Raw genomic sequence first — 41,065 nt, 5'->3', positions numbered from 1 at the left:
ACATGGGTTATAACAGGCGCGGCTAACATGTAACCGTTCGTGACCTTAGTGAGTAGTTTGTTGCGCCTGCGCCTCTTTGAGTGTAGCCTCTCCACTGGATCCTTCGACTTAACCAGCTCAGCCGCCTTCCTGAGGCGCTTCTCGGGTATCTCCGCGTATATGTTCTGCATGAACCACGCCGCGAGATATGCAGCATGTAAAGCCCTCTTAGTCTCCATCTTAGCCCTGGGGTATGATTCCGCAATCCTCCTAAGCCACTCAATCCTATCCCTCAAGACCCCGTCGGCACCCTTAGACTTCACGTCCCTGACTATTTCTGAGACCACGGCCGGGTTCCTGAACTCAACTTCACTCAGTTCATTGGGTATTTTCCCAAGCTTCCTCTCAAGGAACCTCCTCATGTCGTCGGTCGTTATGTTCATGGTTAAGTGGTATAGAGGCGCTATCCTCCTCCTAGTCTGCAAATCTAAGTAAACCCAAAGGGTTGTTGGTATTGTTAAGCCTGCATTAGCCCGAGGCCACCTGTCAACCATCTCAAAGTACCTGTCACGGAGGTCATCGAAGTCGTGAAAGCCGTATTGCGCGGGCATTTCAACAACTCTCTCGAATTCATCCACAACAATAAGCGTGAACCCCTCATTCACCAGGTCTTTGATTACCTTAAGTAGTCGGTTTAATCCAGACCCCTTCACCTCAATATCAATCTTAGCCCCTACAGTACCCGTACCCTTAATTGACTGCTTCCCAAACACCCCGCCTAACCATTCCCTCAGCTCCTCACCACACCTCTCCTCAAACTCCTCGGCAATATCAATGGCTACCTCGTTAAGGTTCACAGTACCCTCTTCAGCCCTAAGCACCTTATAGGCCGCGAGAACCGTAGCCCTACCTCCCAGTGCATTCTCTGCAAATACCGATAATGCCGCAACTAAGGTCTTACCAAAACCATAGAACCCAGTTACCGCACCCCCCTCCTTTAACGCTTGGTAACTACCCCTTAGCAACCTAGCTAGAGCTGGGTTGGCTGGCTCCCCGAACTCCCTCACCTCCCCGCAGATCTCGGGTACCGCTTGGTAGGCTGATAATGCCGCAATTTCAGGCGAACTCATGGTGGATATAAATAATGAGGAAGTCTCTTTAAAAGCTTCCTTAGTTTCTCAATCTTATTATAAACTTTAGAAACCTCGGTAGCCTTACCGTAAATCTCACGACGTTGCAGTGCTGAGTGTAACGCTGCGTAGTATGCGGCTATGTCGCTTATTGAAACCACATGCGTCTTTCCCACAATTACCCTGCCAACCCTCATCCTAACGTCACTTATGTACACCATTTCATCCCTACTCGGGGTATCAAACACCACCACCTCAACGTCCTCCCTCCTCAACTCATTAACTATGGTGTCAGTGGTTGGGTTTGGTATGGAGACTACCTTAACCATGTGCCTACGTCTCAACGACTTCACGTACATGTCCACCAGGTCCCCATGCTCCTTTAGGTGAAATCCGTAAAGGATGAGCTTCACGGCATTATCAACCCTGGAGACACGCCTCTGAGCCAGGTATCCGGCTACCTGCACTAAGTGCATATTTAAATCAACTACATCAGGCCACTCGTAAATAGCCACACCAGCCCCATACCCCACTTCACGGTATTTCGAGAAGTCAACTGCAGCAATCCTAACCCCCATACCCTATCAAACAGTCCCTCATTTAAGTTTCATGGATTATGTTACTCAGTATCAATCCCTAGCTCACTAAGTAATTCGCTTATTCCAACTACCTCAAGTGCCGTGGCTTCACAAGTATCCTCCCAGTGAGCAACGTAACTGAGATCCTAGTTAGAAATGGTTCACCAACCCTCAACACCCTCTTGACCCCTAAACCTAATGAACAACAGGACTTCCTAAGGTCGATATCAGGTAAGGATTCTATATCCATGGTTTAGTTAAGTCCCTAGGCATAATTAATGCGTTTATGCTTAAGCCGGTGTTAATAATTATTCCCATACCTGGCGATGAGGGTATCTTCACCGCTTAGGTAAATCCCACGTTCCTCAAGGGACTTTGCTGCCTTCACTACTCCACATGCAAAGTTAACCATTTGTTCTAAGTCGTCGCCAATTTTCTTAATTAACACTGTAGCAATATTATTCCTACCATGGGCTACGGCAAGTGACGCTAAGAAGTAGGCAATTGCCGATAAAGATACCCCTAAGGAAAAGTTTATGAGCGACTCCGCTAGAAGCACGAGCGAATACCTCACGTTAGTGTCCCCCTGCTCACAGGCAACCCTATGCAGTAAGGACGCTAACATACCATAGGCACCGTTAATTGCAGTAAGCAACTCATTAACGTCATTAACATTCTCTAACTCAGCCTCCAATTCCTCGACTTCCCCAGGCTTCAACAAGCCATACCGTCTTAACACCTCCATAAGCGTAAGTAAGGTACTCTTAAGTACCTGCCCCTTACCCTCCACCTGGGCTAGGTTATTGAGGTTCTGAATCTCATCCCTCATAAGGTCCTTAGCGTTATTGCAATAATCATCTACATTAACCGTTCCGTTAGCTAACTCTCTTTCAAAATTCTCAATAAACCTATTGAGCCCTTCACTATGGTGGGCAATTAGGTTCCTAACCGTATCAATAACATCACTAAGCCTCCTATTCAACCCAGCAATGTTGATGTCTAATGCGGAGACCTGCGGCATCATTAGGGTGTTATGTCTGGCCTGTACCAGTTTGGCGTGTTCAACCACATTATGCCCAGCGCCACCACTGCCCTTACGCCATCCACCAACTGCCTAACCCTCCCCAGTAGCCTTAGGCCTATTAGGTAGGCAACTAGGGTTAGCCTCCTGGAGAGTATGAGGGTCAACACCTCCAGTGCAGCCTGCCTAATGGCGGCCAGTAGGCCTGGGGACTTAACAACCCCACCCCTCCTAATGAAAAATATCACCGAGTCCAATAACCCCCTCCTCAACGGCGAAACCCTCCACCACACACCCAGCCTAATGGCCCTAGTTCTCAATGCAGGGAGGGTGCGGGGGTTGATTACCCCAAGCCTACTGGCCAAGTACTCCCCCACAAGCGTGGTTGCAACCTCACCAATACTCCTCAACGCCATTTTACAGTAACCGTATTACCAACCCCCTTTAAAACAATTACCCGTAGGAACCTCATGCATTTAACGTGAGAATGGGGTTAAGATAACCCTCAACCGCCTTGGCGCATCCGTAATCAGCCTCCTCGGTATTGGCTTAACAAGCAGCATGATGAGGGTGAATAGGAGTAAAACGGCTAACTGCGGTATGGGCCAGGTTAATGCCGGGTCACTCATGGCGTATAGTATTGCTGAGGCCATTGGGGCTGCTAGGGATAGGGCAGTCACGGCCCCAAGCCTCCACCCCCACGGCCTATTGTTAAGCCAGTAGAGTATCAGCGTTAATGTTACGCCCACGTAGTTTGCAACCACCACTGCGTATAGGTTCATTAAGTGGGCTAGGGCTATGAAGGTTAAGACACTTGCAACTGCACCCACTGCGCTCCTCTCCACGGCTAACCAGCCCTTCCCAGTGACCCAGTAGTACATCATGTAGACTCCATCAACCACCGAGGCTGGTGTTGTGGCGAAGAGGAGCATTACGTATGGTACAGCCGCCGTATAGGCCCCGTTAATTACGTGTAGGATTGGGGCCAGTGGGGTGAGGAGTATGGCAGTTAAGGCTAGTATTGAACCCACCACCACGTACCCCCCTGAGTAATCCTTAGCCAAGGAACCCACGTCAAAGCCCACCGCATAACCGTGACTAGCCACAGTACCGAACACTGCGCCAACTGAACCCGCAAACCCACTCAATAAGCCGATTATGTTTAGCGTTAACCCATATATCCCAGATGCCGATGGGCCGAGGAGCTTAAAGACTAGGTAAGCCATTAGCGTGCTTGAAATGCCCCCTAGGTATGCGGCTAGCCAGTACTGGAAGCCCATGTTAACGTACTCCTTAACCCTAGCCCTAATTAGGCCGTAGCCTGCCCTTAAACTTGGCCACTGCCTAACCTTGCCCATGTAGTATGCGGCTATGGTTAATTGACCTATTAGGTAGGATACTGCTATTGCGTAGACGTTCCTAAGCAACATTATTAACGCTACTTCAATGACCCTGAAGGCTATGTTGCCTAGGGTTAACCCAACACCCTGCGTGGCCACTGAGCCCACTGCCCATAGGTGGAAGTTCAACGCATTGTTAACGCCCTGTATTAGGGTGTAAACCGCCCATACAGCCACTATGCCCATCAGCCATGCTGGTACACCATCCTTTATGAAGACTGGTATTAGGGCTAGGCCAGTCACGGAGTAGGCTAGGGTTAGGGTTAGGGATAGTGCGAACATTGCCGAGTAGTGCATGTAGACGGTGCCACCCCTGGCGTGGTTCATGGCACCCTCCCTGGCTATGGCGTTATCGATACCGAAGGTTGGGAAGAATAACCCAACCGTTGACAGTAGGGCCAACATTGCGTTGTAGTAGCCGTACTGGGTTAGGGGAATGAACCTGGTGAGTAGTATTATGTAGGCTAGGGCTAGGGCGTAGTTAACCACAGTGGATGCGTAGTTGGTGAACACTCCGAGCAGCGGTGACTCACTGATTAACTCCCCCACCAAGGCCCTCAACCAACACCCCTTATTAAGTAATACACGACCCCACCCCCATTCTAAGGGGCGATTGCTAAACCAACACCACGGCCAATACACACAGCATTAAGCCTTACCACAATGCCTTAGCTGGCTAATGAGGGGCCGAGTGCATGTGGGTTGAATGGTGGTGTAGGGTTTAAGCAAGTCATTAGATGCCTGCCCCTTGCCATAACTTTATAAAACCAAGCAACATGCGTCTGATTGTGGGTGAGTTTGATGATGCGTTGCTGCTTTTAGGGAGGTTAATGCCCATCGTCTTCATAGCCTTCAACCTAGGTAACACGCCAGTCCTAATAGCCTCACTGGTGCTCCTGGCCATTAACCTGGCCACCTGGGGTAAGGGCATTGACCTTGAGTTAACCCTACTCGGCATAGCCATCATCGGGTTGATGCAGCCCTTAATTGGCCTAGCCCTCTCCATACCGATGACCCTCATCCTTGACTCGGCCCTGAGGATCACCGGCAACGCAAGGCCTTGGTGGGTTTACGCAGCAGCCATATCGGCATCGGCATTGGCCTCAGCGGCCTTAATCAACCCCATGAAGGCGTTAAACTACGCAGCACCCCTAGCCTACGTAACCCTAACACCCCTTGCAACCTGGCTCACACTGAAGGCGGCTAGAATCAGCCTAACGCCAAGCAGGAGGCTTGAAACCATAGCCGGGGCGCCATTGGACTACGGCCTAACGTTAACCACCAGGCCGAGGATTAAGGCAACGCTTGAATTCGTAGGCAACGAAGGCTTAACCATAAACCCACCTAAACTAGCCATAAACGGGCAGTGCACCGTTAAGGTTAGGGCCCTTTACCAACTGGGCGGCGTGAGGAGGCCTAGGCTAAGGGTTAGGTTAATCGACCCCAGGGGCCTTGTGACCGTGGAGAGGGTTATCATGCACCCACCGATAACCGTGATTCCTAGGCTTAGGGCAGCGGCCGAGTACGCAACGGCAATGGTTAGGAGGCTTTCCCCATGGGGTGTTGAGGATGTGGAGGAGGTTAAGGAGTACGCCCCAGGGGACCCGGTTAGGAGGGTTCACTGGAAGAAGACGCTTAAGCTCAGGAGGCTCGTGGTTAAGGTGCTTAGGCAGGAGGTGGACGAGTTAAACATAGCCCTAGTACCCTACGCATCAAACGAGGAAACCCTGGACAGGGTTGGGGAGGCGTTAATACTAACCATAGCCACAGCCCTACTGAGCAGTAGGGTGGTCAAGGTGTACGTGGTCGACGGGTCAACGGAACCGTTAACCATAACCCCACGAAACCTAAACGACGCCATAACAAGGCTAACGGGCACGTTAAGGAACCTAAACATAAAACCAGTGGGCGGGTTAGACACCTGGGGCCTCCTAGACAGGATCAGGAGGGACAGGTTAACCTTAATCAACGGAATCAGGGACCCCCTAATAGTGATAGGGGAATCAACCTGGACAAGAAGCCTATGCAGGACAGGATCAGCCTGCCTACTAATAAACCCAAGAACCAACACCCAGTGAGAAACCAGCAGATATCACACGCGCCATTAGGCATCCCAAGGCATGAAACCAAAACCATAAGTTTTGGGCTGTCAGAGTAGCGATAACATTAATACTGAAGACTAACCACGGCACACCACACGTAAACTCATCAAGCCTTAAGGCGCCAAGATAACAGTGACGTTAAGGTTATGTGCTGGTGGCGTGTTAATGGCAACTGCGGCAGTGGATGGTTTCATTAAATTTTGGACTGGTAGAGTCACGATAATATTAATATCGGCATCGTTGGAGTCGATGTTACTGTCCTGTACCTTTATTGATCGGCTAACGGGGCGTGCGGGTTCATTGGAGTTTGGGCTGTCAGAGTAGTGATAATATTAATATCACCACGACTCTACCACTCCAAAACGCAAGACAACCACTTAACCCCGCAAATCATATAGCCACTGCAATATGACACACAAAGCCAGCATTAATATCACCACGATTCTATCAGTCTTAAGCATTAAGCACCGTGTGCCTTTGGATTGTCAGAGCCGTGGTGATATTAATACCGGTGATGAGCGCACTGCATGTGCATGCAATCAGCTGGCTCTATGGCTTATAGGGCTGAAGAGTTATCTTGGTTTTTGGACCGGCAGAGTCACGATAATATTAATATTATCACTACTCTAACAGCCCAAAACTTAAGGCAGCCACCCAACCCTACAAGCCATAATTACTAATCAAGTTGATGCCGTGGGTAACTCGATGGCGCATACAAACCTTAGTATTAATATTTTTTAAAATATATTAATTTTATTGCTGTTCTCTCACTCCAAAACTTAACGACACCCATTAGCCAACAGCCACCAACCCAACACACAACACATGGACATTAATCTTAATATTATCACGGCTCTGACAGCCCAAACTCCAATGACACCCAGCGAGCCAACTGCACCCTAATCAACATGCATGAAGCCAGTATTAAGATTACCGCTACTCTACCAGCCCAAAATTCAAGATGCAGACTTAGCCTATAAGCCATGGTAGCTAACTCAACCACACATTAAGGTTAATATTACCACGCTTTACTACCCTAAGTTTTTAACGAACCTACACCACGCTAAGCAATCTTAATATTACCACTACTCTATCAGCCCAAATTTTTCGGTAAGCTTTTCCTCCAGGGCCCTTAACAGTGTTATTCATGCCAAGGACCCGTACTTAGGATTATGCGCCATGTGAGGGGCTTACATTGGGTGCGTGGTTTGTAATCTTTGGGTGTTTTTCAGGGTAGGGGAGGTGTGTTTCTCTCCCTCCCCGATTCCAGTAGCCATATGCCGTATTTATTCGCTGCCTCCAGTGTGTTGGGGCTTGCCCTTAGGCAGTAAAGCACCTTGATGATTTTTCCGGGGAATTTATTCGGCATGGCCTTGATGGCTTCCTCAATCTTCCCGTTAACCCTCTCCACCGTCCTTGGGCCAGCCCTAACCTTAGCCTCACCGACAATGGTAACGGCACCGTTGGTACCGTATATGTCGAACTCGTAACCACTGTTCAGGAAGGTGGGCTTAGTCTCAACCACAACACCCCTCTGCCTCAGGTAGTATTGAACAGTGTCATTAGCCTCCTCCTCAGTGGTTATGGAGTACTTCTCTAGGGTGCTTTTCACATCCCTCAAATCCCTCCTAATCCCCCTAACCTCCCTCCAAAGCGCCTCCTGACCCTTCCTTAACGCCTCTTGACCCTCCCTCAATGACCTCACTTCCTGCCATAGCCTCCCCTGATCCTCTCTTAAAGCCTTAACCTCCTGCCACAGCTTCTCCTGGTTCTCTCTCAATGACTTAACCTCCTCCCATAGTTTCTCTTGGTTTTCTCTTAGCGCTCTCACCTCTTGCCACAACTTACCCATTTCCTGCCATAATTTCACTTGGTCCTCTCTAAGTGACTTTACCTCTTGCCATAGCCTCTCCTGGTTCTCCCTCAATGCCTTCACTTCCTGCCATAGCTTAGCCTGATCCTCCCTAAGCACCTTTACCTCTTGTAGTAGCTTCTGCATTGTGTCGACTAAGCCACCTAATGCTGTTAGTACACTGTTTAGTGTGGTTAACATGGTGGCTTGGTTATCCGTCAACTTAGTCACCACGTCCATTAGGCGTTTTAAGGTGGCCTGCACATCAGTAATGCCCAGCAACCCAACCACAGCTAACCTAAACTCCTCATCCTCCTTCAAGAGGCGCAGTAACTCATCCCTAAGGGACACTGGGTTAGAGAACTGGTAATGTGAAAATAAACTTTTCCTTAGTTATGAAACTACTCGTTTAGGTGCATTAGTCTTTGAAAATGAGGCAGTGAATATACCTTGCATCGAAAGGTTAGGCGGCCCCCCTCCTTATGGTGTACTCCCCGGTTACAGGCCTTAGAATTATTACCGTTACCTCATCGTTATTGGCTAGGTTTAACGCCTCTATAACCCTCCTCGGTAGTGTTATCCCAAACCTACTCGTGGATAACCTCCTAAACGTGGCCTCGTACATGTGGGTTAACCCACCCTTCACCACTATGGCCTGGACCTTCTCATCAAAACCCAGGTACCTTACGAATGATGGTATGGGTATGTATGAGTTCGTCGGCCCATAAATCCTAACCCTAGCCTTAACCTCAACACCCTGAAGCAACCTAAGGGACTCTATGGACACTACCAAGCACCCTCCAGGCCTTTTTAAGGATTACTATAATTCATTTATAAATGAATATTTTACTTAAATTTCACGTAAATTTTTACGTAATTATTTGATTTATAATGAATAAACTTTATAAACCCCCACCCAGCCTAGGCCACTTATGCTACTGGTTACCGGGAGGACGGCTGGCCTCTCCTCAAGGGCCTTTGAGGGTAGGTATAAGGAGCCGTGGGAGATTAGGGACATACACATAGCCAACCACCCCAGAAACGGAGGACACTTAATCAACTTCACAATAACCAACAACCCCAACGACCTAACCCTCATATCCTTCGACATACCAGGCGGTGGGACCAGGGTCTACTCCAGGATTAGGGAGGTTGCCACCTGGATGCTCTGCCCAAGGATAGACAACACGACTTACCTAACACCAAGCCTAACCATAGGCAATGCACTCCTAGCCCAAATACCCAACACAGCCAACGTAACCAGGTATTTCGTTGAGCCACTGGATAAGGCCATAGTTGAGAAGGCCCTTGCCAACACGCTAAGCGACCTGGTTAAATACGCCAAGAGGCGCATCACTGCATTACTCAACGCCAGGGGTAGGGCTGCCGCTGATGGCGTTAAGCTCATTGATGGCTTAACGGAAGTTATGGTTTACTCAGCCAGAGAGTGGGTGAGGAGGGGCTACGCCGTCAACATGAGGCTTGTGGATGGTTTAGCCAGGGCATTAAGCCACACAACCCAGTTCAAGGCAAGTAACAGCTTAGAGGGCTTAAGTTAAACCACCAAAAGCATTTTAAAAGGTTTCCATGGTTAAATCGCCGTGGGCCACGTGTACGTGTCCGCCAGGTTTAGGGGTAGGGGTGAGTTAACCATGGATAAGGTTCTTGTGGATACGGGGGCCACCTTCACGGTAATGCCGCTTGATGTTGCCGAGAAGTACCTCTATGAAACACCCCTTGAAGCCGAGTTGAGACTTGGCGATGGTAGGGTTGTTAGGGCTAGGGTCTTCGTGGCTGAAGTTGAGATTGAGGGTAGGAGGGGGCCAGCCAGGGTAATGGCCTTCAATGGCGCCACGCCAGTAATAGGCGTTGACATATTAGAGACCCTAGGCCTTAAGGTAAACCCAGTAACGGGTAAGTTAGAGAAGAGTGAGTACTACATGCTCTACGTTTAAGGGGCTGAACAGGTTAAGTAGACATGATGCCCTGCCTTATTGGAGTGGGGGTGATCTCGGGGTTTTGGTTATTGCCCCTCTTTAAGGTTGTCTTCATGTCTACTGGCAAGTCTCCCAATAAGCCTAATTGAAAACCTACCTGGCTTGCGCCTAATCCAAGTAATTAGGGTTAAGCCAGGCACACCAGACAGCTACATCCTCAACATGACATTCCTAGGAGCACAGTACTGGGCTTGGGTTGTCACCAAGGCTAAGTACGGTAAACCAGCACCATGCTACGACCCAATAGGTTGGACGTATGGGTACTGGGTCTGGAACCTCAACATTACCGAGCCTATCGGGGCTAACTGGCAGTACTACTGCGGGCCTAAGGGTGTTTGGCTAACCGTTGAAGCCCTAGGGGGTTCAAAAAGGATTGTTTTTGAGGGTTTGGGTTAGGTTGGTGGTTGGTTTGGTTGCTTCCTCAATGCACCGTACTTCCTGTACGTTATTCCACGCATTGCGGCCGCATACAGTAGCACCTTGAAGGCATCAGGAGTCTTGTCAATATACTCCTCGTAAAACTTCCTGGCTAGGTTGTGGAGTTCCTCAGCCTCCTCAAGGGTTAAATCATCCTTGTTCACGAGTTCAAGGAGTCTCTTCTTCTCCTCAGCCGTAAGCGGGTTTGTTGCAATTGAGGTTAGCCTCATGATTTCCGACCTTAGGTAGTTCACCTCGCCTTGGTTCAAGACGCCCTTCAACCCAAGGTACTCGACAATGGACTCGCCAACACCATTAATGGCATTGGTGAGCCTTTCCAGCCTCTCACTCAGCCTTTCAATATTCTTCTCAATCCTAGCCTCCATCTCAGTTAGCCTACTATCCATCTTGGTTAGCCTGCTCCCAAGCCAGTAGGCTGCACTACCCACCGCCACAGACACGGTAACCACGGTACTGAGCACGGTCACAAGTACAGTCACAATATCCATACTTCGGGCACTGTGTTAAAATACCTATAGCGTTTAAAAGGCTGTTGCTTCAATAAATGATTGGTTTGGGTTAAGTTAGTTTGAGTGGCATCAGTTCCTTGTTGTACCTTCCGTACGTTATACCACGCACTGCGGCGGCGTAGAGGAGTAGGTACCATGCCTCATCCTTATCCATGTGCTCCTCCCAAAACTTCTTAGCCAACCTCTCAAAGTCATCAACCTCCTCGGGCGTGAACTCATCCTTACCCTTATTAATGTACCCAAGGAGTCTCCTCTTCTCATCCTCTGTAAGTGGGTTGCCTATGATTGAGTTTATACTGCCGAGGGCAGTCTTCCACGCATCCACACCCTCAAGGATACCCCTCTTGCCAAGTTGTTCGATAAGCCCAGCTACAACATCACCCTGCTTCCCAAAAGCCTTAACGAGAATGTTTAACCTATCCTCAACCCTAATAAGTCTCTCCCTCAAATCACCAATATCCCTCTGAACACTTGACCTTAATTCATTAATATCCCTTCTAAATTCCTCTCTCAACCCCTCAATATCCCTCCTAACATCATCCCTAATATACCTCTCGAACCTATGCATGAAGCTAACTACAGTGATTACAGCACTTATTACACCCACTACGGCACCTATGATGGCGGCTATAATGCTTATCACACCCAGAATACTCATACTCGAGCAGCGTGTAAAAACACTAGAACTAGTGCTTTAAGTTTTTTGAGTATTTTAAGCTTTAACCATTAACGCTTCAATAAAGGAGGGATTTTGAAGGGGGATTGTTTAAGGGGTTGGGTTAGGTTAAGTTAGCCTGAATCTTCTTGGTGCTGGCTTGGCTAGGATTGGCATTACCAAGGCTAGGAGTATTAGCAGGTCTAGCATGAAGCCATTCTCATACAACCATGCACTAACGTACCCATTCCAAGCCTTGATAATGGATTAAACCTCATCCTTCAGGTAGTAGAAGACCCTACCTTAAAGGGTGAGACTTAACCGTGGTAGTTGGAGGCGTTACTTGCCTGCGGTAACCTTCCTGCGCTGGGCCATGGGTACCCTTGTCCTGCTCCAGGATGTGGCTATGGCTACGGCTATTAGGGCTAGGGATGACTTGAAGGCTAGGTGTAGGCTGTTTATGAACGTTGCCATTAGGCTTTGGGTTAACGTTGATGTGCCTACGAATATTTGAAAGGCCACACTCCTCGGTATGGCCATGGAGGAGACCACTATGGCTATTATGAAGCTCAGTATCATGCCGATGTTGCCGATTGTCCTATTCGTACCTGAGGCTATGCCGTACATGCTCCCAGGCACCTCAAACATGACCATTTTACCGTTAGCCGCAAAGAACATGGCCGCCCCAATACCGCTCACCGACGCTATTAATGTTATCAGGTAGAGGGGGGTCGTTAACGTCAATAGGACGTCGTAGAGCACGTAGGCCACGGCCTGCAGCATAAGCCCCACTGAGGCAACCACCCTCGCATCAAACCTATCAGCCAACCTACCACCAAGTGTAGCCGATAATGAACCAAGCAGGTAACCCGGCACAAGCCACAGTGAGGCCTCGAAGGGGTTAAGCCCCCTAACCCCCTGGAGGTACATTATTACTAGGAAGAGTATTGCGTAATTGGCCATGTACTGGAAGAAGTAGGAGAAGCTTGAGAGGGTGAACATCCTTATCCTGAACAGGCTTAAACCAATAAGGGGATACCTGGCCCTCGACTCCACGTATATGAAGGCCAGCAGTAGGGCAGTGCCCAACAGAGCCATTAAGCCAACCATAGCGTTATAGCCCACCCCGGCGTAGGTTATGCCAGCCATTGAGTATAGGCCAAGGGATAGGCCGAGCGTCACGGCACCCGGCACGTCAAAGCCCTCCCTAACCCTAACACCCCTATCCCTAAGGTACATTAGCCCAACGGCGAAGCCGACTATGGCTATGGGTACGTTCACGTAGAAGATCCACCTCCAGCCAACGAATGTGGTTAAGACCCCGCCAACCAGTATGCCGGCCACCGCACCCAGGTTCCAGCCCATTGAGGTCGTCCCAAAGACGAAGCCCCTCTCATTGGGTTGAAAATAATCGCTGGCTATGGCCATGGTGTTGCTCGTCATCAGTGAGCCACCGAAGGCCTGCACAACCCTGAAGGATATCAACTCCACCGCATTCGCTGATAGACCGCACAGGGCACTACCCACGCCGAAGAGCACCATGCCCAGGTTGAACATGGCTGCCCTACCCTTAACATCACCAAGCTTACCCAACTGCGTTGAAAGCACCGTGACCGTAAGTATGTAGATTAATATTACCCATATCAACGTCGCCAAGTCACTGTGTAGGGCCGTCAACATCACTGGGAGCGCCAGTATTACTATTGTGCTGTCCAGGGCCGCCATGAATGATGCAATCGTCAGCAGTGTCAACACGACCAGTTGAACCTTATTCACAGGGGCGGTTTAAGCCGCCATATTTAAACCTTTTAATAGGTTCCACAGTGCTGCGCTTAAAAGCCCTAATTAACCCAAAGTGGCGTGAGGGCACTGATCTACTGGTCGATTAGTGGTGTTGGTGGTGCCCAGAGGCTCTACGCGGCGTTCGCGAGGGCACTGATGGAATGCGGTATCAATGTTGACATACTGGCCAGTTACGGCATTAGCCTAAGCAAGGTTAAGAGGGACCACGGCATTGACCTAAGTGGGGTTAACGTAGCAGTGGTTAAACGCCTCCCCTGCAGCAATGCCCCATGTGGCTTAGTGAACTCAACCGTGGGTGTGGGTAAGTTGACCAGCATTGCAGGGGACTATGACCTACTGTACCTAGATGACCTATACCTCTCACGGTACATTAGGCACAGCGGCATAATCTTCTACGTGCACGGTTACATTGACAGGACTAGGCCTGTGGCACCCCTAAGTAAGCCCCACAGGATGATCCCAATGGCCGTGCAGGCCATGTTGTCCAGCTACGACGTGTTCAGGAGGGCTAGGTACCTATTCACCAACAGCCACGTCAACGCATACATAATGCATAGGACAATTGGCATTAAGCCCAGTGTACTACACCCACCAGTCGACATTGAACTGGCCGGTAGGTACAGGAGTAGGGTTAGGGAGGACGCCGTTGTCTCCTTCGGCAGGCTTGGCTCAGCTAAGGGGCATGACTTAGCCATTAGGGTTGTCGGCGAGTTGAGGAGGAGTGGCGTAGATGCTGAGGCCTACATAATGGGCTCGGCGGATGACTCAACGGCCAGGCTTTACGTGGCTAACCTGCTTAAGCTAGCTGAGAGGCTTGGTGTTGCCAAGCACGTTAAGTTCATTGTGAACCCAAGCCTAGCCGAGGCGTACAGCGTGTTGGGTAGATCCAAGGTTTTCATTCATGGGAAGCCCCATGAACCCTTCGGCATAGTCGTCGTTGAGGCCATGGCCATGGGGGCGGTGCCCATAGTGCCCAGGTCCGGTGGGCCATGGTACGACATAGTTGAGGCTGGCAAGTACGGGTTCGGCTACGACACCGTTAATGAAGCGGTGGATGCGGCTAGGCGAATACTAAGCAACTACGAGGAATACTCAAGTCTTGTGGTTGAGAGGGCTGGGGAATTCTCATATACCAGGTTCAGGGATGAGTTATGCAGGCGCCTAACCACCAATTAACTCGCATGCATCTTCAAGGGTCAAGCCCTGTAGCAGCCAGTTAACCGCTTATGGCTAATTCACTGCACCTGCCCCCGCTGTACAGTATGGCCCTACTGTACCCAGGCGCCCTTAGGCCTACCCCATCATACTCTATAACCCTACCATCCCTCAGCCTTATTGAGCCCTTACCGTAAACCCTAACCTCACTGGTCGTTGGTATCACCGAGCCTTCCCTTATGAATAGTGGGAATTCACTACCGCTCTCAATCCAAGTAGGCCCCCTATACTCCACGCAGCTCCACCAATCCACCCAATTACCCCTAGGCAGGTAAACCCTCCTCGACTCACCGTAGATTTGGGGAGCATATAGTAGGCCGCCTCCAACCATGTACTCGTCTATTATGTGGTAGGCGTCGTCATCGTCCTGGAAGTGGTAGACCAGCGGCCTAACAATTGGGTGCCCGGTTTCATGGGCCTCGGTGGCTAGGGCTAGGAGGTATGGCATTAGGCTCCTCCTAAGCTCCACAGCCCTCTTAACGGCCTGGGCATGGTCACCCCTAAGCATGTACGGCTCCCTATCGGGGTTACTGCTCGTGTGCACCCTGAGGAGGGGGAAGAATAACCCAGCCCTAAAGTACCTAACAAGCAATTCACCCTGGTCCATGTAGGGCCTATACCTCCTCAAATCACCCCTCCCAATGAAGCCACCCAGGTCGCAGCCGAAGAATGGAATGCCTGAGAGCCCCATTGACTCCACCAGTTGCATCTGAAGTAGTATGTCGTCCAGTGAACCCGTGTTGTCCCCTGACCATAAAAAGGCGTAGCTTTGAATGCCTGCGTAGCCAGCCCTCGATAGTATGAAGGGCTTATCCACGCCAGCCCTCCTCAAACCCTCGTAGGTTGCCGCGGCTTGGAAGTATGGGTAGGCGTTCCTAGCTAACTCATGCCTAACCCTCCTCCCATCATCAAGCCTATGAATGGCACCCCTATCAATGGACCACTCACGCTCCCTAACGTAATCAGTGGGTTCATTCATGTCCAACCAAATGCCGTCAACCCCGTAATCCCTAACCCACCTCTCAACTAGGCTACTCCACCAATCCCTAGCCTCCCTATTGAAGAAGTCCGGGAACACAACCGCACCTGGCCAACCCCTACCCACGTAGAGTTCCCCATTCTGAGCCTCGCAATACTTACCCAACCCACTTAGGAACACGTCGAAGTTTTGGTCAAGCTTAACCCAATGGTCAATTATCGTTATGAACCTAACACCCCTCCTATGAAGCTCCTCGGAGAGCCCCCTTGGGTTAGGGAACTTTGACCTATCCCAGGCGAATATCTTGCCGGAGTCCATGTACTGGAGGTCTAAGTACACTGCTGATGGTTTAAGGCCGAAGGCCTCGAGTTCATCAACAATCCTAACCACGACGTCCTGGGGCTCATAACCACAGCACCTGGATACTTGATAGTCAAGGGCCCAGTCAGGTGGCTCTAGGGGCTTGCCCGTTATGTCTGTGTAGTTCTCAATAACCCTCTCAACGCTAGGCCCCCTTATGACGTAAACCTCAACGTCGCTGTGGGGCACCGTAACCCTAACCTCATTATACCTGGTTAGGCCAATGTCAAAGTAGAGCTCGGCTGGTGAGTTAACGAATAGCCCAACCGCCTCACTGTGTCTGACGCTTATTAGGAATGGTATTGAGGCGTAGAGGGGGTCACTGTACCAGCCGTATGGGGTGGGTGCGGATGCATCCAGGTTCCACATCCTAACCCTAACCCTCCTCCTATCAAGCTCATAAGCCTTCTCCCCAAGCCCAAGCACATGCTCCTTTAAGTCAAGGTCCTTGACTATGGTTAACCTGCCGTTAGACTCCTCAACCCTAAGCCTATGCCCAAGGAACTCACCCTCGTAACTAGGCCCCTCAAAGACTCCGACAGCCCTACTCGGCCTGTAGTTGAAGGTTACTATTGGCCTTGGGTTGTTAATGAGTAGCCTAAACCCTGGTTCACCCTCCTCAACGCTAACCCTCATGAAACCAATGCCAGCCCACTCCTTTTTAACAGGTGCCTCATTTGCTGCTGCCGAGTAGCTTGAGTAGTTCGCTTAGCCTGGCCTTAATGTCGGCTAGCTCCCTTGATAATGCCTCGTTCTCACTCTTCAGTCTTAGGTTCTCCTCCCTCAATTTATCATAATCCTCCTTAAGCCTCTTAAGCTCCTCCTCAACCTTACCGCAGGACTCAGCTGCCTTAATCTTGTCGCTCCTAACCCAGTAAACCACCTGGCTATTCTCCTTAACCCACCTAAGCTCACCCGTCTCAAGGTCAAGGTCCAGTTCCGTGAGTATTGCGAACACGTCACCCTTGCCTATGTCGTACTGCTTGGTAACCTCAGTGAAGAACCAGTTCTTAATGTCGTTAAACACCTTGGTTAGGGACTCCCTGAACTCATGCCTATTCCTCAGCTCGTTAAACCTAGCCTCACCCTCCTCCCCACCTAGGCTTGTCCTCAGTCCATTGGCCACCGCCCCGAATATTATCCTGAAGAAGTCGGGCCTACCACCCCTACCATGCCTACCGAACAGTTTACCAGCTGAGGTTTTACCGGTTGATAACTTAATCTTAACTATGCGCTTACCCGCCTCCGTGACAAGCTCTGATGTAGCGCTCTCCCTCTCAATCTCCTCACCCTCCTCAGCCTCCTCAGGCTGCTCAGAGGACATAGATTATTATACTTAAATTTAGCTTATAAACCTATCCTTAAAACAAGCCATTGGGCATTTGCCAAGGGTAAGCTTGAATTAAGGCCCGGGTTCAAATCTTGACCGCGTTAACCACTCCATCCTGCCCGGGGCGTGACGTAACCACCGCCCTACCCACCTCAGTCTCTATAATAGTCCCCTTCACGATTATACCCCTCTTGGCGAAGTCGCTGTTGGCTGGGGACTCAACTATCCTAAGTATCTTAGCCTTCCTACAGGTGCCGCTGCCCTTATCATACACGTTAGCGTAGCTAACCTCAGCCAGCCTAATCTTAAACCCACCACCCGTAACCCTCTCAATAAGCCTCCTATCCACACCCCCCAGCCTAGTGTTGGTGGGCGGCCCACCGCCTAGGGCCTTCCTCTTAACCTTATAGGGCCTAGCCCTAAATCCACCACTCACCTTCCTATTGTCATTACCCTGGTAATAGGCAGCCAACTTAGCCATTACCAAGCACCTAAGCCTAAGCCTTTTAAACATTAACCAGTGCAACTCCACCCTAATGACCTCTTCCCCGCCCTTTTAGGGTTGGGGAGTACCGTGAAGGTCTTGGTTGTTACCCCCTCTTTGGGGGTTAATGGTTTCGTCCTCGGGGTGGTGGAAACAGTGGGGTATCGCCCCACCGACTCATCCCCGAAAGCCCAAGCCCAAACGAGGCACCAATCCAAGCACTAGGAAAAGCATAAAGCAATGGAGGAATTAAAACATAACCAGAAACAAAAACATTAATCAACACACCAAAACTTTAAACCAACCAAGAAACAACACCACCACAAACAACGAGACTTATCGTTCATTTTGTCATTACCGCCAGGTATTTTTATGGGTATTTCCTGTATGGTTAATCGATAATCCTTAATAAGACCCCCCATGGTGGAAGTATACGTGTCCCTCAGGAGAATTGGGGCCGTCCTGCATGTGGCTAGGGATGGCTTAATGGTGGCTAGGGTTAACGTGGATAGGGCTGATAGGCTTGTTGGGTTAACCGTCATGGACTACTCCATGAGGAGGATAGGGAGCATTAAGGACGTCGTGGGCCCAGTGTCCTCCCCCTATGCACTAATAAAACCCATTAAGGGTTTGAAGGCATCAGAATACGTTGGTAAACAGATTTACGTTAGGGGCGTGGACCTTGAGAGGATCATGAGGGGTGGGCGCCATGAATAAGTGCCCAATGTGCGGCTCAACGGAGTTCGTATACGACGAGCAGAGGGGTGTTTTATTCTGCGCCAAGTGCGGCTATGTAATTGAGGAGCATGTCATCGACATGGGGCCTGAGTGGAGGGGTGTGGATAAGAATGGTAGGTCACTGGCCAGGGCCAGCCCAGTCAACGCAGCCGCCCCTGAGCATGGGATGCTGATTAACATAGTTAAGCTGCGTGAGTCAAAGCTGAGGATTGTGAAGCCCGTGGCGCTGCTCACCACGGGTGAACGCAATGTAATGGAGTTGAGGTCCATTGTTAAGCGGGTTGTGGCTAACGTGGGGCTTCCTGAATCCATAATTGATGAGGTTGTTTTGAACTATAGGGCGTTGGTTAAAATGGGCTATAGGGGTAGGATTAAGGAGACAGCCCTAGCCCTAGTTTACATAGCGTGCAGGAGGCGTAACATACCGTGCACCATGAAGGAGCTCCTTAAGAACAGTGATGTGAACATTAAGAGCTTTAATAAGGTTTACACGCAGATAGCCAGCCTAATGAACATTAAGGGGATTTACAACGACGAGCAGCTCATGAACATGACCCTGAGGATGCTTGACTCAATAAACATCAACAATAACGTTAAGCACAGGTTGATCCTACTGATGAGGGACCTGATAGAGAAGGGTAAGGCGAATGGCCTATTCAACGGTAAAACCATCACCTCAACGATCGCCGCCATGGTGTATGCATCACTGTTGATATACAACGTTAACGTTAGGCAAAGGGACATAGCATCAATAGCTGGGGTAACTGACGTGACAATAAGGAACAGGTACAATGAACTGTTGAGGCGCCTGAACTTTAGGATAATAGTCTAGGCCTTAAAACAATGCACCAGATTCTGGCCAGGTTCTGAATTAAATTTATTAACATACGGGCGCAGTGTCGTATTCATGCTAAAAGTGAGAGGGCTAATGGGCTACTTAACGTTAATAGTCGTGTTAACGTGCATTAGCCTAACTACGGTCACCCACGCCTCATTGGTTAACACACCGTTAAACCCACCCCCCACACCCCTAAGTGGGTTTCACTACGCTGGGACGCTTAGCAATGACAGCCCTGTCATAGTCACCATCTACATACCCCTCAGGAACATTAACTTACTCCTCTACTACGCCCAAGCCGTATCAACCCCAGGCTCACCCATGTACCACCACTTCCTCAGTAGGGAGGAGGTGAAGACGCTCTTCTACCCAACCGATGAATACAATGAGGTGCTCACCTACCTTAGGGGGCATGGGTTCAGGATACTGCTTACCGCAGCTGACTCAATAATAGTGGCTTGGGGTAACGTTAGCATTGTTGAGAGGTACCTTGGCCTAGGCTACGCCGTCTACAGTAATGGGTCCTTAAGCTACTACGAGTCCTATGGGGTGCCGAAGCTGGGCAACATCATGGTCTACTCATCGAACTTAACAATGCTTCTCCTCCAACACCCGCAACTGTTGATCATGGGCGGTGAACTGGGCAACATATTGCCAGGTTACGTTAAGGGTGCCGTAAACTTAACATACCCCATGGAGGCCTATTGGCCCACTGAACTGCAGAGGGTCTACAACGCCACCGCCCTGTACAGGGAAGGTTACTATGGGCAGAACTACACCATAGGCATCCTTGACTTCTTCGGAGACCCCTACATAACCTCCCAACTAGCCTACTTCGACAATGCAACCGGCCTCCCGAACCCGCCAAGCTTCAGTGTAGTGCCCATAGGCCCATATAACCCCAACCTGGGGGTTTACAATGGCTGGGCCTATGAGGTAAGCCTTGATGTTGAGGTTGCCCACGCAATGGCGCCCAGGGCTAACATTGTGCTTTATGTTGCGAACCCAGCCCTACCACTAGCGGCCATAATAGCCTACATTGTTGACCAGGACGCCGTTAACGTGGTCTCCCAGAGCTTCGGCTTCCCCGAGTCCATACTGCCGATGGTTAATGGGCCCGCCTTCTACTTCAACGTCGTGCTAACTGACGAGTACTACGCCTTAGGTAGTGTTGAGGGTATCACCTTCCTAGCCTCCAGTGGTGATGGTGGTGGGGCTGGTTACAGCAATGGGCCACTGGGCACAGTCATTTACCCAGCCGCCTCACCCTACGTGACGGCGGTTGGGGGCACCACCACCTACATTCAATTACCCAACGGCTCCTACTACCAAACAGCCTGGTCCAGCTACGGCTTCATACCCCTCGGCCTGAATCTAGGTGGCTCAACGGGTGGTGTTAGTGTTGTTGAGCCTAAGCCCTGGTACCAGTGGGGCATAGCCACACCTGCGACATACCCATTCGGTAGGATGGTGCCTGACTTAGCCATGGATGCAAGCCCATACCCAGGGCTACTCATGGTTGGGCCAGGGAACACATTACTCATAGCCGGCGGGACCAGTGCATCATCGCCACTGCTGGCTGGCCTACTAACCCTTATCATGGATGCAGTAGGCTCAAGCCTCGGTTCGTTAAATCCAACCATCTACGAACTGGCCAACAGCAGCTGGTACGGTAAGGCCATAGTCCCCATCACCTTCGGCTACAACATACCTTGGACAGCCCACTACGGCTACAACCTAGTGACTGGCCTAGGCACGGTCAATGCCGGCTACTTGGCTGAGGCCTTCTCAGCCTTAAGCAGGTTGGAGGGCGGTGGATTATCCATAACGGTGAACGTCTACAACACCACAGGCGGCCAGCAGAGGTACTACTACCCAGGTGAGGAGGTTGTCATAAGCGCCTCTATACTTAACTCAACTAGGCTGGTCACGTCAGGTAGCTTCTACGCCCTCATAGAGAGTGTTTGGGGTAATGTGACCATGGTACCGTTAAGGTTCAGCGGCATTAATGGTTGGACAGCCTCAGTTGCCCTCCCAAGCAACGCCACCGGTATACTTGACATTATTGTTTACGGGGAGGCGGATGGCTTAAGGGGCTATGGTTACACTACAATATACTCAGGTTACTATGGGCAATTCCTACAACCCCTACCATTCACGCCCCTCTACTTGGGGTCAGGGATACGGCTGGTCGTTAACCTAACCACCCCCGTGGGTGGGGTGCCCCTCAACGTGAGTGGGGTTACGGCCCTCATCTACTACTACAATGCGCTTAACAACTCCTATTCACTCATCGGTAACGTAACCCTAAGGCCGTACCCATACTTCGCACACGGCAACGTGACGTACATATTCGTAGGTGAGCTACCCAGCAACCTACCCACCGGTGTATTGTTTATTAGGCTGCTTAACGCCTTCGGCTTCGTACCATTCGTGAACGGCGTAATGATGCAGAGCATGTACGTGCTGCCAACGGTGGTGGCGCAACCAGGCTCAGTGGCCCCAGGGGGGAGTGTAGTCGTGGTTGGTTACCCCATACCACCGTTAAACCTGGTTCAAGTGTCGCTGGGTACGGGAACCTACGTGTTTTACAATGTCCTATATGGGTCTAACGTAACCGCCTACTTAACATCACCCACGGGTAGGGTTATCAGCATGTCTAACGTACTGTTTAACCCATCCGTGAACGCCTACTACGGCGTACTGAAGGTGCCTTCAAACGCAACCCCTGGACTATACACCATTATCCTAAACGCCACCTACTCATCATACACCCTCAACGCCACCATAACGGGCTCCTACTTCACCCAAATATATGTGGCTGGGGGCTACTCACTACCATCCGTGAGGGTCTCGTCAACGTACGCCTTTGAGGGGCAGGTTATAACCATCTACGCCAACATCACTTACCCAAATGGCACTGAGGTGAAGTACGGCATGTACTCGGCCACGGTTTACCCACTGTCCTTATCGGGCCTATACCCATTGATAAGCCAGGTTTTCGAAACCCCACTTTGGTACAACCCAAGGTTGGGCCTGTGGGTTGGCAACGTCACGCTACCATCCCAGTACTCCCTAGGCAGCCTAACCTACCTTGGGGGTAACCTGTACTTCTCATCGCCATACGGCGTTCTGGTCACTGGCACATCTGCTGATGGCTACCCAACCCCAAGCAGCCTATCAACCCAGTACACGCTTTACGTCATACCCTACACAATGTTGAATGGGGCAACGTTAAGCGGCATTAAGGCCTACCACATGGCCCTAATCAACGACACATTAATAGGCGGCGTCTACGTTGACAGCATCCTAATCAACGACACGTTGATAGGCAACGTCACATTGGTTAACTGCAACGCCAGTGAGTTAACGGTCATAAACTCCCACCTACTGTTGGTATCCTCAAGCATCGGTAGGGTTAGGGCCATTAACAGCACCGTTGAGTTATTCTCAAGTAGGGTTGGTGAACTGGACCTATCATCATCAACCTACGTCAACGAGAACTCGGTGATCAGTTCAATATACCCCAAACCACCCATCGTAATAATCAACTCCCCCGTTAATGGAACCAGCCTAACCGGGCTGGTGACCGTGAACTTCACGGTAATCGGCAATGATGTATTGAACGTCAGCCTCTACCTAAATAACCACGTGCTAATTGCCTTCACGGGCAACGGCACATTCACCTACACCCTCAATACCACAGACTACCCAGATGGCACATACGAGTTAAGTGTTGTTGTCGTGCAGTCCAGTGGGGCCGTGGCTTCATCATCCGTTGAGGTTAACCTAGCTAACGAGTTATTGTCCTTAAGCGGTGGTCTCAGTAGGTTGACTGGTGAATTAGCCTCAAACGCAACAGCAATGCGTAAGGCACTGGTTGAGCTAAACAGTAACCTAACGATGATTGAAATCCTACTGTTGGTGTCCCTAGCCCTAAGCGCAGCCGCCCTAGCCTGGTTTGCGGCATCAAGGGTTAAATCGGCTTAGCGCCAATGCCAGTTTAAAACGCCGCCATGTGAGTGATTACTTGTAGAAGGCTATTGACGCGTAGCCCACGGTCTCAAGTAGGTAACCGCTTGTGTCACCTGAGGTTGCGTGCTTAAGTAGCTTAACGCCCGTAGCCCCCTGCTTCCTGGAGTAGACTATGGCCGCCATTATTGCGCCGAAGCCGCATACGGAGACGTCGTACTTCTCCATTGCCGAGTAGAAGCCCTCCTCATCCATGTTGAGCACATGCTCAATAACCCTCATGTCCTTGTCCGTGGTCACCTCATGGGGCTCATAGTGGTTTAAGTCGCTTGAGGCCACCAGAACTACCTCACCGGCCCTCCCATCAACAACCTCGCTTATGACTGAACCAAGCCTCCTGGCCATGTCAATGGTCTGGTTCCACAGGACTATTGGCACTATCCTTGAGCCTGGGAACAGGTATTGTATGAAGGGTACCTGAACCTCCACTGAGTGCTCCCTCTCGAAGGCCGTTGGATCCTCAGCCAGGTCCCTAACCTTGGCTTTAATCTCCCTCGCCAACTCCTCATCAACCTCAACCCTACCCAGTGGCGTCTCCCACTCACCACTTGTCATGATTGCCGCTGGTGAGCCTACGCCGTAGTGGTTTGGACCGATTATGATGAATACCTTGGGCTTGGCGTACTTGCCCACCTCAACGTAGGCATGCGCCGCCACCGGGCCTGAATAGACATACCCAGCATGCGGCGCAACTACCGATAGCACGTATTGCTTATCCTCCTTAACATTCATGGTTGACTTTGGTCCAATCTCATGCTCAATAGCCCACTTTATCTGGTTAATTAAACCATCCCTACTAGCCTCGTAGAACATCCCTGCAACGGCCGGTTTTCTAGTGACCATGCAGTACACACGCACCTTAGTTATTTAAACCATTTCACATATTTTTCTAAATGACAAATGTGTAGTAAACCGTGGATAAGTATTTAAATCCTAGTTAGGTAACCTAAAGATATATGGGTAAAGAAAACATGAGGACATCCATGGCTAGGGCCCTTAGGTTAATAAACATTTCACTTTATATATTTGTAATATTACTGACCGTGGTGGTTAGCCTACTCTCACTATACATAGCCATAACGAGCATCCTAGGCTCAATACGCGGTATCGCTTCATTAACAGATTCAAACATCATAAGCATACTATCATCTCTATTCCTAGTCGTGTTAACAATGGAGTTGATAGAAATGTTCATAGCATATATGGAGAGGGGTATGATAATAGTTGACATGGTCATAGCCATAGTGCTCACTGCAGTGGCGAGGGAACTGCTAATAAACTTCGCAAACATAGAATCCCTAACCCTCCAAAGGGGAATCATCATAACCGCCGCAATCTTAACACTGTCAATATCCTACTGGCTAGTTAACAAGGCGGAGCAGATTAAGAAAACTTAGCGGTTAATAAACCCCTATGCCTATTGTCAACCAGGGCCTCATTCATGAGGTGAACCTTAAGGAGCCTAAAGCTTGGGAACCTGGCACCGCAGACTGGGCACCTCCTAGTCTTAGGCATGTGCTGGCACTCCCTAGTGTAATGTATGAAGTATTCCCACGCACTACCCATAGTCTTACCACAGTACTTGCAGGTAACCTGCATCAATGAACCATGCCGGGTGGTGGTTTAAAACTTAACCCCACATGGTTTATGATGGTAATCAATTTAAATCCAAAGCCTGTGAATGCTTTATGGCTGTGATAATTGAGGTTGCGGTTGACCCAATAGGGACTGGTTCAACGAGCGTTGGTGACTTGGTTAAGCAGGCTGTATCAGTGATAGCAAAGAGGGGTTATAAGTACCAGGTATGCGCCATGGGAACAGTCATCGAGGTGCCATCCCTAAGGGAAATTGGTGAACTCATAGATGAAATCCACAACGAACTTGTTAAACTGGGCGTGAAGAGGATTGTCACGGTAATTAGGATTGATGATAGGAGGGATAAGAGCGAGACAATAGAGTACAAGGTAAGCAGGGTGACCCAGCGTTAGCCAGCCTTCTCCCTTATTATTGGGTTTTCCTGTTGCGGTTTTTCTGGTCTTGAGTGAGGTGAGGAATGGTAGGTGAGGTCTGTGAGTTTAACCCACGCTTATCCCACTTAATTTCCTCCTAAACCCCACTATAAAACAACCCATGAAGCCCAGCAGCACCTAAAACACCAATCCTCACGGCATATCTAGAAGCCCCCTATGCCTAAAGGCTCTTGCTTAGAGTCGCTAACCTTAGCAAGCGTGTACCTGCCCATGTGTACTATGCCCAGTGGCCCTTAGTAAGCGTCATCTGAACCTTGCCTTAACCCTCTCCTCAATGGCCTTAACCTCCTCGTCACTGAGCCTCCAGCCAACTGCCCCAAGGTTCTCCCTAACGTGCATTGGGTTTGATGCCCTTGGTATTGGGAAGGCGTTTTCATGCTTTGTTATTATCCAATTCAGGGCTATTTGAGCAGGCGTCCTTGGCCCATGGTTCCTGCTTACCATTTCGACCAGGTCCCTTGGGAACTCCCTGATTAACCTTCCATGGCCAAGTGGGTAGTAGCATAGTATGGCTAGGTTCTCTCTCTTGGCATAGGGTATTATATCCGCCTCAATCCTCCTATCGATTAGGCTGTAGGGCATTTGGAGGGAAACCACCTCGTACTTCTTCAAGGCTCTCTGAGCCTCAATAACCTGGTTTAGGTTAAAGTTGCTCAGCCCTATGAACCTTATTAAGCCTTCATCCACCAGATGCTCCATGGCCCTCATGGTTTCTGTAATAGGCACCCTCCTGTTCGGGAAATGGACCTGGTAAAGGTCAATGTACCTGACCCCAAGTCTCCTTGCGCTATTCCTAGCAGCCTTAATCACTGAGTTATATTTAAGGTGTGTTGGCCATACCTTAGTGGCTATGAACAATTCATCCCTATTAAAGCCCCTAATGGCCTCAGCCACAATGGGCTCACTACCGTAAATCTCGGCCGTGTCTATTAGGTTGATGCCGTTCTCCAAACCCAGCCTAAGCGCCTGCACCTTAAGCCTCCTGGACCTTAATATGCCCAGCCTTGATAACACTATCCAAACCGGGTCGTAGTACGTCCCCATGCCCACGGCCGAGACCTTAACACCACTCCTCCCAAACACCCTGTACTCCATACCCAAACCAACGGCTGAGGGTATTTAGAAGGTTATCATGGTAAAGTTTTTAAATGCCAGTCTCCTTGATGTGTCGTGCCGTTTAGCCACACTAAGATAGTTGGGCCAACTGGTAGGTTTGGGGCTAGGTATGGGATGGGTGTTAGGAGGAAGGTGCTTCAGATTGAGGTTAAGCAGAGGGGGCTTCATAGGTGCCCGCAATGCAGGTCGCTTGTTAGGTTGAGGAGACTTGCCTTCGGTATTTGGCAGTGTCCAAGGTGCGGCTTCACCTTCGCCGGTGGTGCATACGTGCCTCAGACCATCATGGGTAGGACCATAACCCCCGAGGAACTTAGGGCCCCTGAAAGGCAGAGGCAAGCTATGAGGGAGGCGGCTAGGCAGAGGGTTACTCAATGATGAGCGGCCGATGAGCCGCTGCTGGGTGAATGCTTATATAAGTAGTTGAGTGTTGGTTAAGTTGAGATGCCGGTCGAATTCATGAAGTTTTACAACGCCAAGACGGCGTTGAGTGACATTAAGAGTGATGTAGATGCGTTGAAGGATGTCTTATCCAGTATAGAATCCACATTGGCGTCGTTGCAGAGACAGGCTAGGGGTGAGAGGAGGCTGATGGCTAGGGGTGGTGGGGGTTATTACGAGTACGTTAGGTTCACCTACTTCAACTACACCATTGACGTCCACGTGATTCCACCAACCACCGAACTCAGCTCAATCATGAGTAGCATCAGGAATAGGCTTAAGGTAATCCTAGACGCCCTAAACAAGTCAATAAGCCTAATAGAGAGGATTAGCGATGAGGCCAGCGGCCTAAGCCTAATTGGGGTTGCGATTGAGGATGGGAGGGTTAAAGTCATTTTAATACCCTAAGCTGCATCACCTTCAACGCAACCTTAAAGGCCCATGAACTAACCAGCAATATGAATAAACCTAATTAGGTAGGGTTAGCTTAACCCACCATTGCGTATTACTGCCCTCTCCTAATACCCCTGACCAGCAATTCACCCCTTCTACTCAACCTGTAGTACACGTGGTGCTTCCTAACCTCACTGCTGAGTTTAAACCTGGCCATACTCCTCTTAAGCGTCTTACCACCCCTAACCCTCTCAACAAGCCCCATGTCCTCTAGCCTATCAAGGATCATCAAAACCCTCTCCAGCGGTATACCGGTGTTTAACGCTATTGACTTGCCATAATCCACGTTAGCCCTCTTAAGGTGAATTAAAACCGCCAACTCCTCACTGTCCAACTCCACGAGCCCAACGTAGGGTCCTGGGATTTAACCCTTAGCACGTCCAATGCATAACCTTTTCTAACTAACCCTCACGCCACTTGCACACGCCTAACGCTGAACCCATTGGTGTCTTTGGTAACCATTAACAGCTCCACGCCGTTTAGGTTAAGGTTGGCCCTTAGGGCGTTGATGAAGGTCTCAACCCCCTTCATGGGTCTCGTTAACGGTGCCTTAAACTGGGCGCCAGCTGCATAGGAGTGCCCACCACCGCCTAGGGCTGTGGCCACCTTAGTGCAGTCGAAGCCGCTTGATGGGTCTGCGCCGCAGTAGTACCTAAACGTCCTGTAGCCTAGTCTAACCAGTAGGTTAACCATTGACGCCCCCCTACGCTGGAGTTCAATGGTCAATTGCCTGTAGGATATGCCCAATTTAACGTTGAAGTAGGCGTTAATAACCTTATCAACACCGAGGGCATCAGCAACCTTAAGCATAACCTCCCATGACCTAATCCCCCTGTCAACAATACCCTTAACGTATGGTGTTTTGAGGGCCTCAAGCCCCGTCTTAGCAAGCATAGACGCAGCCCTCACCTTCTCCCCATATCTTGAAAACCTAGCCAACATGTCCACTTGCCTAGCCTCCTCACTGCTTATCCTAGCCGTATCGGTTTCAATGGCCACCTTAACTAGGGATTCTGCTATTGGGTTACCTGCTAGGTTGAGGGCCCTCATGGCTAGTAAAGCTGAGCATGGGGCTTCCGGGTCGTAGTACTCGAGCTTAGCGCAGGGCTTATTCGTCTCATGGTGATCAGCCCTGATTATAGCCTTACCTGGGCAGGGTAGGTCGGCGACGAAGTCCCAGGTGAATAGCCTGTATAACCTACCCCTCTGTACCTTGCCTGGAGGTGCGAAGACCACCACACCGTTGGGGTACTTGATTAGGAATAGTGAGGCGCTTGTTAAGCCATCAGCATCCCCAATGTCACACAGGGCCAGTGGCCTATTAGCCAACTTAGCCTTAATGATCGCCCCAAGCGCCCTTAAATCCTCAAGACCCACGTTAGGTTACGCAGGGCTTGGGTTAATTAAACCTAGCGTGGGTGACCAGTAGTGGTTTAAAAGGCAGCTGAACCCATCCTTAGTGGGCTGCGCCTTAAGCCTAAGCGGACTCAAGTGCACTGGAGTTGGGTTGCTCTCAACCTGCATTGGCGACGGCTACTCGCTTAGGGTTCTTCAAAGCCCCTGGAGCGGAAACACATACCTAATCACACACGCACCAGGAGGCTTAAGTACTATTAGGGTTAACGCCAAGTTGGATGCTGAATGCGCGGTGAGGCCTATAACAGCCTACTGCTATGGGTTAAGTGAAGTTGGGCCATTCATGGTTAAGGAGGCTAACGTCAATGTTAAGGTTTACGGTAATCAAATTGAGGTGGTGACCAGTGGTGAGGGTGACTACTGTGACTCAGTCATAGCCCTAACCAAGGATTTAAACGACCTAGGTGACGTGCTTGGCAGATTACCTAAACCGCTGCCACTGATCCAGGGAGGGTTCTTCGAGGATGGCTTAATATGGGCCATGGTTAGGGCAGGCTACGTTAAGGAGGGTGAATTACCCAGCTTCATAAAGCCCAACCAAGCCTACTATTGGGCTAGGGGTGACGTGGTCAACCCATCACTGGCTGGTTGGGTTGAGGAGGGTAACCCAGCCTACCTAGACGTGTTAACCATGGCCTATGAGGAACTGCTCAGCCTCATGAATGAGCACGGTGGCGTCAAGATACCCTACATAACCGCCGCCAAGGCTAGGGACGTTTACGGGTCACCTCAGCAATCCTACATCTTCAACACCCTTCTCAGGGGTTTTGAACTCACAGGGGATTCAAGGTACCTGGACGGCGCTCTCAAGGCCCTTGAATGCTACCTAACCCAACCACCCAACTGCCTAGGCTACATAGACCTCGGGGGTGGGATGAGGTGGTTTAGGTGGGGTAGTAGGCACTTCCTGTCCACGGATCCCCAGGGTTGGGAGAACCTAATGGTCCTTAACACTCACCTAATGGCGGTCCTATCCTTCGCCGAGGCCCACATTAGGGGCCTATGCGGCAGTTGCCTTAGCCACGCCCTAAGTGGGGTTAAGGCAATAATTAAACTGGCGGATAAGTTCCAGAGGGGTGATGGCTACTTGTACTACAGCCTATACTCAAGGGAGCACATGGGTGAGGGTGAGGATGATAGGTACCCACCCTACAGGGGTTACAGCCTACTGAGCAGTAGGCTAGCCCTGAAGGCATCCATGTACCTGGGTGATGATAAGCTCTACGATATGGCCAAGCGGGCTTGCTTAATGGGCTACAGGATGGTTGAGGGGGGCAGGTGGGGTGAGTATGAGGCCGTGGCCAGGTGCCTAAGCCTAATCTACTTGAGGGAGGGTGACGCCGATGCATTGAACATGATTATCAACGTGCTTAAGGCGGCTTACGGTAATAGGGTTTGGGTTAAGGCTACAGGCTACGACGTTGAGGGGGCTTTTAAGGCGCATTACCAGCCTGCGACAATAACCAAGGGTAGGGTTCAATTAGTCTACGTAGGTCCAATGGGTGGTGCGTTGAACATGGTAGCCTACTCGGAGGGTTCAAGAATAGTGATTAAGGGTTACAGGTCACCCAGTGGCCATGGTGTCCTGGTTAAGGGTATTGAGGCTGTGGGGGTTAACGGCTCCGTTAGGGTTAACGGCAGTGAAATTGAGGTTAATGGTGGCGCCTTGATAAGAATAGATGAGGATGTTGTTAAGCCCGCCGTCGCAGGATTGAGGTAACGCTTATAAAAGCCTGGGGCGGTAGGCTGATTAGCGGCCGTAGTCTAGCCTGGTTTAGGATAAAGGGGGCTGGGGCTTTTTCCAAATCCCTTCTCCACGTTAAACCGCATGTAGGAGTATTATCACTGGGACGAAGCCCAACAGGACGGGTAAGGGCAGGGCGGGTGCATAACCCCTGAAGGGTAAGAGTAGCCTATAGGTTACGTAGAAGCCTAACAGGACCCCTAGGACGAGTATAATGAGTATCATTACCATTGCCTCCCCGGCTAGGGATACGACGAAGCTTGACATTAGGGAGTAGACCACCAAGTCCCCCACGCCTATGGCCGTGTCCCTTAGGTCAAGCACAAGGCCCCTTAGCAGGCTTCTCCCAACCGTACCCTTCATGGACTCCGCCAACCTACCCAACAACCCCTTGTAAACCATGAATGCGTCGTAGACGGCTAGGAATATGGGCACCATTGCCGCCGTGACTGGGGGTAGGCTTGTGGCCAGGAGGGAACCCGCCATGGCGCTGTAGGACACTATGCCAACCCCCCTGAGAACCTGGCTATTGCTGTATAGTGAGAAGTAGCCCAGCAGCGCCGTTAGGCCTATGCTGAGCGGGTAGAAGGTTACCACGAGCAGGAGTGGGTATATGTTGTAGTAGGTTGCGTACTCGTAAATGTAGAAGGTGACTAGGGTGTATATTAAGAACAGTATCATGGCGTCCTTGAAGACGGCGAAGGCCCTGAACTTAGCATACCTAATCAATAGGTAAACCACCACTAGGCCCACTAGGGCCATTAGTAGTATAACCATTGTGTTGTAGAAGCCGGCTGACACAGTGTTACTGCTACTTATCACGGGGCTTGGGGTAGGTATGTAAGCGTGCTTCGTCGTTAGGCCAAAGGTCACTAGGGCGCCCATTAACATTGAGGCCAATGGGGGTATTATGAAGTATGGCTTAAAATCAGCCTCATTAGGCATGGTTAATGCGCCGTGAATAGGCTTATAAAAATACCGCCGGGGCGCAGCCGTGAAGGCGCTTGTAATTGAACATTGCAGGGTAGGGGTCTGCGTGAACTCGGCGCTAAGGTTAATGATGAACCGTGGCGTTAAGCCAATAGCCGCCGTCGACGATGGAGTAATCGTCACAGCCGGTGAGGCAGTAGCCTACGTTAACGATGACCAGTTAAGCACCTTAAACCAGGCCATGCAGTTGATCAGCCTATCCATATGCGCCTCCACGGCGATGGCCACGGTTAAGCTAAACACGGGCCTAAGGCCATTCGTCTACTCAAGCGATTTAAGGGAACTCGGTGAACAAGCTACGACACCTATAATTGCAGGTGGGGGTGGTGTTATCGATGATGCAAACCTATTCAGTGGCGGAGGGCTAATACCCGTCATTAAGAATTACACCACAGATCCAACGAAGGGCAATGTGCTACTGGTTAAGTTAAGTGGTGATGCGGCTAGCTTAATGGAGGTGGTTAACAGGACCTATGCAACTGGCTACAGTGGTGACATCATAGTAGAGGCTGACGTGGACTCAATCCTAAGGTTTAAGAGATCGTTTAGGAGGATGGCGCCTGCCATACTTGGGGTTGTGGTGACTGGGTTTAGGCAACTATGCACCCTTAGCGTAACCGATGCAGATGCCGTTATGGGTATCTTCAGGTGTAGGAGATGCTGGATAGACTACGTGGGTACTGGCCAACTTAAAACATGCCCAAGGTGCAGGGGCAGGTTGGTGGAGTTGGTTAAGATGGCTGAGAGGATTAGGCCTATGAGCGATGATGCATTGCTAGCTAGGTCACAGGGTGAGTTAGCTAGTAGCAAACCAATTAGACCCATCATTCTGCCTCTCTCCTGGTTCACGCGGGGAAAGCCAGGGCAGTGAATTGAAAAAGGGCACCGTAGAAATATCCCAGTTAGGTCACTAAAGGTTTTACATGCACGGCATGCTTAATTAAAATACCGATATACTCATGGACATTAAGGATGCATGAGGTTAAGATCAGGAGTTTCATAGGTACAGTAACCTATACAGGGGACTCGTTTAACAAACCTACTTAAATGCAGGCATGCTACATATTAGCTAGCAAGCATTCCTCAGTTTTAACCTTACCCTCATTTTGCCCTAGGTTTGTTTTCGAATCGTATACATGCCGCTACTGGTATGGCCACTAAGCCAACACCATGTGTCATTCAGTTTACTTATATAAATATTGTATATAATAATTAATTTACTGCTGTTTAAAATTTTCAATAGCCTCTCTAACCCTCCCCAACCCCTCTATTATCAGTTTTTCGTCGAGAGCGAAGCTTAACCTAACGTACTCCTTACCCATGGTTGACTCCGAGAAGGCTGTGCCGGGTAGGATAACTACACCGTGCTCCTCAAGCAGCCAGTTTGCGAATTCCTCAACACTCATGTTAAGTTTATCTAGGACCCCCTTAACTCTGGGATACATGTAGAATGCCCCCTCGCTCCTCCAAACCTCAAACCCAGGGATCCTCCTAAGCTCATTATACATGACGTCGCGCCTCCTCTTAAACAGCTCAATCATTGCCTTTGAGGCCCTCCAGGAGGCCTCATTTCTAAGTGCCTCAACACCAGCCCACTGGGCTATGCTTGGTGGGCAGCTGTACGTGTTCGCCGCGAGCCTCCTTAGAGGTTCAATAACCTCACCACTGGCCACTAGGTAACCCAGCCTCCACCCAGTCATTGAGAAGGTTTTGCTGAAGCCATTGGTGTATATGATGTACCTCCTCCAGTCTGGTTCAAGCTCTAGGATACCCTTGAATACGCCTTCCTCGTAGAGGAAGTTGTCGTAAATCTCGTCAACAATGACCAGCAGCCCGTGGTCTTTAGCCACCTCAAGTAGCCTGGAAACCTCACTAGGCCTAAACACGGCGCCTGTTGGGTTATGCGGATTATTCAGCACTATTGCCCTCGTCCTATCTGAGACGGCGCCCTCAATGGCCTTAAGGTTAAGTCTGAAACCATCCTCAGGGTTGAAGGTTAAGGGCACGTAGACCGGCTTACCACCGAAGAACTTTGTTAACTCAGGGTATGCTGGGTACGTTGGGTCTGGTATTATGACCTCATCACCTGGCCTAATGTAGGATGCCATAGCTAGGAATATGGCTGTCTTAGTACCCGTGGTCACTATGACTTCATTGGGCTTCACACCTGCGTGGTACCTCTGGTTCAAGTAATCCGCAATGGCCTCCCTAAGCTCCCTAATCCCCTCAGTCTCAGTGTAGCCCGTTAAACCCCTATCCAGGGCCACCTTAGCCGCCTCAACAATGTTGCTGAAGGTGGGTAAGTCAGGCTGCCCAATGCCAAAGGAAATAACCTTAATACCCTTCCTCTCAGAAACCTCACGGGCCTTAGCCAGGTACGTGAAAGCATCCTCACCCCTCAACCCCCTAACCGACTCCTTCAGATAGCCATTAACCGGATCCATACTCAATACCGTAATGCACTATGGTTATGTATAAATAAATATTTCCCCAAAGGCTATTTACCCGTAATGACCTAAATCTTAAAATTTAAGCAACCAATGCTGATTCATGGACTACGGTAGGCTTGAGGAGTTCATCCTGAACAGGATGAGGGAATCCAGGTTACCAGGTTTGAGCATAGGGCTAATTAAGAACGGTGAGCTTGTTTACTCTAGAGGCTTTGGGTTTAGGGATATTGAGAGGGGGTTGCCTGCAACCCCAGATACTATCTACGGCATCGGATGACCCCCTCCTCGCCCTTTGGGGGCGGGGTTTACCGTGGGGGTCTCGACAGTTACCCCCTCCATGGGGGTTAATGGTTTTACTCCGTTAGTAGTGACTATGTGGCTGAGTATTTTTGTTGGTATTGGTGTTTCGTAACCTACCCTCTTCGCTATGTTCCTTGCCGCATTCAAATCGGCGTTAATCTTTATTCCAGTTAATTCGCATACGTAGAGTCCTCTCTTGATTCTGCCGTTTTCATGGTTTGCATTGCATATTGAGCATTGTTTGCTAGTCCCATACTCATTAACAACATGCAGTTTAATCCCATACTCCTCAAGCACATCACCAAGCCAATTAATGATTTTGCTGAACCACCAAACATTGGTGTTGTACTCATTACCGTTGTTTTGGCTAAGCATGTATGGGTAACCAATGAATACCTCATCAACACCCATTTCATGCATTATCCTCGCTAGGAATCTGATTGCAGTGCGGTAGTAATGCCTAAGCCTCTCGTGCTGCTTGTAAACAGCATGAAGGTGGAATGCATGGTACCTCCTCCATGATTCGAATCCATGATTCCTCAACCAATCCCTAATCGCCTGGTAGGTCTTAACCTCCCTCTTCCACCAGTAGTACTCAGCCTTAATACTCGAACCCTTGATTAAAATGGCGGTGTCGGTGTGGTTGAAGACAACGGCAAACAAGTTATTCAAACCAACGTCGATGAAAGCCTTATTACCACCCCTAGGCTCCTCAATCCGTATCTTCTCGTAAATGCCCTTCACGTAACCCCTCGGGTTACTCCTAGCAGGCTTCTCACCAATGCTTATTGGCACATAGGCAAACCACCTATTGCCCTCAAGCTTAATTACGAGTACGCCCTGCTTACCACTCCACTTAACCCTACCAGCGTACTTTATTTTCAAACCCCAATCCTTAAGAACTATGTAGCCCTCTCCACCGTTGGTGGGCTCTAGGTAGTACCTATCGTTCCTCACCAGGATCCTTAGCTCCCTCCTGCCTAGTAACCTATCCTTCCAGAAGCCAGGTGGTGAAGGCTTACCCATGAATTTAGGTAACCTACCTTGCCTGTACAGCCTAAGCAGTTCGAAGTATGATTTCCAAGCCCAATTATTCAGGTTAATGACTTGACCAGCGTTTACGCCCAATCCATCCTTGTACCTGTGGTAGAATTCGTGCCCAGTACCCTTGAAATCCACCTTGCCACTTACCCTATACTGCACCAACCTTGCATAATTCAGTTCATTCCATAATTTAGCAACAGCATCGGCAATCCTACGTAACTTGCGCTCTTGAGAGCCATTAGGCAGTAGCCTAAGCCTAACAGTGCGCATTTCATCATTACCATTCCTTGATTTCCTACCCCTACCCTTCGATTTAGGGGTGAAGGAGGATTGTGTGCCTAGGGTGGTGGAAACAGTGGGTGATCGACCCACCAACTCATCCGAAGAGATTGAACCCCCTCTCGGGGGCACTACCCTAGGCACCAGGAAAAGCTAAGCAAAGGGAGGAATTAAAGGGTAATCAGAAGCAAAAATACTGGACAATAGGCTAAAACTTTAAACAAACAAAGAAACAACAAACACCACCCTAAAAGGCAAGACTTGCCCCGTTGTCAGCTATGATTACCCTAGCCCCCTCAAGCCCAAGTTTATAAGCTATGGCAGCCCCAATGCCGTTTCTCAGTAGGTGGCAGAGGCTTGGCGCCTCCGCCATCTACCTCTCAACGGTCTCCCTGGGGCCGCTCACCGCAGCAGCTCCCGCCCTGTCGCCAGGGGTTCCTAGCCTCTGCGGATCTCGGGACCCCAGGGTAACTAGTGAGGGTGTTGGGGTTAGGTTTTTAAATCTTTTGGGGATATCCCTCCGTGGATTACTTAACCATTAAGTTGCCATTTAATGTTGATGGGGATACGGCTAAGGAGTTATTATCAACTGCTTGGTTGTTTAGAATAACCACGCATAGGGTGCTGGCAGTAGTTAAACAGCAACAAATCTTACCTGGTAGTAGGATTGGCTGGAAGAACGCGTTTAGGAGAATTGCCTACGAAATTATTCCGAATCGTAGGTATGCTGACGGTGCCGTAACCCTCGTGATGGGTGTTTACGAATCATGTAGGGCGTTAGATGTTGATTTCAAAAGCATTGAGTTGGGTGATTGGCTCATGTTCCAGCAGAGTGAGCTTGAGTACCCTGCCAAAAGTATCACCTTGAAGCCTGGCTATGAATTTAACATAACAACAATTAGGTATAACGGGGCAACTGGTAGGGTTGTCCTCAAACCCACAATACCCAAGATTTACAAAGCATTACTTGATGCAGTTCTTTTTGAACATGTCAAGTACATGGGTAGGGTTGTGGTTAGGGACTACGGTGTCAGAGACAACCAATTGTGGGTTCGTGGTGAAGTACATGTGACAATACCGTTAGACCTCTATTATGAGCACATGGCTAGGCATAAGAAGAACAGTGGCAAGCTCATTGGTGGTGTTGACGTTAACACCGATAGAATCAACCTAGCGATTATCGATGAAGATGGTGAACTCATTGATAACAAAACATTCTGGTTCAGTGAGGCTTCTAGGAAGGGCTTCAGTAGACACAAGGCTTGGAGTATCATTGGCATGAGGATACATGAGATGCTTAACTACGCCTATCACCATGGTGTTAAGACACTGTTCCTGGAGAATCCGGGAGTCCTCGGTAGGTTGAGGCTAATGTGGGTTAGGGGTGGTGATAGGAGGCATGAGAACTACAACCACAAGGTCTCAATATTCAGAAGCACAATTATCGAGAAAATAACCATGAAGGCACCACTGTACAGCATAGAGACTAAATACGTGAACCCAAGAGGAACAACAAACTCCAAAGAACACGACGAAGCCATGAGAAAGCATAGACTAGACAGGCACACCGCATCAGCCTACTTAATAGCCCTAAAAGGACTCACACCAATGAATACGAGTAACCGTAAATAATAATGAAGACAGAAACAGCCCTAGCTCCCCCAGTCACAATAGCCACTTTACCACTTAACTTACCGGTGGGCATAATTGAGTATTTTCACCGCGCTTTAAAGTATGCACGGCTGTGTTTAAATCCTCGGCAGCGTGACCGCGCCCATTGATGCCGAGGTTACTAGGGAGGCATACTTGGCTAGTAGGCCACTCCTGTACCTTGGTGGTGGGGGTTGCCACCTGCTTAACCTCCTCTTAACCTCATCTTCGGGTACGGCTAGGTCTAGCCTACCATTCTCAACGTCTATTATCACCCTGTCCCCATCCTCAACCACCGCTATTGGCCCACCCACGGCTGCCTCAGGGGCAACGTGACCAACCATTAAACCCCTTGTGGCGCCGCTAAACCTACCGTCAGTGACCAGGGCTACGTCTTGGCCTAGGCCCGCGCCAACTATTGCTGAGGTTACCCTAAGCATCTCAGGCATCCCAGGCCCACCCTTGGGGCCCTCGTACCTTATTACAACCACGTCACCCGGCTTAACCTCACCCCTCTTAATGGCCTGGAAGGTCTCCTCCTCCCCGTTAAATGGCCTTGCCTTACCCTCAAACCTCATTATGCCCGTTGCAGCAACCTTAACAACAGCCCCCTCTGGTGCTAGTGAGCCCTTGAGGATTCTTATGCCACCCCACGGTTTAATCGGTGTCGATGGATCCTTGACCATGTGGTCGTGTTTAACATTAGGTATCTTAAACTCCCTTAGGTTCTCCTCAAGGGTCTTGCCGGTCACTGTGATTACCTTACCGTTGATTAGCCCCGCCTTGAGCAGCTTACTCATTATGAGCGGTATGCCACCCACCTGATCCAGCTCAGCGGGCACGAAGTCACCACCCGGCCTTAGGGCAGCTATGTAGGGTACCCTCCTGGATACCCTGTCGAAGTCGTCTAGGGTTAACTTAACCCCTGCCTCGTAGGCTATTGCTAGTAGGTGGAGTATGGCATTAGTTGAGCCTCCGGTGGCCATTAGTACGGCTATGGCGTTCTCGAAGGCCTCATAGGTCATTACGTCCCTTGGTTTAATACCCAGCTCGGCAACCTTCATTAAGGCTAAGCCGGTTTCACGGGCGTAAATTACCCTCCTGGCTGAAGTAGCGGGTGGGGTGGCACTCCCAGGTAAGGCCATGCCCAGCGCCTCAGCCATAGCAGCCATTGTATTAGCCGTGAACATGCCTGCACATGTGCCGTAGGTTGGGTGGGCGTTCAGCTCTATGTTGTAGAGCTCCTCCTCGCCTATCTTGCCGGCTAAGTATGCACCTATGGCCTCATGCACATCCTCAATAGTCAACTTCCTACCACCGTAGAAGCCGGGCTCAGCCGACCCACCGTACAGGTAAACTGACGGTATGTTCAACCTAGCCATCGCCATCAGTAACCCTGGCGTTGTCTTATCACAACCACCAATACCCACGAAGCCGTCGAAGGCGTGGGCGTTTATCTGAGCCTCAACGGTGTCGGCTATCACGTCCCTACTAACCAGGCTATACCTCATTCCCTCCGTACCCATGCCAATGTTGTCGTTGACTACAATAGTTGGGACTGTTAATGGAGCCCCACCGCCAGCCTTAATACCCTCCTTGACGTATGTGGCCAGTTGAAGTGTATGGATGTTGCATGGCCCAGCCTCGCTCCACGCAGCCACAACAGCCATTAGGGGCTTAGCTAAGTCCTCGTCGGTAAGGCCTATTGACCTTAAAAAGGCCCTATGGGGGGCATTAAGAACCCCATCATACCTCTCACTACTCCTAACCCTAATCTTTATAGATGCCATACCCACTTACCCAGCTTTGCATTTTTATGCATTACCATTTAAGCTCTTGTGAAAATTGAAAATAAGTTTTCAAGTGAACCAGCCAACTAGGCGCATTAAAATTCAGGTAATTTTTTAACCTAGTGGATTGCCTGCTCGGCCAGTTGCCTGCCACTTTTACCATTATTGGATGATAATTGCATTATCCTATTCATTGGGACTAGGCTTTGCCCCAACACGCATATACCCCACAGCGCATTTATCAGTGGAGAGTAGACATTCATACTGGCGTAGATTATGCCAACCAGGTTGCCTATAGGTAACCTACCCCTCTCGGTTTCATGAATCCCAAGTATTGTCAATATCACCGGCATTGCTAGGCTGTAGGCGAATGAAGATGACCAATATGTCCTATCGTAAAACACCTGCCTAGTCATACCCCTATACCACTTGTTTAACGCATCCCTTATTTGACCAGGCTCAGCATTACCCTTAAAATATTCATCTATGAGGTGAATAACCTCGCTATAGGAGCTCCTCTCAACCTGCCTAGCCTCCTCAACACCCTTTATGTAAGGCTCCATTATTAGCAGTGATAGTGGGGTAGCTGCAACCGCCACAATACCCAGTACTGGGCTTAGTTGGAAAATTGTTACCAGAGAAACAATCGTTGTTAATATGTTGGGCGTGAAGGTGGTGTACATACCTCCTATGTTCCACATGACGAAGTCCACATCGCTGGCTAACCTACCCACCAAGTCATTTACGTTACCCAGATTATTACTGACTCCCATTTCCGATATAACCCTGTTTTTAACGTCAGCTATGCTCTTGGCCACACTATTCCAAAAAGGTTTAAACAACCACTCAGTGGCCGTGTATATTACGGCTGTAGCCGTTATCATTAATATGGCGTTCATTATGCCTGACTCCCTAATGCTCAACGAGCCGTTTGTTGAATTCTCAAGTGAGTTCACCAGGTTGGTTAATGCCAAGGGCATTAATGAACCTGAGGCTACTGCCCTAAGTATGAAGGCTACTAGGGCTGCTATGAAGCCTATGTTAACCTCCCATGAGTATACGTACCTCCTATAGAACCTCCACGTTAAGGCTAATACCTCGGCGGTTTTTAACTTCATAACCAATACACCTTAGGCTTAACCTAGGCCCTTAAATACCTTACCTAGAGGCTGGGTTAAACTTTAAAAGTAATTAAGGTTAGCCTAATCATGGTAACTAGGTCCTTTGATGAACTCAGCGCTAGGCTCGTATTCGTGCTGGCCAGTTCGTTCAGGAACATTAAACCGCTTAAGTGGGATTCAGTCGGTGACAATAGGTTTAGGCTCAGTGTTGATGCCGGTGATTCCAGTGAGCTAGTGGTTATTGGGCATAGGGGTAGTGCCTTAATTAGGCTTGATGGTAGGCCCCACTTTGAGCTCGACCGCTACCATAGGGCAATCCCAATACCCCCAGGTTCACATACCATTGAGGCGGAGTTCACACCATACGCTGACTTCGGCGAGATAGTTGGCGTTGACCCAGGTAAGCCATTCTTAGTGACCAGGGATTACTCTGCGCTCAGGTTCTGGGCCTATGCATCAAGTGCACTTGAGCTGGCCAGAACCATTAATGATGATGCGGTCAGGGATGCCTTACTCAGGGCCTTAACCGAGGCCTTTAAGCGCGTCCCATTCACCAGCGTCTCTAGGGAACAGCTGCTACTAACGGCTGAACTATACGGCATGCCCTGGGGTGAGAGGATAATGCAGACCATAACGGATGACTTAAGCAACGTCTATGTGGAGTCCAGCGGCGGTAACTTTGATGATGCTTTGGGTGTTTTGCGTGGTTTGGTTGGTGGTTTTGGTAAGGTTGGTGTTGTTTTTGGTGTTGGTCATGCTCATATTGATGCTGCTTGGCTTTGGCCCTTTGAGGAGAGTAGGCGT

Annotated in this window: 41 protein-coding genes and 1 pseudogene; 17 read left to right on the top strand and 25 right to left on the bottom strand. The window is 49.9% G+C overall.

Annotation, left to right across the window (positions count from 1 at the left end; all coding sequences use genetic code 11):
- From AAX04_RS07870 to AAX04_RS07850, 6 genes are all read right to left on the bottom strand, one after another.
- On the bottom strand, positions 1–1,109 hold a 1,109-nt coding region (locus tag AAX04_RS07870), incomplete at its 3' end, for a hypothetical protein (RefSeq protein ID WP_066796522.1).
- Positions 1,106–1,687: a hypothetical protein gene (locus tag AAX04_RS07865; RefSeq protein WP_066796519.1), complete on the bottom strand. Its 582-nt coding sequence runs from the start codon at positions 1,685–1,687 to the stop codon at positions 1,106–1,108. The genes AAX04_RS07870 and AAX04_RS07865, both read right to left, overlap by 4 nt.
- 88 nt (positions 1,688–1,775) lie before the next feature.
- Entirely contained in the window at positions 1,776–1,937 is a 162-nt protein-coding gene (locus AAX04_RS11950; RefSeq protein ID WP_156519763.1) for a hypothetical protein, read from the bottom strand.
- 51 nt (positions 1,938–1,988) lie between these two features.
- The gene (locus AAX04_RS07860; protein ID WP_156519762.1) at positions 1,989–2,756 is read right to left on the bottom strand and encodes a hypothetical protein; all 768 of its coding nucleotides are present in this window, start codon (positions 2,754–2,756) and stop codon (positions 1,989–1,991) included.
- On the bottom strand, positions 2,711–3,124 hold the full coding sequence (locus AAX04_RS07855; protein ID WP_238377841.1) for a hypothetical protein: 414 nt from the start codon (positions 3,122–3,124) through the stop codon (positions 2,711–2,713). The genes AAX04_RS07860 and AAX04_RS07855 overlap by 46 nt, the downstream gene beginning before the upstream one ends.
- A gap of 60 nt (positions 3,125–3,184) precedes the next feature.
- Positions 3,185–4,657 carry an oligosaccharide flippase family protein gene (locus tag AAX04_RS07850; protein WP_084761274.1) on the bottom strand — a complete coding sequence of 491 codons (1,473 nt, stop codon included), beginning with the start codon at positions 4,655–4,657 and terminating at the stop codon, positions 3,185–3,187.
- 239 nt (positions 4,658–4,896) lie between these two features.
- On the opposite strand from AAX04_RS07850, the gene AAX04_RS07845 reads away from it, so the two are divergent.
- On the top strand, positions 4,897–6,186 hold the full coding sequence (locus tag AAX04_RS07845; RefSeq protein WP_066796510.1) for a DUF58 domain-containing protein: 1,290 nt from the start codon (positions 4,897–4,899) through the stop codon (positions 6,184–6,186).
- 1,252 nt (positions 6,187–7,438) lie between these two features.
- Here the strand turns inward: AAX04_RS07845 and AAX04_RS07840 are convergent.
- Both AAX04_RS07840 and AAX04_RS07835 read right to left on the bottom strand, forming a co-directional pair.
- Positions 7,439–8,413: a hypothetical protein gene (locus AAX04_RS07840; RefSeq protein WP_066796508.1), complete on the bottom strand. Its 975-nt coding sequence runs from the start codon at positions 8,411–8,413 to the stop codon at positions 7,439–7,441.
- Between the two features lie 112 nt (positions 8,414–8,525).
- A complete protein-coding gene (locus AAX04_RS07835; protein WP_066796506.1) occupies positions 8,526–8,849 on the bottom strand; it encodes an AbrB/MazE/SpoVT family DNA-binding domain-containing protein in 324 nt (107 codons plus the stop codon).
- Positions 8,850–8,994: 145 nt separating this feature from the next.
- Here AAX04_RS07835 and AAX04_RS07830 point away from each other — a divergent pair, with 145 nt between their 5' ends.
- The 3 genes from AAX04_RS07830 to AAX04_RS07820 all read left to right on the top strand — a co-directional run bounded on the left by AAX04_RS07830 (position 8,995) and on the right by AAX04_RS07820 (position 10,455).
- Entirely contained in the window at positions 8,995–9,621 is a 627-nt protein-coding gene (locus AAX04_RS07830; protein ID WP_066796504.1) for a hypothetical protein, read from the top strand.
- Positions 9,622–9,663: 42 nt separating this feature from the next.
- Positions 9,664–10,017 (top strand): retroviral-like aspartic protease family protein, encoded by a 354-nt coding sequence (locus tag AAX04_RS07825; protein WP_066796501.1) that lies wholly within the window; start codon positions 9,664–9,666, stop codon positions 10,015–10,017.
- Between the two features lie 144 nt (positions 10,018–10,161).
- Positions 10,162–10,455, top strand: a complete 294-nt coding sequence (locus AAX04_RS07820; RefSeq protein WP_066796498.1) for a hypothetical protein — start codon at positions 10,162–10,164, stop codon at positions 10,453–10,455.
- Here AAX04_RS07820 and AAX04_RS07815 read toward each other — a convergent pair.
- The 3 genes from AAX04_RS07815 to AAX04_RS07805 all read right to left on the bottom strand — a co-directional run bounded on the left by AAX04_RS07815 (position 10,452) and on the right by AAX04_RS07805 (position 13,437).
- Positions 10,452–10,985 (bottom strand): hypothetical protein, encoded by a 534-nt coding sequence (locus AAX04_RS07815; protein WP_066796495.1) that lies wholly within the window; start codon positions 10,983–10,985, stop codon positions 10,452–10,454. The genes AAX04_RS07820 and AAX04_RS07815 overlap by 4 nt on opposite strands.
- A 70-nt stretch (positions 10,986–11,055) precedes the next feature.
- A complete protein-coding gene (locus tag AAX04_RS07810) occupies positions 11,056–11,664 on the bottom strand; it encodes a hypothetical protein (protein ID WP_156519760.1) in 609 nt (202 codons plus the stop codon).
- A 336-nt stretch (positions 11,665–12,000) separates the two neighbouring features.
- Complete coding sequence (locus tag AAX04_RS07805) at positions 12,001–13,437, bottom strand: MFS transporter (protein WP_084761272.1); 1,437 nt, start codon at positions 13,435–13,437, stop codon at positions 12,001–12,003.
- Between the two features lie 84 nt (positions 13,438–13,521).
- Between AAX04_RS07805 and AAX04_RS07800 the strand changes: the two genes are divergently transcribed.
- Positions 13,522–14,640 carry a glycosyltransferase gene (locus tag AAX04_RS07800; protein ID WP_066796489.1) on the top strand — a complete coding sequence of 373 codons (1,119 nt, stop codon included), beginning with the start codon at positions 13,522–13,524 and terminating at the stop codon, positions 14,638–14,640.
- Between the two features lie 40 nt (positions 14,641–14,680).
- Here the strand turns inward: AAX04_RS07800 and malA are convergent, their stop codons facing one another.
- The 3 genes from malA to AAX04_RS07785 all read right to left on the bottom strand — a co-directional run bounded on the left by malA (position 14,681) and on the right by AAX04_RS07785 (position 17,829).
- Entirely contained in the window at positions 14,681–16,654 is a 1,974-nt protein-coding gene (malA, locus tag AAX04_RS07795) for an alpha-glucosidase MalA (protein WP_066796486.1), read from the bottom strand.
- A 37-nt stretch (positions 16,655–16,691) separates the two neighbouring features.
- Complete coding sequence (locus AAX04_RS07790; protein WP_066796483.1) at positions 16,692–17,342, bottom strand: hypothetical protein; 651 nt, start codon at positions 17,340–17,342, stop codon at positions 16,692–16,694.
- Positions 17,343–17,433: 91 nt separating this feature from the next.
- Positions 17,434–17,829 carry a 30S ribosomal protein S8e gene (locus AAX04_RS07785; protein WP_066796535.1) on the bottom strand — a complete coding sequence of 132 codons (396 nt, stop codon included), beginning with the start codon at positions 17,827–17,829 and terminating at the stop codon, positions 17,434–17,436.
- Positions 17,830–18,267: 438 nt separating this feature from the next.
- On the opposite strand from AAX04_RS07785, the gene AAX04_RS07780 reads away from it, so the two are divergent.
- From AAX04_RS07780 to AAX04_RS07770, 3 genes are all read left to right on the top strand, one after another.
- Complete coding sequence (locus tag AAX04_RS07780) at positions 18,268–18,549, top strand: H/ACA ribonucleoprotein complex subunit GAR1 (protein WP_084761271.1); 282 nt, start codon at positions 18,268–18,270, stop codon at positions 18,547–18,549.
- A complete protein-coding gene (locus AAX04_RS07775; RefSeq protein ID WP_156519759.1) occupies positions 18,542–19,402 on the top strand; it encodes a TFIIB-type zinc ribbon-containing protein in 861 nt (286 codons plus the stop codon). Before AAX04_RS07780 ends, AAX04_RS07775 begins: the two co-directional genes overlap by 8 nt.
- A 75-nt stretch (positions 19,403–19,477) precedes the next feature.
- Positions 19,478–23,398, top strand: a complete 3,921-nt coding sequence (locus tag AAX04_RS07770; RefSeq protein ID WP_156519758.1) for a protease pro-enzyme activation domain-containing protein — start codon at positions 19,478–19,480, stop codon at positions 23,396–23,398.
- 36 nt (positions 23,399–23,434) lie between these two features.
- Here the strand turns inward: AAX04_RS07770 and amrB are convergent, their stop codons facing one another.
- On the bottom strand, positions 23,435–24,283 hold the full coding sequence (gene amrB / locus AAX04_RS07765; protein WP_066796474.1) for an AmmeMemoRadiSam system protein B: 849 nt from the start codon (positions 24,281–24,283) through the stop codon (positions 23,435–23,437).
- Positions 24,284–24,396: 113 nt separating this feature from the next.
- Between amrB and AAX04_RS07760 the strand changes: the two genes are divergently transcribed.
- A complete protein-coding gene (locus tag AAX04_RS07760) occupies positions 24,397–24,837 on the top strand; it encodes a phosphate-starvation-inducible PsiE family protein (protein ID WP_084761270.1) in 441 nt (146 codons plus the stop codon).
- On the opposite strand, the gene AAX04_RS07755 is transcribed toward AAX04_RS07760, so the two are convergent.
- Positions 24,824–25,039: a C2H2-type zinc finger protein gene (locus AAX04_RS07755; RefSeq protein WP_066796471.1), complete on the bottom strand. Its 216-nt coding sequence runs from the start codon at positions 25,037–25,039 to the stop codon at positions 24,824–24,826. The genes AAX04_RS07760 and AAX04_RS07755 overlap by 14 nt on opposite strands.
- Before the next feature lie 89 nt (positions 25,040–25,128).
- Between AAX04_RS07755 and AAX04_RS07750 the strand changes: the two genes are divergently transcribed.
- Positions 25,129–25,428: an MTH1187 family thiamine-binding protein gene (locus tag AAX04_RS07750; protein ID WP_066796469.1), complete on the top strand. Its 300-nt coding sequence runs from the start codon at positions 25,129–25,131 to the stop codon at positions 25,426–25,428.
- Positions 25,429–25,713: 285 nt separating this feature from the next.
- On the opposite strand, the gene AAX04_RS07745 is transcribed toward AAX04_RS07750, so the two are convergent.
- Positions 25,714–26,565, bottom strand: coding sequence for an aldo/keto reductase (locus tag AAX04_RS07745; RefSeq protein ID WP_066796467.1), 852 nt, complete (start codon positions 26,563–26,565; stop codon positions 25,714–25,716).
- A 75-nt stretch (positions 26,566–26,640) separates the two neighbouring features.
- Here AAX04_RS07745 and AAX04_RS07740 point away from each other — a divergent pair, with 75 nt between their 5' ends.
- Both AAX04_RS07740 and AAX04_RS07735 read left to right on the top strand, forming a co-directional pair.
- On the top strand, positions 26,641–26,961 hold the full coding sequence (locus AAX04_RS07740) for a 50S ribosomal protein L37ae (protein WP_066796465.1): 321 nt from the start codon (positions 26,641–26,643) through the stop codon (positions 26,959–26,961).
- 66 nt (positions 26,962–27,027) lie between these two features.
- Positions 27,028–27,432 carry a hypothetical protein gene (locus tag AAX04_RS07735; protein WP_066796462.1) on the top strand — a complete coding sequence of 135 codons (405 nt, stop codon included), beginning with the start codon at positions 27,028–27,030 and terminating at the stop codon, positions 27,430–27,432.
- Positions 27,433–27,529: 97 nt separating this feature from the next.
- Here AAX04_RS07735 and AAX04_RS07730 read toward each other — a convergent pair whose 3' ends face one another.
- Both AAX04_RS07730 and AAX04_RS07725 read right to left on the bottom strand, forming a co-directional pair.
- Positions 27,530–27,817: a DUF2250 domain-containing protein gene (locus AAX04_RS07730; protein WP_238377840.1), complete on the bottom strand. Its 288-nt coding sequence runs from the start codon at positions 27,815–27,817 to the stop codon at positions 27,530–27,532.
- Positions 27,818–27,885: 68 nt separating this feature from the next.
- Positions 27,886–28,854, bottom strand: a complete 969-nt coding sequence (locus tag AAX04_RS07725) for a Fis family transcriptional regulator (RefSeq protein ID WP_066796459.1) — start codon at positions 28,852–28,854, stop codon at positions 27,886–27,888.
- Positions 28,855–28,936: 82 nt separating this feature from the next.
- Between AAX04_RS07725 and AAX04_RS07720 the strand changes: the two genes are divergently transcribed.
- Positions 28,937–30,613, top strand: a complete 1,677-nt coding sequence (locus tag AAX04_RS07720) for a D-glucuronyl C5-epimerase family protein (RefSeq protein ID WP_066796456.1) — start codon at positions 28,937–28,939, stop codon at positions 30,611–30,613.
- Between the two features lie 99 nt (positions 30,614–30,712).
- Here the strand turns inward: AAX04_RS07720 and AAX04_RS07715 are convergent, their stop codons facing one another.
- Positions 30,713–31,582, bottom strand: coding sequence for a hypothetical protein (locus AAX04_RS07715; protein ID WP_066796449.1), 870 nt, complete (start codon positions 31,580–31,582; stop codon positions 30,713–30,715).
- Positions 31,583–31,631: 49 nt separating this feature from the next.
- Here AAX04_RS07715 and AAX04_RS07710 point away from each other — a divergent pair, with 49 nt between their 5' ends.
- Positions 31,632–32,498 carry a hypothetical protein gene (locus AAX04_RS07710; protein ID WP_066796447.1) on the top strand — a complete coding sequence of 289 codons (867 nt, stop codon included), beginning with the start codon at positions 31,632–31,634 and terminating at the stop codon, positions 32,496–32,498.
- A 346-nt stretch (positions 32,499–32,844) separates the two neighbouring features.
- On the opposite strand, the gene AAX04_RS07705 is transcribed toward AAX04_RS07710, so the two are convergent.
- Positions 32,845–34,071 (bottom strand): pyridoxal phosphate-dependent aminotransferase, encoded by a 1,227-nt coding sequence (locus AAX04_RS07705; RefSeq protein WP_066796444.1) that lies wholly within the window; start codon positions 34,069–34,071, stop codon positions 32,845–32,847.
- 106 nt (positions 34,072–34,177) lie between these two features.
- Between AAX04_RS07705 and AAX04_RS11650 the strand changes: the two genes are divergently transcribed.
- The gene (locus AAX04_RS11650; protein ID WP_084761269.1) at positions 34,178–34,354 is read left to right on the top strand and encodes a serine hydrolase; all 177 of its coding nucleotides are present in this window, start codon (positions 34,178–34,180) and stop codon (positions 34,352–34,354) included.
- Here AAX04_RS11650 and AAX04_RS07700 read toward each other — a convergent pair.
- Together AAX04_RS07700 and AAX04_RS12480 are read right to left on the bottom strand one after the other, a co-directional pair.
- Positions 34,339–35,844 carry a zinc ribbon domain-containing protein gene (locus tag AAX04_RS07700; protein ID WP_066796441.1) on the bottom strand — a complete coding sequence of 502 codons (1,506 nt, stop codon included), beginning with the start codon at positions 35,842–35,844 and terminating at the stop codon, positions 34,339–34,341. The two genes, AAX04_RS11650 and AAX04_RS07700, sit on opposite strands and share 16 nt — an antisense overlap.
- Before the next feature lie 103 nt (positions 35,845–35,947).
- The gene (locus AAX04_RS12480) at positions 35,948–36,073 is read right to left on the bottom strand and encodes a hypothetical protein (RefSeq protein ID WP_255363551.1); all 126 of its coding nucleotides are present in this window, start codon (positions 36,071–36,073) and stop codon (positions 35,948–35,950) included.
- A gap of 149 nt (positions 36,074–36,222) precedes the next feature.
- Here AAX04_RS12480 and AAX04_RS07695 point away from each other — a divergent pair, with 149 nt between their 5' ends.
- Positions 36,223–37,332, top strand: coding sequence for a hypothetical protein (locus AAX04_RS07695; protein ID WP_066796438.1), 1,110 nt, complete (start codon positions 36,223–36,225; stop codon positions 37,330–37,332).
- Positions 37,333–37,448: 116 nt separating this feature from the next.
- Here AAX04_RS07695 and ilvD read toward each other — a convergent pair whose 3' ends face one another.
- Positions 37,449–39,140, bottom strand: coding sequence for a dihydroxy-acid dehydratase (ilvD, locus tag AAX04_RS07690; protein ID WP_066796524.1), 1,692 nt, complete (start codon positions 39,138–39,140; stop codon positions 37,449–37,451).
- A gap of 119 nt (positions 39,141–39,259) precedes the next feature.
- Positions 39,260–40,258 (bottom strand): ABC transporter transmembrane domain-containing protein, encoded by a 999-nt coding sequence (locus AAX04_RS07685; protein WP_066796435.1) that lies wholly within the window; start codon positions 40,256–40,258, stop codon positions 39,260–39,262.
- A gap of 90 nt (positions 40,259–40,348) precedes the next feature.
- Between AAX04_RS07685 and AAX04_RS07680 the strand changes: the two are divergent.
- Positions 40,349–41,065, top strand: a pseudogene (locus AAX04_RS07680) (alpha-mannosidase); the annotation flags it as partial.

This window comes from Caldivirga sp. MU80 (assembly GCF_001663375.1).
Lineage (GTDB): Archaea > Thermoproteota > Thermoprotei > Thermoproteales > Thermocladiaceae > Caldivirga.
The sequence above is the reverse complement of the archived record's forward strand: the minus strand, read 5'-3'. Positions and strand labels throughout refer to the sequence as shown.

Excerpts from the sequence above, each read along its gene's own strand:
- AAX04_RS07750 (WP_066796469.1), top strand. The coding sequence starts at position 25,129 with ATGGCTGTGATAATTGAGGTTGCGGTTGACCCAATAGGGACTGGTTCA.
- ilvD (WP_066796524.1), bottom strand. The coding sequence starts at position 39,140 with ATGGCATCTATAAAGATTAGGGTTAGGAGTAGTGAGAGGTATGATGGG.
- AAX04_RS07770 (WP_156519758.1), top strand. The coding sequence starts at position 19,478 with ATGCTAAAAGTGAGAGGGCTAATGGGCTACTTAACGTTAATAGTCGTG.
- AAX04_RS07755 (WP_066796471.1), bottom strand. The coding sequence starts at position 25,039 with ATGCAGGTTACCTGCAAGTACTGTGGTAAGACTATGGGTAGTGCGTGG.
- AAX04_RS11950 (WP_156519763.1), bottom strand. The coding sequence starts at position 1,937 with ATGGATATAGAATCCTTACCTGATATCGACCTTAGGAAGTCCTGTTGT.
- AAX04_RS07785 (WP_066796535.1), bottom strand. The coding sequence starts at position 17,829 with ATGGCTAAGTTGGCTGCCTATTACCAGGGTAATGACAATAGGAAGGTG.
- AAX04_RS07865 (WP_066796519.1), bottom strand. The coding sequence starts at position 1,687 with ATGGGGGTTAGGATTGCTGCAGTTGACTTCTCGAAATACCGTGAAGTG.
- AAX04_RS07810 (WP_156519760.1), bottom strand. The coding sequence starts at position 11,664 with ATGAGTATTCTGGGTGTGATAAGCATTATAGCCGCCATCATAGGTGCC.
- AAX04_RS07735 (WP_066796462.1), top strand. The coding sequence starts at position 27,028 with ATGCCGGTCGAATTCATGAAGTTTTACAACGCCAAGACGGCGTTGAGT.
- AAX04_RS07705 (WP_066796444.1), bottom strand. The coding sequence starts at position 34,071 with ATGGATCCGGTTAATGGCTATCTGAAGGAGTCGGTTAGGGGGTTGAGG.
- AAX04_RS11650 (WP_084761269.1), top strand. The coding sequence starts at position 34,178 with ATGGACTACGGTAGGCTTGAGGAGTTCATCCTGAACAGGATGAGGGAA.
- AAX04_RS12480 (WP_255363551.1), bottom strand. The coding sequence starts at position 36,073 with ATGGCGGAGGCGCCAAGCCTCTGCCACCTACTGAGAAACGGCATTGGG.
- malA (WP_066796486.1), bottom strand. The coding sequence starts at position 16,654 with ATGAGGGTTAGCGTTGAGGAGGGTGAACCAGGGTTTAGGCTACTCATT.
- AAX04_RS07855 (WP_238377841.1), bottom strand. The coding sequence starts at position 3,124 with ATGGCGTTGAGGAGTATTGGTGAGGTTGCAACCACGCTTGTGGGGGAG.
- AAX04_RS07715 (WP_066796449.1), bottom strand. The coding sequence starts at position 31,582 with ATGCCTAATGAGGCTGATTTTAAGCCATACTTCATAATACCCCCATTG.
- AAX04_RS07775 (WP_156519759.1), top strand. The coding sequence starts at position 18,542 with ATGAATAAGTGCCCAATGTGCGGCTCAACGGAGTTCGTATACGACGAG.
- AAX04_RS07790 (WP_066796483.1), bottom strand. The coding sequence starts at position 17,342 with ATGTCCTCTGAGCAGCCTGAGGAGGCTGAGGAGGGTGAGGAGATTGAG.
- AAX04_RS07745 (WP_066796467.1), bottom strand. The coding sequence starts at position 26,565 with ATGGAGTACAGGGTGTTTGGGAGGAGTGGTGTTAAGGTCTCGGCCGTG.
- AAX04_RS07815 (WP_066796495.1), bottom strand. The coding sequence starts at position 10,985 with ATGGATATTGTGACTGTACTTGTGACCGTGCTCAGTACCGTGGTTACC.
- amrB (WP_066796474.1), bottom strand. The coding sequence starts at position 24,283 with ATGGTCACTAGAAAACCGGCCGTTGCAGGGATGTTCTACGAGGCTAGT.
- AAX04_RS07760 (WP_084761270.1), top strand. The coding sequence starts at position 24,397 with ATGGGTAAAGAAAACATGAGGACATCCATGGCTAGGGCCCTTAGGTTA.
- AAX04_RS07830 (WP_066796504.1), top strand. The coding sequence starts at position 8,995 with ATGCTACTGGTTACCGGGAGGACGGCTGGCCTCTCCTCAAGGGCCTTT.
- AAX04_RS07685 (WP_066796435.1), bottom strand. The coding sequence starts at position 40,258 with ATGAAGTTAAAAACCGCCGAGGTATTAGCCTTAACGTGGAGGTTCTAT.